General features: G+C 60.4%; 48 protein-coding genes (2 of these 48 running past the window's edge). 31 read left to right on the top strand and 17 right to left on the bottom strand.

What is annotated here, in order from left to right; genetic code table 11:
- The 6 genes from ilvB to HUU46_12325 form a co-directional block, all read right to left on the bottom strand.
- On the bottom strand, positions 1–1,553 hold the 5' portion of the coding sequence (gene ilvB, locus HUU46_12350; protein ID NUM54430.1) for a biosynthetic-type acetolactate synthase large subunit. 259 nt of this gene lie to the left of the window's left edge; the window shows 1,553 of its 1,812 coding nt (coding positions 1–1,553); its start codon is at positions 1,551–1,553; the stop codon falls past the left edge of the window.
- A gap of 317 nt (positions 1,554–1,870) precedes the next feature.
- Complete coding sequence (locus HUU46_12345; protein NUM54429.1) at positions 1,871–3,607, bottom strand: 30S ribosomal protein S1; 1,737 nt, start codon at positions 3,605–3,607, stop codon at positions 1,871–1,873.
- Positions 3,608–3,735: 128 nt separating this feature from the next.
- Entirely contained in the window at positions 3,736–4,440 is a 705-nt protein-coding gene (locus HUU46_12340) for a TerC family protein (protein NUM54428.1), read from the bottom strand.
- 140 nt (positions 4,441–4,580) lie between these two features.
- Positions 4,581–7,100 (bottom strand): SBBP repeat-containing protein, encoded by a 2,520-nt coding sequence (locus tag HUU46_12335; GenBank protein NUM54427.1) that lies wholly within the window; start codon positions 7,098–7,100, stop codon positions 4,581–4,583.
- A gap of 517 nt (positions 7,101–7,617) precedes the next feature.
- Positions 7,618–8,949 carry a Gfo/Idh/MocA family oxidoreductase gene (locus HUU46_12330; protein NUM54426.1) on the bottom strand — a complete coding sequence of 444 codons (1,332 nt, stop codon included), beginning with the start codon at positions 8,947–8,949 and terminating at the stop codon, positions 7,618–7,620.
- Between the two features lie 18 nt (positions 8,950–8,967).
- Positions 8,968–10,407 (bottom strand): deoxyribodipyrimidine photo-lyase, encoded by a 1,440-nt coding sequence (locus HUU46_12325; GenBank protein NUM54425.1) that lies wholly within the window; start codon positions 10,405–10,407, stop codon positions 8,968–8,970.
- Positions 10,408–10,513: 106 nt separating this feature from the next.
- Here HUU46_12325 and HUU46_12320 point away from each other — a divergent pair, with 106 nt between their 5' ends.
- The 3 genes from HUU46_12320 to HUU46_12310 all read left to right on the top strand — a co-directional run bounded on the left by HUU46_12320 (position 10,514) and on the right by HUU46_12310 (position 13,445).
- The gene (locus HUU46_12320; GenBank protein ID NUM54424.1) at positions 10,514–11,668 is read left to right on the top strand and encodes a Re/Si-specific NAD(P)(+) transhydrogenase subunit alpha; all 1,155 of its coding nucleotides are present in this window, start codon (positions 10,514–10,516) and stop codon (positions 11,666–11,668) included.
- Complete coding sequence (locus tag HUU46_12315; protein ID NUM54423.1) at positions 11,668–11,964, top strand: NAD(P) transhydrogenase subunit alpha; 297 nt, start codon at positions 11,668–11,670, stop codon at positions 11,962–11,964. Before HUU46_12320 ends, HUU46_12315 begins: the two co-directional genes overlap by 1 nt.
- A 71-nt stretch (positions 11,965–12,035) precedes the next feature.
- Positions 12,036–13,445, top strand: coding sequence for an NAD(P)(+) transhydrogenase (Re/Si-specific) subunit beta (locus HUU46_12310; GenBank protein NUM54422.1), 1,410 nt, complete (start codon positions 12,036–12,038; stop codon positions 13,443–13,445).
- Between the two features lie 132 nt (positions 13,446–13,577).
- Here the strand turns inward: HUU46_12310 and HUU46_12305 are convergent, their stop codons facing one another.
- A complete protein-coding gene (locus HUU46_12305) occupies positions 13,578–14,372 on the bottom strand; it encodes a YceI family protein (GenBank protein ID NUM54421.1) in 795 nt (264 codons plus the stop codon).
- Between the two features lie 52 nt (positions 14,373–14,424).
- Between HUU46_12305 and HUU46_12300 the strand changes: the two genes are divergently transcribed.
- From HUU46_12300 to HUU46_12270, 7 genes are all read left to right on the top strand, one after another.
- Positions 14,425–15,897 (top strand): PhoPQ-activated pathogenicity, encoded by a 1,473-nt coding sequence (locus HUU46_12300; GenBank protein NUM54420.1) that lies wholly within the window; start codon positions 14,425–14,427, stop codon positions 15,895–15,897.
- Between the two features lie 40 nt (positions 15,898–15,937).
- Complete coding sequence (locus HUU46_12295; protein ID NUM54419.1) at positions 15,938–16,369, top strand: hypothetical protein; 432 nt, start codon at positions 15,938–15,940, stop codon at positions 16,367–16,369.
- Between the two features lie 158 nt (positions 16,370–16,527).
- Positions 16,528–16,875, top strand: coding sequence for an arsenate reductase (glutaredoxin) (gene arsC, locus HUU46_12290; protein NUM54418.1), 348 nt, complete (start codon positions 16,528–16,530; stop codon positions 16,873–16,875).
- A 111-nt stretch (positions 16,876–16,986) separates the two neighbouring features.
- Positions 16,987–17,853, top strand: coding sequence for a carbon-nitrogen hydrolase family protein (locus tag HUU46_12285; GenBank protein NUM54417.1), 867 nt, complete (start codon positions 16,987–16,989; stop codon positions 17,851–17,853).
- A gap of 2 nt (positions 17,854–17,855) precedes the next feature.
- The gene (locus tag HUU46_12280) at positions 17,856–18,521 is read left to right on the top strand and encodes a GNAT family N-acetyltransferase (GenBank protein NUM54416.1); all 666 of its coding nucleotides are present in this window, start codon (positions 17,856–17,858) and stop codon (positions 18,519–18,521) included.
- Positions 18,522–18,562: 41 nt separating this feature from the next.
- Entirely contained in the window at positions 18,563–19,324 is a 762-nt protein-coding gene (locus HUU46_12275) for a methyltransferase domain-containing protein (protein NUM54415.1), read from the top strand.
- Positions 19,325–19,378: 54 nt separating this feature from the next.
- Complete coding sequence (locus HUU46_12270) at positions 19,379–20,977, top strand: carboxypeptidase regulatory-like domain-containing protein (protein NUM54414.1); 1,599 nt, start codon at positions 19,379–19,381, stop codon at positions 20,975–20,977.
- 118 nt (positions 20,978–21,095) lie between these two features.
- Here HUU46_12270 and HUU46_12265 read toward each other — a convergent pair whose 3' ends face one another.
- On the bottom strand, positions 21,096–23,369 hold the full coding sequence (locus HUU46_12265) for an aconitate hydratase (GenBank protein ID NUM54413.1): 2,274 nt from the start codon (positions 23,367–23,369) through the stop codon (positions 21,096–21,098).
- 139 nt (positions 23,370–23,508) lie between these two features.
- Here HUU46_12265 and HUU46_12260 point away from each other — a divergent pair, with 139 nt between their 5' ends.
- From HUU46_12260 to HUU46_12250, 3 genes are all read left to right on the top strand, one after another.
- Positions 23,509–24,603, top strand: a complete 1,095-nt coding sequence (locus HUU46_12260; protein NUM54412.1) for a DUF2961 domain-containing protein — start codon at positions 23,509–23,511, stop codon at positions 24,601–24,603.
- Between the two features lie 114 nt (positions 24,604–24,717).
- Positions 24,718–25,101: a BlaI/MecI/CopY family transcriptional regulator gene (locus HUU46_12255; GenBank protein ID NUM54411.1), complete on the top strand. Its 384-nt coding sequence runs from the start codon at positions 24,718–24,720 to the stop codon at positions 25,099–25,101.
- 350 nt (positions 25,102–25,451) lie between these two features.
- Entirely contained in the window at positions 25,452–25,817 is a 366-nt protein-coding gene (locus HUU46_12250; protein ID NUM54410.1) for a septal ring lytic transglycosylase RlpA family lipoprotein, read from the top strand.
- Positions 25,818–25,894: 77 nt separating this feature from the next.
- Here HUU46_12250 and HUU46_12245 read toward each other — a convergent pair whose 3' ends face one another.
- Positions 25,895–28,384, bottom strand: coding sequence for a VWA domain-containing protein (locus HUU46_12245; protein ID NUM54409.1), 2,490 nt, complete (start codon positions 28,382–28,384; stop codon positions 25,895–25,897).
- A 554-nt stretch (positions 28,385–28,938) separates the two neighbouring features.
- Between HUU46_12245 and HUU46_12240 the strand changes: the two genes are divergently transcribed.
- Positions 28,939–29,130: a hypothetical protein gene (locus HUU46_12240; protein NUM54408.1), complete on the top strand. Its 192-nt coding sequence runs from the start codon at positions 28,939–28,941 to the stop codon at positions 29,128–29,130.
- Between the two features lie 142 nt (positions 29,131–29,272).
- Positions 29,273–30,244 carry a hypothetical protein gene (locus HUU46_12235; GenBank protein ID NUM54407.1) on the top strand — a complete coding sequence of 324 codons (972 nt, stop codon included), beginning with the start codon at positions 29,273–29,275 and terminating at the stop codon, positions 30,242–30,244.
- 476 nt (positions 30,245–30,720) lie between these two features.
- Here HUU46_12235 and HUU46_12230 read toward each other — a convergent pair whose 3' ends face one another.
- Positions 30,721–30,987: a type II toxin-antitoxin system RelE/ParE family toxin gene (locus tag HUU46_12230; protein NUM54406.1), complete on the bottom strand. Its 267-nt coding sequence runs from the start codon at positions 30,985–30,987 to the stop codon at positions 30,721–30,723.
- Positions 30,988–31,013: 26 nt separating this feature from the next.
- On the bottom strand, positions 31,014–31,244 hold the full coding sequence (locus tag HUU46_12225; GenBank protein ID NUM54405.1) for an addiction module protein: 231 nt from the start codon (positions 31,242–31,244) through the stop codon (positions 31,014–31,016).
- A 458-nt stretch (positions 31,245–31,702) separates the two neighbouring features.
- Here HUU46_12225 and HUU46_12220 point away from each other — a divergent pair, with 458 nt between their 5' ends.
- From HUU46_12220 to HUU46_12205, 4 genes are all read left to right on the top strand, one after another.
- Complete coding sequence (locus tag HUU46_12220; protein NUM54404.1) at positions 31,703–33,124, top strand: Gfo/Idh/MocA family oxidoreductase; 1,422 nt, start codon at positions 31,703–31,705, stop codon at positions 33,122–33,124.
- The gene (locus HUU46_12215) at positions 33,121–33,471 is read left to right on the top strand and encodes a hypothetical protein (protein NUM54403.1); all 351 of its coding nucleotides are present in this window, start codon (positions 33,121–33,123) and stop codon (positions 33,469–33,471) included. The genes HUU46_12220 and HUU46_12215 overlap by 4 nt, the downstream gene beginning before the upstream one ends.
- A gap of 194 nt (positions 33,472–33,665) precedes the next feature.
- On the top strand, positions 33,666–34,583 hold the full coding sequence (locus HUU46_12210; GenBank protein NUM54402.1) for a hypothetical protein: 918 nt from the start codon (positions 33,666–33,668) through the stop codon (positions 34,581–34,583).
- A gap of 205 nt (positions 34,584–34,788) precedes the next feature.
- Positions 34,789–36,093, top strand: coding sequence for an alpha/beta fold hydrolase (locus tag HUU46_12205; GenBank protein ID NUM54401.1), 1,305 nt, complete (start codon positions 34,789–34,791; stop codon positions 36,091–36,093).
- Between the two features lie 4 nt (positions 36,094–36,097).
- Here HUU46_12205 and HUU46_12200 read toward each other — a convergent pair whose 3' ends face one another.
- From HUU46_12200 to HUU46_12190, 3 genes are all read right to left on the bottom strand, one after another.
- Entirely contained in the window at positions 36,098–37,024 is a 927-nt protein-coding gene (locus HUU46_12200; protein ID NUM54400.1) for an endonuclease/exonuclease/phosphatase family protein, read from the bottom strand.
- A 66-nt stretch (positions 37,025–37,090) separates the two neighbouring features.
- Positions 37,091–39,025, bottom strand: coding sequence for a hypothetical protein (locus tag HUU46_12195; GenBank protein ID NUM54399.1), 1,935 nt, complete (start codon positions 39,023–39,025; stop codon positions 37,091–37,093).
- Positions 39,022–39,636 carry an MBL fold metallo-hydrolase gene (locus HUU46_12190; GenBank protein ID NUM54398.1) on the bottom strand — a complete coding sequence of 205 codons (615 nt, stop codon included), beginning with the start codon at positions 39,634–39,636 and terminating at the stop codon, positions 39,022–39,024. The genes HUU46_12195 and HUU46_12190 overlap by 4 nt, the downstream gene beginning before the upstream one ends.
- Before the next feature lie 143 nt (positions 39,637–39,779).
- On the opposite strand from HUU46_12190, the gene HUU46_12185 reads away from it, so the two are divergent.
- From HUU46_12185 to HUU46_12170, 4 genes are all read left to right on the top strand, one after another.
- The gene (locus tag HUU46_12185) at positions 39,780–40,196 is read left to right on the top strand and encodes a hypothetical protein (protein ID NUM54397.1); all 417 of its coding nucleotides are present in this window, start codon (positions 39,780–39,782) and stop codon (positions 40,194–40,196) included.
- Positions 40,197–40,261: 65 nt separating this feature from the next.
- Positions 40,262–41,806, top strand: a complete 1,545-nt coding sequence (locus HUU46_12180) for a TolC family protein (GenBank protein ID NUM54396.1) — start codon at positions 40,262–40,264, stop codon at positions 41,804–41,806.
- Positions 41,803–43,359, top strand: a complete 1,557-nt coding sequence (locus HUU46_12175; GenBank protein ID NUM54395.1) for an efflux RND transporter periplasmic adaptor subunit — start codon at positions 41,803–41,805, stop codon at positions 43,357–43,359. Before HUU46_12180 ends, HUU46_12175 begins: the two co-directional genes overlap by 4 nt.
- Before the next feature lie 12 nt (positions 43,360–43,371).
- A complete protein-coding gene (locus HUU46_12170; protein NUM54394.1) occupies positions 43,372–46,494 on the top strand; it encodes an efflux RND transporter permease subunit in 3,123 nt (1,040 codons plus the stop codon).
- On the opposite strand, the gene HUU46_12165 is transcribed toward HUU46_12170, so the two are convergent.
- The gene (locus tag HUU46_12165; GenBank protein ID NUM54393.1) at positions 46,460–47,365 is read right to left on the bottom strand and encodes a tyrosine recombinase; all 906 of its coding nucleotides are present in this window, start codon (positions 47,363–47,365) and stop codon (positions 46,460–46,462) included. The genes HUU46_12170 and HUU46_12165 overlap by 35 nt on opposite strands.
- Positions 47,366–47,390: 25 nt before the next feature.
- Complete coding sequence (locus HUU46_12160) at positions 47,391–48,845, bottom strand: MATE family efflux transporter (GenBank protein ID NUM54392.1); 1,455 nt, start codon at positions 48,843–48,845, stop codon at positions 47,391–47,393.
- Between the two features lie 380 nt (positions 48,846–49,225).
- Here HUU46_12160 and HUU46_12155 point away from each other — a divergent pair, with 380 nt between their 5' ends.
- From HUU46_12155 to HUU46_12120, 8 genes are all read left to right on the top strand, one after another.
- Positions 49,226–49,654: a hypothetical protein gene (locus HUU46_12155; GenBank protein ID NUM54391.1), complete on the top strand. Its 429-nt coding sequence runs from the start codon at positions 49,226–49,228 to the stop codon at positions 49,652–49,654.
- A 6-nt stretch (positions 49,655–49,660) separates the two neighbouring features.
- The gene (locus HUU46_12150) at positions 49,661–50,284 is read left to right on the top strand and encodes a prepilin-type N-terminal cleavage/methylation domain-containing protein (GenBank protein NUM54390.1); all 624 of its coding nucleotides are present in this window, start codon (positions 49,661–49,663) and stop codon (positions 50,282–50,284) included.
- A 2-nt stretch (positions 50,285–50,286) separates the two neighbouring features.
- Positions 50,287–51,972, top strand: coding sequence for a hypothetical protein (locus tag HUU46_12145; GenBank protein ID NUM54389.1), 1,686 nt, complete (start codon positions 50,287–50,289; stop codon positions 51,970–51,972).
- Positions 51,969–52,631 (top strand): tetratricopeptide repeat protein, encoded by a 663-nt coding sequence (locus HUU46_12140; protein NUM54388.1) that lies wholly within the window; start codon positions 51,969–51,971, stop codon positions 52,629–52,631. The genes HUU46_12145 and HUU46_12140 overlap by 4 nt, the downstream gene beginning before the upstream one ends.
- Positions 52,632–52,693: 62 nt before the next feature.
- Positions 52,694–53,104 carry a type II secretion system protein gene (locus HUU46_12135; protein NUM54387.1) on the top strand — a complete coding sequence of 137 codons (411 nt, stop codon included), beginning with the start codon at positions 52,694–52,696 and terminating at the stop codon, positions 53,102–53,104.
- Between the two features lie 4 nt (positions 53,105–53,108).
- Positions 53,109–53,744 (top strand): prepilin-type N-terminal cleavage/methylation domain-containing protein, encoded by a 636-nt coding sequence (locus HUU46_12130; protein ID NUM54386.1) that lies wholly within the window; start codon positions 53,109–53,111, stop codon positions 53,742–53,744.
- A 50-nt stretch (positions 53,745–53,794) separates the two neighbouring features.
- The gene (locus tag HUU46_12125; protein NUM54385.1) at positions 53,795–56,140 is read left to right on the top strand and encodes a hypothetical protein; all 2,346 of its coding nucleotides are present in this window, start codon (positions 53,795–53,797) and stop codon (positions 56,138–56,140) included.
- 41 nt (positions 56,141–56,181) lie between these two features.
- Positions 56,182–57,102, top strand: a complete 921-nt coding sequence (locus tag HUU46_12120) for a HEAT repeat domain-containing protein (protein NUM54384.1) — start codon at positions 56,182–56,184, stop codon at positions 57,100–57,102.
- 60 nt (positions 57,103–57,162) lie between these two features.
- Here the strand turns inward: HUU46_12120 and HUU46_12115 are convergent, their stop codons facing one another.
- On the bottom strand, positions 57,163–57,671 hold the 3' end of the coding sequence (locus HUU46_12115; protein ID NUM54383.1) for a hypothetical protein. Its footprint extends 2,959 nt past the window's final position; 509 of the gene's 3,468 nt are visible here — the last part of the coding sequence; its start codon lies off the right edge, out of view — the gene reads right to left on this strand; the stop codon is at positions 57,163–57,165.

Raw genomic sequence — 57,671 nt, 5'->3', positions numbered from 1 at the left:
TCCGCCTGCGCGCACTTCACGAAATCCTTCTTGTGCAGCGATTTGTCGCTGCCAGAGAACCTGTTCTCGTAATACGTCTGCTGCCACTGCCGCACCATCCCGTCGCCAAGATTGTTCAACAGCAGCACCTTCACCGGACAATCGTAGGTTGTTGCCGTCTCGAGTTCGCCCAGGTTCATACGCAGGCTTCCGTCACCGTCGACATCGATGACGATGCGGTCCGGTTTGGCGAATTGCGCGCCGATGGCCGCGGGCAAACCAAACCCCATCGTGCCCATGCTTCCCGAAGTGAGCCACGACCGCGGCTCGTGGAAATCGAAGAACTGCGCCGCCCACATCTGGTGCTGGCCAACGCCCGTCGAGACAATCGCGTTGCCCTTCGTGATCGAATTCAACACCTCGATCACGTACTGTGGCTGAATAAGGTCGGTCTCTTTCTTGTAGCTCATCGCGTGCGCCGCCTTCAATGCGTGCACGTGCGCGATCCACTTCGAATAGTCCTTGCGGAACTTCAGTTTCTTCCCCGCTTCGGACAGGTCGCGCAGCGTCACGCCCGCGTCGCCCGCGTGGCTCCACGTGAACGCCTTCACCTTGCCGAGTTCGGCGGCGTCCACGTCGATGTGGGCGATATACCGCGCTTTCGGCGCGAATTCCTTCACCTTGCCCGCCACGCGATCGTCGAACCGCGACCCGACGGCGACGATCATGTCGCAATCTTCGACCGCATAGTTCGCGTACGCCGCGCCGTGCATGCCGAGCATGTGTAGCGACAGTTCGTTCGTCGTGTCCACCGAGCCGAGGCCCATCAGCGTCGTCACGACGGGAATCTGGAACTCGTTCGCAAAGGCGCGCAGTTCGTTCGCGGCATTGCTGTTGATGACGCCGCCACCCGCGTAGATCAGGGGACGGTCAGAGCTGCCGAGCTGTTTGAAAAATTCAGCCGCGTTCTCCGGCGAGATGCGCGATGCGTTCGCTTCGGTCATTCGCTTGTCGAACCCGCGGAATTTGAGCAGGCCCTTGCCTTTGAACGGCGCCTGGTGCAACTGGACGTCCTTCGGGAGGTCGACGACAACCGGTCCGGGGCGCCCGCTCCGCGCGATGTGAAACGCCGTGCGAATCGTTTCTTCGATTTCGTTCTCGTTCTTCAGCAGGAACACGTGTTTGGCGCATGCGCTCATGATGTTGAAGACCGGCGCTTCCTGGAACGCGTCCGACCCAATCGCCGCGCGCGGCACTTGCCCGCAAATCAGTACGACCGGAATCGAGTCCGCCATGCAATCGCGAATCGGCGTGACGCAATTCGTCGCCCCCGGCCCGGACGTGACGACGAACACACCCACCTTGCCGCTGGCGCGCGCGTACCCCGCCGCCATGAACCCCGCGCCCTGCTCGTTCGCCGGCACGATAAGCCGAATCTGCTCGTTCTTCGGGTGGCTCGCGTTGAACTTGAAGATGGCGTCATACGTCGGAAGGATTGCCCCGCCGCTGTAACCGAATACCGTGTCCACGCCCTCGTCCGCGAGAACCTGCACCGCCATATCCGCACCCGACATAATGGTGCCGGCCAGGGGATGCTGCGTGGGCGATTTAACGGTTGCCATGATGATGTCTCTCCTTATTGGCTCGGCTACGTCTGTTCCCAAGCCTATGCGTATGCTTTTTCGTGCTCGTGCTCGTGCTCGTGCTCGTAATCGTGCTCGTGCCCGTAATCGTAGTCGATCTTTCCACCCGGTTTCCGGTCACCCCACTACAAGGACGATTACGAACAAGAGGCGCTTTCAACGCTCCTGAAAAAATGTCGGCTGCCAGAAACGAAACGGAGCGCATCGGGTTTGCCGTGCGCTCCGTTGTTAGTCGTTATCCGTCTCTGTTACGACTGACTCGGCTCGCTCGGCGTGGTTTGTACCGCGCCCAGCGCGTCGCCTACTACGTCGCCGAGGCTGACATTTTCCTTCGATCCGCTCGAACCGAACTCCGCCTGCGCAGCCGAATCCTGGTCCTTCTGGTATTCGCGCAGGCTCAGGCCGATTTTGCGCTCGTTCGAGTCCACGCTGATCACCTTGGCCCAAACCTTGTCGCCCACCGAGAGGACTTCCTCCGGCTTCTGCACGCGGTCCTTCGAAAGCTCGCTCACGTGGATAAGGCCTTCGATGCCGTTCTCGAGCCGCGCGAACGCGCCGAAACTCACCAGCTTCGCGATCTCGACCTGCAAGTGGGAGCCGATTGGGTGCGCGTCGATCACTTCCTGCCACGGGTCTTTCTCGAGCTGCTTCAGGCCCACGCTGATCTTCTCGTTCTGCGGATCGATGCTCAGCACCTTCACGTCGATGACCTGGTCCTTCTGCAGCACCTCGTTCGGGTGCGAGACCTTCTTCGTCCAGGATATGTCGCTCACGTGCAACAGCGCGTCGATGCCCTCTTCAATCTCGATGAACGCGCCGTAATCCGTCAGGTTGCGCACGGTGCCCTTGATCGTCGAACTGACCGGGTACTTGCTCTCGATCTCGCGCCACGGGTTCGGACGCGTCTGCTTCAGGCCCAACGCGATCTTCTCCGCCTGCGTATCCACGCTCAGCACCATCACGTCGACCTGTTCCTCGAGCGTCAACACCTCGTTCGGGTGCCGCACGCGCCGCGTCCAGCTCATTTCGCTGACGTGCACCATGCCCTCGATGCCGTCCTCGAGCTGCACGAACGCGCCGTAATCCGTCATGCTCACGACCTTGCCGCGCACGACGCCGCCCACGATGTACCGCGAGGAAGCCGTCTTCCACGGGTTCTCGGATTTCTGCTTGAGACCAAGGCTGATGCGTTCCGACTGCGGATCGAAACTGAGCACCATCACCTCGATGCGCTGGCCGACCGACACCACCTGCGACGGGTGCTTCACGCGGCCCCACGACATGTCCGTCACGTGCAACAGCCCGTCGATGCCGCCCACGTCCACGAACGCGCCGAAATCGGTGATGTTCTTCACTTCGCCGGGGATGATCTTGCCGACTTCGATCGTCGAGAGCAGCTTGCTCTTCTCGCCCGCGCGCTGCTCTTCGAGCAACTTGCGGCGGCTGACGACCACGTTGCGGCGGCGTTTCGTGAGTTTGATGATCTTGAGGTCCATCGACTGGCCGATGTACCGGTCCAAGTCGCTGGTCGGGCGCCACGTGAGCTGGCTCGCCGGCATGAACGCATCGATGCCGATGTCCACCTTCAACCCGCCCTTCACGCGGCGGACGATGCGCCCTTCGATAACGCCATCGTCCTCGTAAATCTTCTGGATGTGCGTCCAGTTCTTGATCTTGTCCGCTTTAATCTTCGAAAGCACCGGCAGACCGTCATCGTCCTCCGGTTCCTCGATGAAAATATCGAATTCCTGGCCGATCTCAATGGCCGAGCGATCCGGAAATTCGTCGATTGGAATCGATCCCTCGCTCTTGTACCCAATATCAACCAGCACATAGTCGTCGGTCATCCCGACGACGCGGCCACGCACCACCTCGCCTTCCTTGAAGTTTTGCATGGTCTGGTCATACAGCGCCTCCATCTCCTCCATCGAGAGTTCGGCGTCTGTGCCGTCTATGACGGCCGTGTTTCGTGTGTCCTCAGACATAGTTCTTCTTAAGAACCTCCTTAAAGAGAAATCTCTGCCTGTTTCCAGACAGACAGGATACCTTAGCATTATTACGCCAACGCAGTCAAACGCCCGTTCTACAGGGATTTGGGAGGGGGACGGGGGCTTTACACCTCGTCCGGCAGGGGTTCTTCGGCGGCTTTTCGCCGCGCCAGGAACCTGCCCGCAACGACCACCGCGAGCGCCCCGGCGACAGCGACAATCCGGTGCAAACTAGGCAGGTGACTTTCTATCCACTGGCTGATGGCGGGGTCGCTCACGGCCATTTCCCCGGCTACGTACCCCAGCAGCGCGGCGCCCAGCGTGATCACGACGGGGAACCGCTCCATCAGCTTCAGCAATATCGTGCTGCCGAAAATGACAATCGGAATGCTGATGCCAAGACCGAGCGCAAGCAACAAGACGCTTCCCTTCGCCGCCGCGGCTACGGCGACGACGTTGTCCAGCGACATCACCGCATCGGCCAGCATGATGGTTTTGATGGCGGCAATCAGGTTCTCGCTCGATTGAACGTCCTTGCTGTCGTCTTCGGGTAGCATTAGCTTTACGCCAATCCAGAGCAACAACGCGGCCCCAACCAGCTTGAGATACGGCAGCGACAAAAGCGCCACCGCGAGCGTCGCCAAGATGACGCGCATGCCCACCGCCGCGCCCGCTCCCCAAACCACGGCCATGCGCTGCTGCCGCGGCGGCAACGAATTCGCCGCAAGCGCAATCACCACGGCGTTGTCGCCGGACAACACCATGTCAATACCGATGATTTGCGTTAACGAGACCCAGAAGTGATCGGGGATGCTGAAAAGGCCATTCATTACAGGAACTCACGAACAAAGAATTGACGCAAGTATAATCGGCCCGGACGAGAGATTCACATCGGACATGGAAACGTTGCTGCCGATCCGCGGTGCGCCGCGTACCCGGCGCTCGGCAGTCCGGGCGCATTCAGCGCAGCCTATGGTTTTCTCACAAGCTCTCTTGAAAGGAAGGTCCGTACCAGCAATGCCGTGAGCAGTACAATTCCTATGTGCCACGGCGTGACTGGAAGGGCCGGGGCATTACTGTCAACGACAACGGCCGTGCTGGGTCCGGCAGCATCCGAAAGATTTCCCAACGCATCGGCCGCGGTTTCCGGCGAAATCGAGATACCCAGCGTACCGTCGCCGCTGATGTCCCAAATCGCCACGGTGCGAGAATCCAGGCCTGATCCGCTAACTACAACCGTTCCAGTCGCGGTTCCCGTTGAGTTCAAAACGATGTCGCTATTGCCCAGGGTGATTGTGTCCGCGCCGGTATAGGTTACCGGGTAGAAAACCGGGCCGGTGCTCGTCGTGGATAGTGACGGAGTACCTATAACGATTGTCGGCGCCGTATTGTCAACAACGAAAGTCGCGCTGGGTCCTGCGGCGGGCGCAATATTCCCGAACGCGTCCGTTGCGGTGCCCGCGGCGATGGATATGCCGAGCGAGCCCGTGCCTGATATGTTAGTGATGGTAACCATCCGCAGATCCGGTCCGGCGACTGAAGTAGTGATAGTACCGGTCGCTGTGCCGGTCGTGTTCAAAGTCACGTGGCTATCGTTCAAGTTAATGGCGTTGGCGCCGGTGTACGTCACGAGGTAAACGACGGGCCCAGCTTTCGTAACATTCGGATTTGGCGGGCCAATCGAAATCATTCCGTCTGTCGTTGCGTACGTGTAGTTCAACTCATTCGACGCCATATTGCCGTTGCCCGCCACGTCAGTGAAGGAACCTGCGGGTATCTGTGCGGTAAATGGTCCGTTCGCGATGGGGGTGAGCGTGAAGCTGTATGTCGAGCCATTGCCGGTGAAACCACTCGCCGTCGCGTTCGTCACCGCAATATCGTCGAGTATAAAGTTTGTGCTGGTTTCGGATAGAAATACATCAACCGTGATGGGTGCGATAGTTGGATTGGTAGCAGAGGAACTCAAGGCACTTGTGGGTCCGGTCTTGTCGATTACGTACGACTCGCCCATCGTAAAGGTGCCATTGCCGGGGCCGGTCCCGCCCAATGGCATCGAGTCAGCGTTAACGATGCTATCGTTATCTACGAGGTCAAGGCGTATCGTACCGTCGCCACTGCCGGTATTGACGGTAACGTTTCTGGATGTCTGGCTGCCTGATACGCCAAGAATAGACGCTGCTGTAATTCCACCTGATGTAGTTAAAGCGAAGTCCGTAATATCGACTCCCATGACAGGCTGATTGAATACCACCGTGAAGCCTACATTCGCCGCTCTTGTAGGACTTGCGGTATTGCGCACCGAGGAAACGACACAAGGTGCTACCACAAGTTTCCAAACGAAGCTGCTTCCGTATGGACTGCCATTTAGGTTCGCTATAGCTGGACCGGGATCGAAATCTACCGTATTTGAAAATTGCCCGGTAATCAGTACGTTGCCATGCGGGTCTACCGCCACACATTTTCCCGCTTCATAGTTGCCTGTGTCAGCGCCCAATTGCGCCGCCCACTCAAAATTCCCCGAATTATCCAGCACGCATATGAAAATGTCACTATGGACAGATGATAGCCCAGCTATTTCCGGGCCGGGATCGAAATCCGCCCAACTTCTAAATCGTCCCAGAATACATATGTAGCCCGCCGAATCGACCGCCAGACTTCCGCCTTCGTCTTCGCCCACCCCCCCCATGGTCTTGACCCACAAGCATTCGCCAGAACTATCCAACTTCCAAACAAAAACGTCATATTCGCCGGCCGAAGTTACGGTTCCGGTCGTCGCTCCAAATTCAAAATCCGCAGTGTGTTTGAATCTGCCTGTAACGAACGCGTTGCCGTCAGAATCCGTTGCTACCGCAGTTCTGAGCAAGGGAAACTCAGCGAAGGGACCACCCAGTCGCTTGGCCCACAGGAAGTTTCCTTGTTCGTCTAGTTTGGAAATGAAAATATCGTCTTGTCCAGCAGACCTTAGATTGAATCCACCCGGACCCGGGTCAAAATCAACCGTGTAATCGAATCGTCCAGTGATCAGAACGTTGCCGTTAGGATCGGCAGCTAATGAACGCCCTTCATCATAGCCTCCAGAGCCAAAGCTCCTCGCCCAAACGAACTCTCCATTGCTGGTCAACTTGCTGACGAAGACATCAACTCCGCCCCGAGAAACCAGATTTTCAACACCGGGGCCGGGGTCAAAATCTCCGGTGTCGAAAAACGATCCCGTGGTATAGATATTGCCCTCCTGATCGACCGCAACATTCAGCACGTGTTCCCAAGAGAGGCCGCCGAACGATTTTGCCCACATTAGATTGCCCGAACTGTCCAACTTGCAGACAAAGACATCCCACTCTCCGGCAGATATCAAGGTGGCGGAACCAGCGCAGTCTATCGATTCTTCGAAAGTACCGGCGACTACTACATTTCCATAAGGATCCACGGCGACCGTGGGTCCAAAGTAGTAAAGTTCGTGCGCCGGACCGCCTATCAACTTGGCCCACACGTAGTTTCCTTGCGAATCCAGCTTGTATACTACGTAGTCCCAGCCAGTGGAAGTTAGATATGCCGTGCCTGGGCCTGGGTCGAAGTCAATTGTTCCACTAAACTGTCCAATAGCATAGACACTACCTTCCGCGTCCGTGGCAATGGAAGTTCCCTCGTCGCCGCCATATGTGTCGTCAAATCTCCGAGCCCAGCTATGCGCATAGCAGGAGGCGTGGGCGCGCAACGCCAAACACACCAGACAGATTGATGTAATACGCAAAACAATGCTCATTGGTGAACTGACTTGGGAATTCATGCACCTGGTCGCTTTCACTAGTATTGACCAGATTACACTATACTAATGCGTTTGTAAATGAGCTATCCTCCGACGAGACATTCGATACGCCTGAAGTGGCCCGGAGATTTCAAAGACCTTGGCAATGAGCCAACATTGGATACTCATAGCGTTAGATTCCGATATGTTTTGCATTCCGACGGCAGTTTTGTACGACTTCGATCTTGTGACGTGGGCGAATCTACAGTCGCACAGGCAAATTCCACGGTTCCCGGTAATTCCGCCGGTATAACCCATTGGCCTCGTTGTCGTTGAGGAAGCCTTCCGTGCGCGCGTCGATGTGGAGCCTGCGCCCCGTGCGGTACGCCGCGTTGCCGTAGTGGGCTAGCAGCGTCGAGAAATGGCCGTCTTCGATGTCGGCGTTGGGGCGTTCGCGGGATTTTACGCAGTCGATGAAATTCGCGGCGTGCGCGGTCCCCGTCGCGCGGTACGTGCCGCGTTCGTCGAACAGTTGTTTTCCCTCCTCATCGTACACCGCCCACCCGTCGCCCATGCGCCCGAGGTACATGAACCGTTTCTCGCCGTAAATCTCGACGCGCGTGCCGTTGAACGGCCAGTTTGGCGCGGCGCCGGTATCGCGCAATTCGAGCGGCGTCTTGCGCATGTACGGCGTCCACAACACCTGTTCGAGCGCGACGGTGACGCCGTCGAACTCCCAGGTCACCGTTTGCGTGTCCGGCGTTTCGCGGGTATCGTTCAGCGAATAGATCGCGCCGGTTGATGTCACTGCCTTCGGCAACGTGCGATTGATCGCCCACCGCGCCAAATCGATCTGGTGCACGCCGTCATTCGCGAGGTCCCCGCCGCCGTAGTTCCAGAACCAGTGCCACTGGTAATGAAAATGGTTTAGATTGAACTTGCGCAGCGGCGCGGGACCCAGCCACATGTCGTAATCCACGCCCGGCGGCGTCTCCGAATCCTGTTCGACCTTCATTGGCTCGCGCAATTTACTGTTCACCACGCGCACGAAATGCACCGGCCCGAACTGGTCCGACCGCACATACTCCAGCGCCTTCATGACATACTCCGCGCTGCGGTTCTGCGTGCCCACCTGCACCACGCGGTCGTATTTGCGCGCCGCCTCGACCATCTTGCGGCCTTCCCAGATGTTGTGCGACGCGGGCTTCTCGACGTACACGTCCTTGCCCGCCTGGCACGCGAGGATTGTCCCCAGCGCGTGCCAATGGTCCGGCGTGGCGATCGCAATGGCGTCGACTTCCTTGTCGTCGAGCATGCGGCGAAAATCCTGCACGCATTGCGGCCGCTTGCCCTTAAGTTGTTCGACCTTCCGCGCGCGCTCCTCGAACAGCCGCGAATCCGGGTCTGCGAGATACCGGATCTCGACGTCGTCGCGCCGGCCGAATTCGAGCGTGAGGTCCCAGCCGCGATCCTTGATGCCCATGATCCCCATGACGACGCGGCCGTTCGCAGTCGCCGCGCGCGGCGCCGCCGCTGCGCCGGCCAACACCGCCGCCGTCTTCAACCACAATCGCCGCGACATCGTTCGCATCATGTTTACCCTCACCACGCGCTACGCCCTTATTGCCGCAAACGCCTCCAAAGCCCGCGCCCGCGCCTCGCCATGATCGATTATTGGCTTCGGATACGTCGTGCCCAAGGATACGTCTGCTTTGCGCAACACGTCACTTGGCGCTCCGTTCGGATTGTGAATCCACTTCGCATCGAGTTTCGCCAGCTCCGGCGTCCATTGCCGTACATAATCGCCATTCGGATCGAATTTCATACCCTGGCTCGTCGGATTGAAGATGCGGAAATACGGCGCCGCATCCGCACCGCACCCCGCCGTCCATTGCCAGCCCAGCGTGTTGCTCGCAAGGTCCGCGTCCACCAGCGTATCCCAAAACCATTTCGCGCCTTCATGCCACGGAATCAGCAGGTCTTTCGTCAAGAACGACGCGACGATCATCCGCACACGGTTGTGCATCCAACCCGTGCGCCACAACTCGCGCATACCCGCGTCGACGATTGGGTAGCCGGTCTGCCCTTTCTGCCACGCCCGCAAGTGCGCGCGGTTATTCGCCCATGGAAACCGCGCAAATTTCTCGCGCAATGGATTGTCCGTCGTGTGCGGAAAATGAAACAGCAGATGGTGGGCGAACTCGCGCCAACCCACCTCCTCCAAGTACGTTTCTTCGCCGCGCGCAACGCCTCTCGCTGTCGCGGTCGCGCCGTGCTCCCGCACCGCATGCCAGACTTGCCGCGGGCCAATCTCGCCAAAATGAAGGTGCGGCGAAAGCCGTGACGTGCCTACACGATCGGGGCGGTCTCGATCCTCGCGGTATGCAGCAATGTCATTCAAGAATCGATCGAGTTGTTGATGTGCGCCCGCTTCGCCCGCCCGCCACTTCTCGCGAATGCCCGCTGCCCAATCGACGCGCGGTTCAAGTTCGAATCTCTCCAGTGCCTCGGACCTCGGCCAACGAGATGGCGCCGGCAATCTCGTTGGCGTCGCAATTGGTTCCGGATGCGCACTCGCTTTTAGGCATGCCTTCCAGAACGGCGTGAACACTTGGAATGGCCCGCCCTGTTTGTTCCGGATTTCCCATGGCTCGAACAACAACGCGCTGTTGAAACTTTCGACCGCGATTCCGCGTTTGGTCAACGCCGTCTTGATCGCCGAGTCACGCGCGATTCGTGCCGGCTCGTACCGCCGGTTCCAATACACCGCATCCGCTTTCGTTTCCGCGATGACCGCGTCCAGCGCGTCCTTTGCCGTTCCAGCCGTGCGCAGAATCAGCCGCGACCCCAACTCTTTTACGCTGGTCGAGAGCGAAGCAAGCGACTGGTTCAGCCAGTATCGGCTCGCGCTGCCCGGCGCCCAAGCGCCCTCATCCTCTGGCGCCCAAATGAACAACGGCACCACCGGCGCGCCGCGCCGAACAGCGGCGTGCAGCGCCGGATTGTCCTCCACGCGCAAGTCCAATCGAAACCAGACAACGGTTGCAGCCATGTTGTACCGCCTTTACCGATGCCGCGATGTTGCGAGTCAATCCGCGGCGCGCCTATACTATCGCAATTCGTATCGGAACACGGGCGGCAGTTTCTTGGGGGAGCGGATGCAGATATTCGTGCCGAAGGAATACGACGCGGCCGAACTGCGCGCGCCTATTACTCCCGACACCGCTGCGAAGCTCGTGAAGTTGGGCGCATACGTCACGGTCGAGTCCGGCATGGGCCGTTCCGCGCTGCACGAGGACGCCGCATACGAGGCCGCAGGCGCAACCGTAGCCGCCGATCGCGCAGCAGGCCTTGCCGCCGCCGACATGGTGTTGCGCATTCGTAAGCCGCCGCTGGACGAAGTTTCCCTGCTGAAACGCGGCTGCATCCACATCAGCTTTCTCGATCCGTTCAACGAGCGCCCCCTTGTCGAAGCGCTCGCCGCCGCCGGTGTCAGCGCAATCAGCATGGAAATGATCCCCCGCACGACAAAGGCACAGAAGATGGACGCGCTCAGTTCGCAGGCGAGCCTCGCGGGATACGTTGCCGTGCTCATCGCCGCGGATCGTCTCCCGCGAATTCTTCCCATGATGATGACCCCCGCCGGGACGATATCGCCGTCGCGCGTGTTTGTGATCGGGGCGGGAGTCGCCGGTCTGCAAGCCATCGCCACGGCGAAACGCCTCGGCGCGCGCGTCGACGCGTTCGATACTCGCCCCGTTGTCGAAGAGCAGGTAAAGTCGCTCGGCGCGAAGTTCGTCAAAGTCGATCTCGGCGAGACCGGGCAGACGAAGGACGGATACGCGAAGGAACTCACGCCGGAGCAGCAGGCGAAGCAGCGCGAAGCGATGGCTGCCGTCTGTGCGCAGTCCGATATCGTCATCACGACCGCGCAACTGTTCGGCCGCCGGGCCCCCGTCATCATTACGAAAGAGATGATCGCGCGCATGAAACCCGGCAGCGTCATTGTCGATCTCGCTGTCGAGACGGGCGGTAACGTCGAAGGTTCGGTCGCCGGCGAGGAGGCTACGCAGAACGGCGTGAGGATCGTCGGCCTTGCGAATCTCCCCGCGCGCGTATCCGTGCACGCCAGCCAGATGTATTCCTCGAACCTCGGCGGATTTATCGAAGATTTCTGGGACAAAGAATCGAAGTCGTTCGTATTGAAGCGCGACGACGAAATTGTCCGCGGGTGTTTGGTCACGCACGGCGGCGCAGTCGTCAACGAAACGATTCAATCGGCCTACGCGAAGCAGACGGGCGGTGCCGCATGATGGAAATGATGATGCTCTTGTTCACGTTCACCCTCGCGATCTTCCTCGGGCTCGAGCTGATCTCGAAGGTCCCGTCCATGCTGCACACGCCGTTGACATCCGGCGCGAACGCCATCTCCGGCATCACCATTGTCGGCGCGCTGCTCGCCGCGGGCACCAATCTCGACAATACGCTCAACACGGTTCTTGGGGTCGCCGCAGTGACCTTTGCGACGATCAACGTCGTCGGCGGATACCTCGTCACCGATCGTATGCTCGCAATGTTCAAGAGCAAATCGAAGAAAGGCGGCTCTTGAACGCGCACGCCATAGCAACGCTCGTTCTCGCGGCCGCGGAGGCGCCCGTGCACGTCGCGTCCGATGCCAAAATGACGATCATCGAATTTGCGTACATCGCCGCGTCCGTATTATTCGTCATCGGCCTCAAGTGGATGAGCCACGTCGAACGCGCGCGCCGCGGCAACATGATTTCTTCGATCGGTATGCTCCTCGCCATCGTCGCCACGCTGCTCTACAACGGAATGTCGTACCAGTGGATTATTGTCGGCATCGCGCTGGGCAGCGTCATCGGCGCATGGTCCGCGCTCAAAGTGCCAATGACGTCCATGCCCGAATTCGTCGGATTGTACAACGGGTTTGGCGGTCTCGCGAGTCTGCTTGTCGGCACGGCGGAGTTTGTACTGGTGCAACCCCGATGGGCCGCCGGCGCCTCTGTCGATGGCCCTGCGCCCATGTGGTTCACGTCGTTCGCCGTCTTTCTCACCGTGCTGATCGGTGGCGTTACGTTTTCGGGCAGCATGGTCGCGTACTGCAAGCTCGCCGAACGAATCATTCCGGGTAAGCCGGTACTCTACGCCGGACAACACATCATCAACGCGGCCATCCTGATCTTGCTCGCACTCATCGGCGTGCTCTTCGCGCTTCTGCCAACAGCCGGCTTTATGCTGCCCGTGTTGTTGCTGTGCGTCGCGCTGGCGCTCCTGCTCGGCGTACTTGTTACGATTCCGATCGGCGGCGCGGACATGCCCGTCGTCATCTGTCTGCTCAACAGCTATTCCGGACTCGCCGGCGCAGCAGCCGGATTTGTCATTCTGAATCCCGTGCTTATCGTCGCGGGATCGCTAGTCGGCGCAAGCGGCATCATCCTGTCGATCATCATGTGCAAGGCGATGAACCGTTCCTTCGCGAACGTCTTTTTTGGCGGGTTCGGCGCGACAGCCGGCGCCCAAGCCTCTGGCGCGCGCGGCGAAGCCAAATCTCTGACGCCGGAAGATGCCTACCTCGTCCTCGAAGCCGCAAATTCCGTCGTCTTTATCCCCGGCTACGGCATGGCCGTCGCCCAAGCGCAGCACGTCGTCCGCGAACTTGGTGACCTCATCGAAACGCAAGGTGCGGAAGTGAAGTACGCGATTCATCCCGTCGCCGGCCGCATGCCCGGCCACATGAACGTCCTGCTCGCCGAAGCCGACGTTCCGTACGAACAACTCGTCGAAATGGACGACATCAACCCATTGATGGAATCGGTCGATGTCGCGATCGTCATTGGCGCCAACGACGTCGTCAACCCCGCCGCGCGCAGCGACGAATCGAGCCCCATCTACGGCATGCCAATCATCGACGCCGACAAAGCGCGCACCGTGTTCGTTCTGAAGCGGTCGATGGCATCCGGCTTTGCGGGAATCGAAAACCCCCTCTTTTACAACGACAACACCCGCATGATCTTCGGCGACGCCAAGAAGACGCTCCAGGCCATCGTCAGCGAATTCAAAGAAAGCTGATCGAGGGGAAAGTCACGGGCTGCCCCACACGGCGTCGTCAAATCTTAGCGCCAATGATGCAGCGGTGGCTGTGACCGAATCGCGAACTGTCGCCGAAGTAATTTGCCGCTCACGCCCTGCGCGACCCTATGCTTACTCGTCTTGAGCTCCCGTGCCCTCCGCCAACGCGCGGACGCGCACAAACACGTGGAACTCATCCCTGTTCTTCACAGCGCCAGCCATCGCGCTGTACGGCTTGATTCCAAATCCGCTGAACGTAAACGCGCCAACCGCGTCCACCTTCACGCGCCCGTCCTCGATGACGATTCTCGCCGGGCACTCCCGCTGCACGCTCGTGCCGTGCACCGTGAAGTCCAATGTAACGACGTGCGTATACTCCCGCTCGAGATACGTCCCCCGTTCTTCGCGCACCTCCACGACCTTCGCGGAAATCCTCGGGAACTGTTTAACGTCGAGCTGACCTTTCGCCAGCATATGCTCCGCGATGGTCTTGCGGTCCGCGTCGTCCAGCGGTTTGAACGGTTCGTCCAATATCCCCGCCTCGGCGATCTCCGGATACCATTTTGTGTGCGCCTCCGGCGCATCCACCTGAAGTTGCGCCGCTTCGATATCCACGTCAAACCGGATCGTCGCGGGGTCCGTTCCCGCAATCGACAGCTTCGCCGCGTACGCCTGCGCGACAACAAGATGGTTGTGCGCAAAGCGTGCCGCGATTCCCCCCTTGTGCACCACCACGGCGAATAAGGATTCCGCTGTATCGATCGTGTACTCTGCGGCGCCCGCGACGCCCGCGAGAACTAGAACGATACACAGGCGGGACTTCCAACCCGGCGGATGCGTCATACTTCGGTCCTTGATTTCCCAGCCGCCATTATGCACCAATCGGGACGTACCGATTCGCTTGAAAATCCGGCGCAAACCTGCCACCGTTAGCCCTTCCTTGTCCGCGAATCAGGGCAATTCTGAAGGAGCTACTGTCATGTTTAACCAACTCCTGCGGCAACGCGCCGTCCGGTATGTTGTCCCCGTCCTCGTCGCGTTGGCGCTTGCGGGCTGCGCAACAACTCCCGCCTATCGTCCGCCAACCGTCGCCGCCGGCGAAAAGACCGCGCTCGATCGTTATGTCGCCGCGCCCGATCCCAATTACAGCTACAAGGTTGTCAATACGATCAAAGGCGAAGGCTACACCGGATACATTGTCGATATGGTGTCGCAGCAATACCTAACCGAGAAAGAAGTCGACAAACCGCTCTGGCAGCACTATCTGATGATTATCAAGCCGGACAACCTCAAGCACTCGACGGCCTTGCTTTACATCGGCGGCGGAAACAACAACAAGCCCGCGCCCGAGAAGATTGACGAAGGCTTCGCAAAAATGGCCGTGATGACGCAGTCCGTCTGCGCCATGCTGCCCACCGTCCCCAGCGAACCGCTCGTCTTCGCCGACGACAACGGGCGCAAACGCACCGAGGACGAAATCATCGCGTACACATGGGACAAGTACATGCGCACCGGCGACGAGAAATGGCCGCTCCGCCTGCCGATGACGAAGTCCGCCGTCCGCGCGATGGACACGATCACCGCGGTCTGCGCGTTGCCCGAGACCGGCGGCGCGAAGGTCGATACCTTTATGGTCGCCGGCGGTTCGAAACGCGGCTGGACCACGTGGACCACCGCCGCCGTCGACAAGCGCGTCATCGCCATCACGCCTTTCGTGATCAACATGCTCAACGTCGTCCCGTCGTTCGAGCACCACTACAAGGTCTACGGCTTCTGGGCGCCCGCCGTGGGCGACTACCAGGAGATGGGCATCATGAACTGGACCGGCACGCCCGAATACGCGGCGCTGATGAAAATCGAAGAACCATTCAGTTACCGCAACCGATACACTATCCCGAAGTTTATCGTGAACGCGTGCGGCGACGAGTTCTTTTTGCCGGATTCCACCCAGTATTACTTCACGCAACTTCCGGGTGAGAATTACCTGCGCAACGTGCCAAACGCGAAACATTCGCTCGGCGGCACCGATGCGCGCGAGAGCATGCTCGCGTTCTACAGTTCAATCCTCAACGGCACGCCGCGCCCGAAGTTCTCGTGGAAGCTGCAAAAGGACGGGTCGATCAAAGTCACGTGCAAAGACAAGCCGTCCAGCGTCAAGCTGTGGCAGGCGACCAATCCCAACGCGCGCGATTTCCGTGTCGACACGATCGGCGACTCGGCGTGGACCAGCACCGACCTTACCGAGAAATCCAACGGCGTGTATGTCGGCGATGTTCCCAAACCGGAAAAGGGTTTCACCGCGTACATGGTCGAAATGACCTTCCCCTCGAGCGGGTTCATTCCGTTCAAATTTACCACGGACGTGCGCGTGAAGCCGGACATCGAACCGTTCGAGTTGCCGACACCGGAAACGCCCAAGGGATTCATCGCGTCGAAGCAGGCGTCGAAATAGCGTGTACGTCCCGACGATAATTGCGGAGCGCGTCCAACCCGTGTTAGACGCGCTCCCGCCCGATCGGGCCATGGGGCAACTCGTCGTCACGCGCGGCGCATCGCCCGAGCTGAAAGAACTCGTCGAGGCTGCTGTCTCGTCGCCGGAACTCGCCGCGCGGCCGCCGCTGTGCGCGGGCCTGTGGCTCTATGTCGATGAACTCGACCGCAGCCACAAAATCAGTCAGGGCATCGATGACGCGACCGGCTCGTTCTGGCACGGTATCATGCACCGGCGTGAAGGCGATTTCGGGAACAGCCATTACTGGTTCCATCGCGTCGGCAAACACCCGGCCATGGCGCGTATCGAAGGCTACGATCCACACGAATTCATCGATGACGTGGAGTCGCAGCATGCCAAATCGCCCGCGCGCCTGATCGATTTGCAGCGGCGCGAGTGGGTTGCGCTGTTCTGTTGGTGCGCGGAACAGTAGCCGGCGGGCGAGCAAAAAGAACGACGCGCGGTCATTCGTGCTCATGCTCCTGCTTCGTCATCGTACTCGATCTTCATGACTCGAGGTGATCGCTCCACGATGACGAGGGCGGCCACGAGCTGCGAAGTTAAAAAGATGACGTAATCGCAGGTGAAATGATGAAGAACATTACCATCTACCACAATCCCCGCTGCACCAAGAGCCGCGAAACGCTCGCCCTCTTGAAGGACCACGGCATCGCGCCGGCGATTGTCGAGTACCTGAAAGACCCACCCACAAAGGGCGAAGTAAAATCGATCATGAAAATGCTCGACGAAGACGCCGCGGCTATCGTCCGCACGAAGGAACCCGCCTACAAAGAATCGGGCCTCACCGCGAAAAGCTCCGCGGACGACATCGCCCGCGCCATAGCGAAAGACCCGATTCTCCTCGAACGCCCCATTGTTATCAGCGGAAAGAAAGCCGCCATTGGTCGCCCGCCCGAGAAGGTGCTCGATATTCTCTAAACTGCCGGAATCTCTGCGAAGCTGTATAGGTCGTATAGGTCCGATACGACTCATCGATCGGTCGCATCGATCGCGTTCGCATCTTGCCGGCGCAGCCGCTAGAATCCACACATGAAAATTCGCGTATCCGCCGTCCAATATCATTTGCATTCCATCGACTCGTTCGGCGCGTTCGCGGCGCGCTGCGAACACTACGTGCGCCTCGCCCAGGAATTCGCGACGGAATTTCTGCTGTTCCCCGAGTTCTTCACCACCCAACTCCTGTCAATCCCGGATCGACAAACGCAATCGTCCGTGGCGCGTCCGATAACCCATCTTCCCCGTTACACTGCCCAATATCTCGAACTCTTCGCGCGCCTCGCACGTGATGCCGGCATGCACATCGTCGCCGGCACGCACGTGCTCGAACGCGACGGCAAACTGCAAAACACCGCGCACCTCTTCTTTCCCGATGGCCGCATCGGCGAGCAGCCGAAACTCCATATCACACCGACCGAAGTCGCCGAGTGGAATATTGCTCCCGGCGATAGTGTGCAGGTGTTCGACACCGCGAAGGGACGCATCGCCGTGCTCACCTGCTACGACATCGAATTTCCGGAAATCGTGCGCATGGTTCGCGCCCAAGGCGCGAATGTCATTTTCTGCCCCTCGTGTACCGACGATCTTCACGGCTTCTACCGCGTGCGCTACTGCTGTCACGCGCGCGCCGTCGAGAACCAGGTCTACGTCGTTACCACCGGAACGGTCGGCTCGCTGCCCACCGTCGATTTCATGCGCGCGAACACCGGCCAGGCCGCCATCATCGCCCCAAACGATGTCCCCTTCCCGCCGCGCGGCATTCTCGCGGAAGGTGAACTGAACCACGACATGATCGTTACGGCGGACATTGATCTCGCGCTCCTCGAGGAAGTGCGCGCAAAGGGATCGGTCACCACCTGGCGCGACCGCCGCACCGACCTCTATACGGATTGGAAGTAACCATGTACCGCCGCGAATCGTACGTCTTCGATGGCGCCCGCCCCGTTCACGCGATAATCCGCGAATACACCCGCGACGATTTCGAGGACATCATCGAAGTCCAACGCGAATGCTTTCCGCCGCCGTTTCCATCCGAACTCTGGTGGAACGAGGAACAACTCAACAACCACGTCGCGCTGTTTCCCGAAGGCGCGCACTGCATCGAGGTCGAAGGCGCGCTCGCGGGATCGATCACCGGCCTCATCGTCAACTGGTCCCCCAACGACACCGATCACTCCTGGTCCGAGATCACGGACCACGGCTACATCCGCAACCACGATCCAAGCGGCAACACGCTGTATGTCGTCGACATCAGCGTCCGACCGCGCTTCCAAAAGCTGGGACTCGGCAAACTGCTCATGTTCTCGATGTACGACGTCGTCATCGAGCTGAATCTTGATCGCCTTCTCGGCGGCGCGCGCATGCCCGGTTACTCCAAGGTCGCCTCGCAACTAACGCCCGAACACTATCTGAAGAAAATTCTCGCCGGCGAGATTCACGATCCCATCGTCACCTTCCTCCTCCGCTGCGGCCGCGTTCCCGTGCGCATAACCCGTGACTATTTGCACGACGAAGAATCCCGCAACCACGGCGTGCTCATGGAGTGGCGGAACCCTTTCCGCCAATAGAAACGACAGAATTGGGATCGTGATAAAGGGTACCCATCTGTATGTCCGCGTGGAACGCAACCCTCTACGACACCAAGCACGCCTACGTCTTCGGTTATGGGCGTGAAGTCGTCGATACGCTCGACCCGAAACCCGGCGAGCGCATCCTCGATCTCGGATGCGGTACCGGACACCTCACGCACGAAATCGCGTCGCGCGGCGCGAAGGTCGTCGGCATGGACAACTCGGCCGAGATGATTGCGCAGGCGCGTGCAAAATACCCCGCCCTCGACTTCCGCATTGCCGATGCGCGCGTGATGCAGTTCGATGAACCCTTCGACGCAGTCTTTTCAAACGCCGCGCTCCACTGGATTCACGAAGCCGGTGACGTGGTCCGCTCTATCGCGGCGGCGCTCGAGCCGGGCGGCCGCTTTGTCGCAGAGTTCGGAGGTGAGGGTAACGTCGCCATCATTCAGGCAGGAATCCGAAAGGCCTTGGACACCCTCGGCATTGATTCATTCGGAATATTCCCAATCTGGTACTTCCCGGGAATCGCCGAGTATTCGCAACTACTTGATGCAAATGGACTTGAGGTGCTATGGGCCGCCATGATCCCTCGCGATGTCCAGCTCGATGACCCGGAAACCGGTCTGCGGGACTGGATTCGAATGTTCGCGGGGAACGTGCTGCAAGTCATTCCAGAGCAAAATGTTAAAGAATTCCTGGCCCATGCCGAAACTTATTGTAGGGTACAATTGTACCGTGACGGCGCTTGGCATGCCGACTACCGGCGCATCCGGGTCATTGCCCGGAAGCGGGGGTGAATACGCGCATTCCGCCGCCGTCTGATCCCGTATAAGGGGAATTCGAAAAGCAGTATGTTTCGCGCAGGGGTAGTATTGCTTATCGCCGCGGCCGCATGGGCCCAGCCCCCCGCAGGCCGCTCTCCCGAGGGCCCGCGGACCGGCCCGCTGTACGATGTCGTGATTGTGTTGCCCGATGGCGCCTCCGATCTGGATCGCCTCAACGCGCACGGCTATAACATCACGTCCGTCGATGGGAACACCGCAACGCTTGTCGTCACCGCCGAAGAATTGCTGTGGCTGGCCGCGGACGGCTACGACGTGTCCGGTGCGGAAGAACAGCCCCGTGCGCCGATCGCGAGACCGGGCGCGAAAGGGCTCGGCGTCTACCATTCCTACGCCTCGCTAACGGCTGAACTGCAAGCGTACGAAGCCGCCTACGGTTCCACCCAAAACACGAATCCGAAAATCTTTCAACTCGTCAGCCTCGGCAATTCCGTCCTGGACCGCGACATCTGGGCGGTCAAGATAACCGACAAGCTCAACAAGGAAGAATTCGAGCCCGAGTTTCGGTTTATCTCGACCATGCACGGCGACGAACCCGTCGGCACGGAGATGTGCCTGTACTTCATCGACATGTTGCTGACCGAATACGGCAGCGATTCGCGCATAACGAGTCTCGTCGACAACACCGAAATATGGATCGTCCCGCTAATGAACCCCGACGGGTGGGAAGCCGTCACGCGCTACAACGACAATGGAATCGATCTCAACCGCGATTTCCCCACTTGGCCCGAGGAAATCAACGGAAAGATTTTCGACGGCGCGCCCTTGGACGACGCAGGACGCGAACCGGAAACGCGGCACATTATGCAATGGAGCGCGGAGCACAGTTTCGTGCTGTCCGCGAACTTCCATACCGGCGCGCTCATCGTGAACTATCCCTTCGACGATGACGACAAAGGTTCCGGCGTGGAAGCGCCATCCCCCGACGACCTGCTGTTCCAGGACGTGTCGCTGCGCTACTCGGCGCCGAACTCGCCGTTGTACAACGATTCCGTCCCATCGTCTCCGGGCGGCATTATCAACGGCTCGGTATGGTACGAGATTACCGGCGGCATGCAGGACTGGAACTACCGCTACCTGAGCTGCAACGACGTGACCATCGAACTGTCGGTCACCAAAATCCCGGACGAAAGCGAACTCGACGATCTGTGGGACGACAACCGCGAATCGATGCTCGCCTACGCCGAAGCATCGCACATCGGCGTGAAAGGAATCGTAAAGGACAAGGCCACCGGCGAGCCGCTCTACGCCCGCGTCGAAGTCGTCGGCAACGATCAGCCAGTCTTCACCGACCCCGACAAAGGCGACTATCACCGGCTCCTGTTGCCAGGAACCTACAAACTGCGCTATTCGGCGCCCGGCTACAAAACCAAGCGCAAGCGCGATATCGTCGTCGCCGATGGCGAAGCCGTCACCGTCAACGTAAAGCTCGATCCCATGCCCATCAAAACCGACATCAACGGCGACGGCAAAACCAATTCCCTCGACATCCAGCTCCTGGTTACCGCCCTCCTCACCAACCCCAATGAAAAATCCTGCGACGTGGATTCGGACGGCAAACTAACGGTGAGCGATCTGCAGTTGGTCGTCAAGAATATCGTCGGCTAAACGACTCCACGACGCAACGCATCGCTATTTTGGAGTGCGGTAGCAAAGTCCGCTTCGGACGGCGCTACCGCTTTGGCTTCCGCGGAGCCGCCGACCCTGGTTAATGACGGCGCACGCTTCACGCCTTCACCCCCGCCCGAATCAGGTTCAGCGCGCCGCCGGCTTTGAACCACGCGATTTGCCCTTCGTTGTACGTGTGGTTCACGGGGAACGAATCGGTGCTGCCGTCGCTGTGGTGGAGCACGACTGTCAGGGTCTTGCCGGGCGCGAACGAGGTCAGACCGGTAATGTCGATGGTGTCGTCCTCGCGGATTTTGTCGTAGTCCGCCTTGTCCGCGAAGGTGAGCGCGAGCATGCCTTGTTTCTTCAGGTTCGTCTCGTGGATGCGCGCAAACGAGCGCACAAGGATTGCGCGGACGCCCAAATGGCGCGGTTCCATGGCCGCATGTTCGCGCGACGACCCCTCGCCGTAGTTCTCGTCGCCGACGACAATCGATCCAACACCTGCCGCTTTGTACGCGCGCTGCGTCGCGGGCACTTCGCCGTACGCGCCGTTGATTTGGCTCTTCACCGAGTTCGCTTTGTCGTTGAACGCGTTGATCGCGCCAATGAACATGTTGTTCGAGATGTTATCGAGATGCCCGCGATACTTCAGCCACGGACCCGCCATTGAAATGTGGTCCGTGGTGCACTTGCCCTTTGCCTTGAGCAGCAATCGCAGCCCTTTCAAATCGCCGCCTTCCCATTTCGGGAACGGATCGAGCAACTGCAATCGGTCCGAATCCGGCCGCACTTGCACCTCGACGCCGCTGCCGTCCGCCGCCGGCGCGACGTAACCCGGGTCTTCGCACGCGAAGCCCTTCTTCGGCAGTTCCTCGCCCGTCGGCGGCTCGAGCATGAACGGTTTGCCGTCCGCGCCCGTCAGCGTATCGGTAAGTGGATTGAAATCGAGACGGCCCGCGATCGCCAGCGCCGTCGTCAGTTCCGGCGAAGTCACGAACGCGTGCGTCTTCGGATTGCCGTCGTTGCGCTTCGCGAAGTTTCGGTTGAACGACGTCACAATCGTGTTTGGCTGATCGTTGCCGCCGCCGCGATGCCGCGCCCACTGACCGATGCACGGCCCGCACGCATTCGCCAACACGACGCCGCCGATACCTTCGAACTCTTTCAAAATGCCATCGCGCTCGACGGTGTATCTCACCTGCTCCGATCCGGGTGTCACGGTGTATTCCGACTTTGCTTTCACCCCGTGCGCGCGTGCCTGTTTCGCGAGCGATGCCGCGCGCGTCAGGTCCTCGTACGACGAGTTCGTACACGATCCAATCAAGCCCACCTCGATTTCGATTGGCCAACCTTCTTTCTTAGCCGCTTCGCCGAGTTTCGATATCGGCCACGCCAGGTCCGGCGTGAAGGGCCCGTTTACGTGCGGTTCCAGTTCGCTGAGATTGATCTCGATCACCTGATCGAAGTACTTCGCGGGTTCGGCATACGCCTCTGCGTCGCCACGCAAATGCTCGCCCACGGTGCTGGCCGCCTTCGCCACGTCCGGCCGCGCCGTCGATTCAAGGTAACGAACCATCGAATCGTCGAATGAAAACACCGACGTCGTTGCGCCGATCTCCGCGCCCATGTTGCACACTGTGCCCTTGCCGGTACACGACATCGATTCCGCGCCGGGACCGAAATACTCGAGAATCGCGCCCGTGCCCCCCTTGACCGTCAGGATGCCCGCGACCTTCAGGATCACGTCTTTGGCCGACGTCCAGCCATTCATCTTTCCGGTCAGGTGCACGCCGATCAGTTTCGGGAACTTCAGTTCCCACGCCATGCCCGCCATGACGTCGACCGCGTCTGCGCCGCCGACCCCGATGGCGATCATCCCGAGACCGCCCGCGTTTACCGTGTGCGAATCCGTGCCGATCAGCATCCCGCCCGGAAATGCGTAGTTCTCCAGCACAACCTGGTGGATGATTCCTGCGCCCGGCTTCCAGAATCCGATGCCGTACTTGTTCGAGACCGACGCCAGGAAATCGTAGACCTCCTTGTTCTGAGTCAACGCCACCGCCAGATCGTCTCTCGCGCCTGTCTTCGCCTGAATCAGGTGGTCGCAATGCACGGTGGACGGCACGGCGGTTTTCGCCCGGCCCGCCTGCATGAACTGCAACAGCGCCATCTGCGCCGTCGCGTCCTGCATCGCCACGCGGTCCGGCGCGAAGTCCACATACGAATCGCCCCGCTTGAACGGCGCGCCGGGAAAGGCGTTGTCGAACAGGTGCGCGTACAAGATTTTCTCCGTAAGCGTCAATGGCCTGCCGAGTAGCTTCTTGGCCTTTGCCACGCGCTCCGGCAGGTCCGCGTACACCTTTTGAATCATGTCGAAATCGAACGCCATGGAGTGAATCCTTCCTCGAACGGTTGCTTCGGAAAAATGGCCCTTATATTATCGCCGCACCGGGGATGGAGTCCAACGTGCATCGCCATTCTTCCCGGCTGTTCGAGATTCGCATTACGTAAGACAGCAGAGAACAAATATGCCAAAGCGCACCGCAACCAAAATCTTCCTGCTCGTGACGCTGGCCGGTCTTGCCCAAGCCGATCAAGGGGCCAACGACCCGCTCGGTATCGCGCGCCTGCGCGACGACACCACCCGCCAGCTCACCACCTTCAACCTCGAAACCCGCAACAAGGTTATCGATGTGCCGCGCGGCAAAGCGGTCACCGTCGGCGAAGTGAAGGGCAATGGCTACATCGCCAACCTTTGGCTCACCTTCCCCGGCTGGTTCTGGCAACACTGGAACCCCTCCGCGCCGATCAACCCAACCATCCTCAAGACCCTTATCCTTCGAATCTATTGGGATGGCTCCGACAAACCCGCCGTCGAGGCGCCCATGGGCGATTTCTTCGGCATCGGACTCTGCGAAGTGAAGAGTTTCGCGTCGCAGTACTTCGGCATGTCCAGTGGCGGCTTCTACTGCAAGTTCCCCATGCCCTTCCGCAAAGGGTTCAAGATCGAGATCGAAAACCGCGACGACGCCATCGACACCATAGTGTTTATGAATGTCCTCTACCAGTTGACCGGCAATATCCCGAAGGACGCGGGTTATTTTCACGCCCAGTTTCACACCGGCAAGAACGAAGGCCCCAATCCCGTCCATATCGCAGAATGGACCGCCCGCGGCCAGTACGTCGGGTGCACCCTCTCGATGCAGGGGGAAGAGCGCAATTACCTCAGCTTCCTCGAAGCGCCCGAGTACATATACATTGACGATGACTGGGAGAAGCCCCGCATCACCGGCACCGGCCTCGAAGACTACTTCCTCGGCGGCTGGTACTTCCGCGAAGCCGAGTTCGCCGGCCCGCTCCACGGCGTGCCCGTGAAAGACGCGCTCACCGCATCCGTTGCCATGTACCGTGCGCACGACGCCGACGCCATCCACTTCCGCGAACGATTTAAGATGGACTTCGTGAATCCGTGGGCGCCGGAGCGGTTGAAGCCGTTTGTCTATTCATCGGTGGCTTTTGCCTACCTCAACACACCCGAGGGCCAGAACCCGCCGACTCCCAGCGCGAACGAACTTCTCTGTTGGTACCGGCTTCGTGACCGAGACCACCAGAGCATTCCTTAACTAACGCACTTTTCGCGCTTTCGTGATGCGACAACCCCCGCGCTGGTTTCGCTCGCTAGGTTCATCTATAATCGCTGAAACGAGAAAGATACTGCTTTGGGGGCTCAAATCAGTATGGCGCGGAGACCTACACAAGGTCCCACCGCGGCGGAACTCGAAATACTGCACGTACTTTGGCAGCGGGGACCGTCGACGGTTCGGGACGTATACGAAGCTTTGAACCAGGTGCGCCGCACCGGCTATACCACCGCGCTTAAACTACTCCAAATCATGACGGACAAGGGCCTCGTTCGCCGCGACGAGAGCCGCCGCAGTCATGTCTACGAGCCTGCGATCCCGCGCGACACCGTCCGCAAGTCCCAACTCAGCGCACTCATCGACCAACTCTTCGATGGGTCCTGTTCCCAACTTGTGCTCCACGCGCTCAGGGCCAAATCCATCTCCCGCGAGGAGGTCGACGCCATCGAACGACTGCTCGACCAGCACAAGGGCAAATAAACTCACGTTGCCGTGAGGCCAGCCCGCATTTCTCGTCCCGCATGTTGCCGCAGTTTCGCGATGAATCGCCGTGCTCCAAAATCCGACACGCGCAGGATACGTAAGTCATTGCTGCTGAGTGCTATATGTAGCAATAGCACTCAAAAACTCTACGCCGTCCGCCCGCTGCATACCGTTACCATCCGCTCCGATGACAATGCCTCCGAAATCTGTCGTATTTCCCCAAATTTTCCTTGACTTTGGTTTGCAATCCGGGGGGGCGGTTGCTATCCTTTTCGCGTAAGCCTCCTGAAAGTGCGGTTCCGGGAGGCGTGCGGGAATCACGAAGCAACAAGCGAAGGAGCCGAACCATGTTCGAGGTAATCGCGCTCATGTTGCTTTCGCATCAGCCCTTGCAACCCGTAGCGGTGGGGGAGGCCTCGTACTACACGATCGCCAGCAGCAGCGCTTGGACTGCTTCCGGCGAGCGCATGCGCAACGAAGGCTTTACCTGTGCCATGAACACGGGCGATTTCGGCGACTACGTTTTGGTCGTCGCCGAGTCCGGCAAATCGGTTGTATGCCGATTGAATGATCGCGGTCCTTTCGTGAAAGGACGGGTCATTGACTTGTCGCAGGCGGCAATGCGGGAGCTCAGCCCGGGATCGGGCACGGCAAAAGTTTCAGTCTATCGATTGGGACGCAACGCGCCAACCGTAACGCCGATTCGGCGTTAGGCGGCGCTACAAAAAACGATGCGGCCCGGAGGGAAACTTCCGGGCCGCTTCATTTTAAGCGGAGCCTAACGGCCCATTTACGATCCCGATGGCTCGATGCGCACCACCGCCTCGACTTCGGCGAGCTTCGCCAGGTCTTGCACCCGGATGCTCACCAAGAGCATCTTGCCGGAGCGGCGTTCCGCCACGACCTTCCCGCCCGCGTCTTTCACTGCCTTGATCGCGGCGTCGGACATGTCGGACAGATAAACGTTGACCTTGATCACGCCGTTCAAGACCTTCACGTTGCCTTGGGAGTAGTTGCCGTTAACGAGCTTGCCAGCCAAGCCAACGAGCTTGGAGTCCAACTTCGGCGACGCAGCCGCTTTTGCCTCCTCCGTCATTACCGGTGTCGGGGCCGCCGCTGCCTCTGCCGGGCGCGCTTCGCCCGAAATCGCGTCGGCTGCCTTCATTGCCCGGCTTGCGCTCTCTAACCGCTGGCGCAATATCGGAGCGGGCGCCGCGGGCGCGGTGGAAGCAACGCCGTTGAATGCCACGCCAGCATACCCCAGTGCGGCGAGTTGTTCGCGCTCCTTGCCGAAGATGCCTTCGTAGCTGACGCCGTCGGGCATTTCGACCGGTACCTCGACGGTTTTGGGTTTGCCGCCTTCCGTGACGACCTTCTCTTCGACCGCGACGAAACTCGTGAATTGCGTCACGAGTCCGAACTCGAGGCCCAGCTTGGTGATATCGCCTTTGACGTCCTTGTTCGCGTTGCCCCGCTGGATACCGAGCCAGTCCTGCTCCATGAGCCAGTCGATGCGCTTGCGCGCCCAGAGCGGCGCGAGCACGTCGTGATCCGGTTCGGTTGCGGGAAGGTTTACGTCGATCGTGCGCTCGAAGGGGCCGCCCGCCGTCTCGCCGCGCACGGTGATCGCGCCATTCCCGGAGCCGGAGTAGCGTCCGGTCAGCACGAGCGGCTTCGCGGAGAATAAGTCGGGGATAGCCGCGGGATCTGGAAACACTTCGCTAACATTCAGTCCGCCGAAGTCGACCGAAATGTCGGTCAAGACGGGGCTTTGGATGCGTTCGTGGAACCGCTTGGCTGCGGCGTCGCCGTCGGATTCGAGCGAGACGACCTCCGCCTCGCCGCGGCCTTCGCGCGCCATACCGTCTATCAGGAACCGGTTGACTCCGTTCCCGATGCCGAACGAGAAGACGCGCGTGTCTTTCGCGTTTTTCTGGATCGCATCGAGGATTTCCATGTCGTTACCAATGTAGCCGTCGGTCATCATGCAGACGACGCGCAACCGTTCGGGGTCGTGCGGACCGCCGAGCGCGGCGTTGATTGCCGGCATCATTTCGGTGCCGCCGCCGCCTTCGAGGTTCGCGAGGTACTCGAGCGCTTTCGTTTGGTTCGCTGGCGTGTTCGGCACGACTTTGTCGAAGCAGTAGCCGAGTCCGCCCGCAAACGTCACGAGGTTGAACGTGTCGTTCGGGTTCATGCCCTCGATGCACAGTTTCATCGTCTTCTTCGCTTTCTCGATCGGGAAGCCGCTCATCGAGCCGCTGCAATCGATGACGAAGATCATCTCCTTCGGCGTGGCCTGCTGCGGCGTCACGCGCGCGGGGGGTTGCAGCACGAGAGTGAAGAAGCCGCCCTTCGCGCCGGCATGCGACAGTACGGCGTCGCCGATGTCCTGCCCGGCCACCTTGTATTTGAGAACAAAATCACGATTCGGAATTTCGCTCCTGTTCTTCAGCGACACCTCCGCGATGTTGCCGTTGGACTGCACATCCACCTCGTGCAACACGCTTTGAATGTCCTGCAGCGGCAGGCCGGCATCCACTTTTACGCTCAACGAGATGTCATGCCCGGCGCGAGTGCCCTCCGGCGTGATCGGCGGGTTGATTCGTCCTGCGTCCGGCACCTGATCCGTGGCGTTCGGCCCCGCCTTGCGCGGGTCGGTGTTCGGCGCGGTCACGTTGCCGGGGACATACCGCGGGCCGACGACCATGGGGAACGAGAATTCGTATTCGCCGTCCTCGTACTTCAGGTACTCGACATACGAGATCGTGATCTCGATGGTGTTGCCCGGAAGAATGTTTGCGACCGACTGCGTAAAGATGTTCGGGCGCTCTTGATCCAGAAGGCTGGCGGTCTTGCCGGCGTCGCGCGCCTGCTGATAGATGCGCTGCGCTTCCTCGCGCTCCTTGATATTTCCACGGATCACGCGGTTGCCCACTTTCATCAGCATCGTGTCCACCGCGGCGCGGTCGGACATCGGGAACGTGTAGACCGCCTCGATCGGCTCGGTGAACGGGTTGCCGAACCGCTGCGTCAGGGTGACGCGGGCAATGAAGCCCGAGACTTCCGCCTTCACGTCCGTATGTTCGAGCGGACACTCGCCGCCTGGCCGCCCGTCTTTCGGCGGGACAATGATGCACCCCCCAGGCAGAATCTCCCGCTCACGACCCGGCAGCGGAGGGGCCGCCTCCAACCCCGACGCCATAGGGCCTGGCGCCAACATCGCAGCGGCAAACAGCGCCGCGCCAAACTTTCCTAACAACCGTTTTAGCGTAGACATGGGACTAGCTCTCCAATAAGCGTTGATTAACTGCTTTTCGTTCGCGCGCTTACCGGATGAGACACCGCGGACGCAGGGCGGTTCGGGGACCGCGCCGCGAGTATGCCTCCATTACATATGCCCAGCGTGTTGCACTGGGGAATTGACCACGGAGACACGGAGAGCACGGAGAAGGAAGTGTGGCGCCGTGCTAAACGACCTCTGTTTGGTTGACGGAAGTGTCGCGAAAATGCGGAAGGCTCGATTGGGAAACGAGGCTGTTACAAGAATGTACGGGAGGCGTGCAAAGGTTTGGAAGAGGATGGACCGCGGATCACGCGGATCGGGAATCGACCGACACGAGGCGCCTAATGCGGACAGCACCCTGCACCAAAACGCTCCGTCTCCATCCTTCGTGCTCGTAATCGTCCTCGTAATCGTAATCGACTCTTCGAATTGTAGCGTCCGGTCTCCGCGCCGGACGGTCGTGGCCGACAAATCTGCACCAATTGTCACTCCGCCGACTTTCATGCAACAATCATTCACGCAACGTCTTGATGGACCGGAGTAGGCCCATGCCCGCGTACGAATTCAATGGCCACATCGCTGAAGATCATACGATCGAGCTTCCGCTCAACATCCCCACGGGTTGGGCCGAAATTGTCGTCATTACCGATTCAAACTGCGGAAAACGCGCCACGCTGAAGGCCGTGCTCTTCCAACTTGACCAGAGAACGCCACGAAACCAATCCAAGGACGCCAACTGAGCTCTCTACTAGACTCGGATGGTGCGCAGCCCGAAATTTGCGAACCCGGAGAAAGGCCATCGAAGGTGGATAGGGCGCAGATGCATCCTGAGCGAGATCGAGTGCCAGTTATTGCAGCGTTGTTGGAAGTGGGGTAAGCCCAATGCTTAGTTTGTCGGCGCAATTGGGGATGGTCGTAAATAATTATCCGCCTTTATACCACTACACAAAGGACCAATTTCTAGCGGATTTATTGGATAGTAAATCCCTTTTGGCTCGGCCAACGTCGGACTTTAACGACACCGATGAATATATATTGGGATTGAAATTCATCGCGGAGCATTTAAAACTTATCTATGCAGGGATACATCAAGACCACAAGGTCATTGAATTTCTGATTTCGAGGCTTGACCAGCGGCTTATTAAGCGAGTACCGAAAATTTTAGAGTACGTCATCGCCAACATCGAATTTGAAATCGCAAACGTTAGCAATCCTCGTGTGAAAGTTTACGTAGCATGCCTCACCACCGATCCTTTGTCAGAAAAAATGAGAACTGAATATGGGAGATGCATAATACCATTTAACTTCTTGCTTCCTTTTTTTGCTTATTCAGTTCCGCAGCCGTTTACGAGCTCTATGCTTTCGCGTGTTACCTATTCAAAGGCAGAATTCATCGCTTTCATTTCAGAGATGGGTTTTGGCTTCGTTGACGAGTTCTTGCACGATGCGCATATCGTCCTGCATCAACTGAGTATAAATGATCGAATTAATGCTGTGGCATGCTGGATTACGGAGCGTTTGTGTTTGTTCGCGCCAAACATTAAACGCGAGTGTTATGCGTATGAAAATGAGTATCGTTTAAAATCATCGATTTCTACCTATTCTAATACCCCAAATGTTCCCGTGCGACATCCAGCACACAGCATGATGCATTTGCCCAAAATAGCGCGCTTTAAGGATGATGCTAAAAGTCGATATTTCCATCAATTGACAGATCACATGGGTAACTTAATATCACCAGGCGTGATGATTGCTACGGAGGGCGCGGGTGGCTTGCCCGCAATGGTCGACGAATGGGAGCGAAGGAACGCGGCCGACAAGGAAGTATTTTTCCGCGCGCTTGGTAATACGTGATGTCTAGCACAACTGGTGATCGAGCAATCGCGGGCAAATGTCACGGAAACTTTTTGTTCTCGTCGCCAAGTTCCCGCTTGGTCACTCTTGAAGGTCTCCGCTTTGGCATTTGCCATCGACCATGCGGTCACGCAGCCAAATCGTTGAACCACCCAGCCTCTACCACCTCACCTGCACAGACGTCGACTAAATTCCCGTATTCCAGCCGCGTCCGTGCTTCGACATCGTCACCAACGCACTTTCCTTCTGCCGCGCAATTACAGGTGAATAAGCCAGCCCTGCAGTTGACCCCGCCTCGCTAGCGGGGACTTGGCAGGAAGACCCGGCCTTCGATGCGGCAGTCCTTGCCTTTGGGCAGGTAGACGAAGAACGGTGGCGCTAAAAATCGCTTCAATTTTCTGGTTGCCGAATTTCTAGTTGGCAACCCACTCTTGAAAAGCTCTGCTTTGAACTTTCTGGCATGCGCGAGGACAGTTTTATCTTCGCCGATCCTTCCAATAACCAGGCTCCCTGCTGCAATGCATCACAGCCAGAATGAGGATGTAATCTGCTTCGATCGTATACAGCACGCCGTATGGAAATACGTGTGTCAGGCAGCGGCGGACATCGGCATCGAGAATGCGCCACCGATTCGGCGCTTCGGGAATGCGTTGAATGGCGCCTTCAACCGATTCAACGAACCGCTCCGCAAGGACTCCGCTTTGTTCATTGTAATACGCAGTTGCTTCGAGGTATTCGTTCAGCGCTTCGGGATGAAACTCGTAGCGCGTTAGCGCAGGCTGTCACGTACCTTACGGAGGGCCTCATCGCCCGGAATAGTGTCAACGTGCCCTGCACGGACGTCGTCGCGGCGGCGTTTGGCTTCATTTAGCCATAGCGTATCAATGTCACTCAGTTCCGCGACACCCAAACTTTCCACAAGAATGTCCGCCAATCGGGCCCGCGACGCCGCAGGAAGCGCCATAGCTTCTTCTGCGAGTTGTTCTACGCTCGTGTGCATACAATAAGCGTATGCGATGTGCTCGTTGAACGCAAGGCCGCGGATGACGAAAAATTGAGCAGTGCGCTTTCAGCGCGCGGCGATAGGGGCGTGGCCAATTTCCAGGGGCGATGCCCCTGGCTGGGGTTGAGTTGCGCCTTTGGCGCGCGGAACAGTGTGCGTATTTTCGGAGCGGCAGGAGCACGAGTACGAGAATCGCGCCGGATACCTGAGCCGGATGGTCTTTTGTTCCCGCTTGGGAGCGCACTCGGTAACGGAATGCGGCCATGAAATCTCGGGTTATGACGATATTGGCCCGGCGCCGCCCCCTTGTTCCGTCAGAAAAACACGGCCACACCCCCTCACCCCAGTGCAACGCGCTGGGCTAAGAAGTGGACACGAAGTGCATCCCGCGGCGTTGCGCCGTATACTCGCGTGGGGTCTACGTACGCGACGGAGTTCGCAAGGGGAGGTACGTCATGTCGCAGAAAGGTTCGGGCATGGACCGGCGCGACTTCTTCCGACGGGCCGGTGTTGGCGCGGCAGCAGTTGGAATGGGCTTGGCCGCTCAGGAAGCCGCTGCCGACCGCTGGGTGACCGCGCGCAAGCACAATCCCCACGAGCCGAAGACCGGCCGTTTGCTTCAGCCGGACGAGGTCATCGGCATCGGCATGATTGGCGTGGGCGGCATGGGGGGCGGGCACGTCGGCGAACTGCTCGAACGCGAGAAGGGCGGCGAAAAACAACAAATCCGCGCGGTCTGCGACTGCTACACGAAGCGCCAGAACGGAAACCGGAAGCGCGTGAAGGACACGGTCGGGCGCGACGTGGAAACGTACTATGACTACACGAAGGTGCTCGAACGCGATGATATCCACGCGGTCGTCGTCGCGACGCCGGACCACTGGCACGCGCAGATCAGCATTGACGCGATGAACGCGGGCAAGGACGTCTATTGTCAGAAGCCGGTGACGCTGACTATCCCGGAGTCACTCGCCGTTCGCAACACGGCGTACGCAACGGGCCGCGTGTTTCAGTGCGGCGCGCAGCGCACGTCGCAGGATTTCTTCTGGCAGGCGAAGAAGTTCATCGAGAAAGGCGGCATCGGAAAGGTCGTGTGGGCGCAGGGCGATTATGGCCGCAATTCCGCGGGTGGGCCGAACGATCGCGGCGGCGAGTGGAACTGGCCCATCGATCCCGACGCCAGCCAGGACGAATCGTCCGGCGAGAATTACATCGACTGGGAACAGTGGCTCGGGTCCGCGAAGAAACGTCCATTTTCGAAGGCGCGTTTCTTTCAGTTCCGAAAGTACTGGGATTATTCCGGCGGGATCGCGACCGATCTGCTCTATCATCTCCTCGCGCCGATGACGATCGCGCTGGGCCTTAGCGCGCCGGAAAAGGCCAGCGCCGGCGGCGGCATCTACGTGCAGCACGACGACCGCGAGGTGCCCGACACGTTCATGGTGACCCTCGACTATCCCGAGGACGTAACGCTGGTGCTCACCTCGAGCATGGCCAACCGGCAGTTTAATCCCATCACGATTCGCGGACACAAGGCGACGATTCGTCCGCACGACGACGGCATGCAGGTCACCGCGGAAAAGGAATTCGCGGAGTGGTTCACCAAGGAATTCGGCGCGCCGGAAATCATCGTCAAGAACGAGACGCGCGAAGACCACATGACGAATTTCCTGAACGCGTGCCGCACGCGCGGAGCCGTGCATTGCGACCCGGAAACCGCGTACCGTGCGATGGCCGCGGCACGCATGGGTTGCGATTCGTGGCGGCAGGACGAGGTAATCTTCTGGGACAACGCGAAAGAGAAGTACGTGAAGAAACACCCGCGCCCGAACCGCGCGTCGCGCTGGCCGCAGGAACCGGAGCCGACGGCGACATGAGCGAGCGAATGCCGGCGCCGCGGCGCGTCGCGGCCGTGTTGATGTTAGTCTCCGGGGTGACGCACGTCGCACAGTTGTACTTTTATCCCGCGAACCATTCGGCGTGGGGTGCGTCGATCTTCGGCGGAATCTATTTCGCGCTTGGGCTGTACCTGCGTTTCAGCAAAGGCCGGGCCGCGTTGTGGCTGACCGCAATATTGCCCAGTATCGGCGGCGCGCTCGGTGTGTGGCGCTTTCTGCACCTGCACCGCAATCCGTTCAGCGTGTTCCATGTCGCGGTGGACCTCGTCGTGGTGCCGTGCTGCATCTATCTGCTATCGCGCAGAAAGGCGGTAACGGACGAATGATCGATCGTTCTCGAATACTTACGATAACGTTCACTGCAATCTGCGTTTCGTGCTCGTGCTCATCCTCGTACTCGTGGATCGATTCCTCGATGAACGAGTGTCGCGTACGGTGACGAGCACGAGTACGAACACGATCTGACGAATCGTAAACTGGATAGACGCGAAACGCGTTCGCGTAGATGGAGTATTCACAAGTGAAGAAGATAGGCAAATTCGCGCTCATTGCGCTCGTTATTGTGGTACTTGCGGTAGGGATCTCCGTATACGTCGCGAATTCCCGTTACGAATTCCTTTTCGCCGGCCCCCGGGTTTCGCACGAAACGCGCCTGACGCAGGGCGTGCGCGTTCGCGCGGTGGCAAAACCGCCGCTGGCGCGGCCGCTTGTCTCGAAAATGCTGGGCGCCGGCGCGCCATCGCCGTGGATACTCGATCGCGTCATTCCGTACGAGGCCGCGCTGCTTGCGTCGCCGGACATCGTCGGCGGGCGAATGGATGTCGTGCTGTTTCTCAATCCGCAGCGTCTCGCGCCGGTGATTGCGCCCGCGATTGACGCATACGCGATCCCGAAAAAAATCGGCTACGTTACGTGGGCCAGCGACATGTTCGACGTTTCGACGCGCGGCGTGCTCTCGCTCGACGGCTTCATGTCGATCGACGCCGCGACGATCGATGCGGTGAAGGCCGAATGGGGTCTGGTGACGTTGCCCAGCCTGCCGCCGTTCGAGGGCACGCACCTCGGCGAAGTGTCCATAGACAACCGCGATGGCAGCCTGTACACGCTCCTCTCCACGTTTGCGAACCAGCAGTTGCTGACATTGCCGATGCCGCTCGATAGTTTGCGCAAGACCATCGCGCCCGTTGCGACGATGTCGCTAACGGCCGACCTCGCCGGCGACGACGAGTTGGCGATCAAACTGCTCATCGAATGCCAGCCCACCGCCGAACCCGGGCAAGTCACCGGCGTCAGTTTCGCCATCGCGGGAATCTTCGGCGAATTGCAGAAGTACGCGGCGCAGAAAGGCGCGAACCTGTCGGGCGAAAAGCGCACCGAAGGCCAGACTATCATCGGTAATTACACGCTGACGAACGTCAGCGCGTTGGTTGCGTTGTAGCGTTCGACGCTGGAGCGTTTCAAAAAACCACGTAACCGAAGCCCCGTACGCGACCCTTGGCCTCAAAGCCAAGGACCCGATTGCGAGGACGATCTCGATCAGGCACGCGAAGCGGCGGCCACATGATTTGCGCAATCGTTCAAATTCTGTAAACCCTCCCGCCCGGCGCGGCATCCAAGGAGGAAACGAAGAAGGAGCCACCGGTATGCGTGGTCTGGTGTGCCTGTGCGCGCTATCCATCGTTTCCGCAATGGCCGATCCGATTGAGGGCTATTGGGAGGGTGCGCTGACGAACAAAGGGCAGGATTGCCCGATACAGGTTGAGTTCGCGAAAGTGGACGGCAAACTCACTGGATCGTTCTCGATGCCCGTGTATCGATGGGTGGACTGTCCTTTCGACGAACTCGAACTGACGGGCGGAAAGCTGCGTGCCGTGTACGATTCGACGCCGCCGCTGGTATTCGAGGGGTCGCCGCAAGGCCGCGGCAAGAACGTAAGCATCGCCGGCGAGTGGAGCGTTGGCACGTATCGCGCTCCGTTTTCGCTTCGGCGCGCAGCAAAGCCCGATCTGCCATACGCGATCGAGGAGGTGACGTTCACGAACGGCGAGGTCACGCTTGCGGGCGCCGTCTACTCGCCCAAGGCGCCCGGCAAGCATGGGGCGGTGGTGGTCCTTCATGGCAGCGGCGACAACCCGCGCTGGCACTTCGTTCAACCTGCCGATTGGTTTGCGCGGCAAGGCATGGTGTGCCTGATCTTCGACAAGCGCGGCAACGGAAAATCGACGGGGAAATGGTTGGACGTCGGGTTCAACGAGTTGGCCGATGACGGCGTCGCGGGTTTGCGCATGTTGCAGGCGCGCGACGACGTCGATCCGAAGCGCATCGGGTTCTGGGGAATCAGCCAAGCCGGTTGGATTATGGAGGCGGCGGCGCAACGCTGCGCGGATGCCGCGTTCTTTGTGTCGATCTCGGGCGGCACCGCGATTGTCGAGCGCGAAGGGTATTGGGACTACGAACGCGTGTTGCGCAACAACGGGTACTCGGACCAGGACGTCGCAGACACGATCGATATGATGCGGCGTTACAATGCCGTCATTCGAACCGGCGAGGGTTACCAGGAGTTTCTCGAGTGGATGCAGCCGATGCGCGAGAAGCCGTATTGGATGCTGCTGGAGTGGGCGCCGCGCCCGCCGACGGCGATCAATCAGCAATGGTACAAGCGCGTCATGGACTTCAACCCCGAGCCCATCCTGCGCGAATTGAACATCCCGATGCTGTTCCTCTTCGGCGAGGCCGACGACAGCAATCCCACGGCGGAAGGTGTCGAAATGCTGAACCGCGTGAAGAACGAGACCAACAAGGACATTACCGTTCGCGTGTATCCCGGGGCGGACCATGGCATCCGCGTTGCCGCCGCGCCCGATGCGGCGTTCCCGTTCCGCGTTCGCCCGCAAGCCTTCTGGGACGATACGGCGCAGTGGCTGAACGAAAAGGGCATCAATCCGTAGCGCGCTATTTCGGCAACGGCCACTCGAATTCGGCTTCAACCGCGTTGTGATCGGACAGCGCCGTGACCTTCGGGTCTTGATAGGTGTTCACTTTGATCGCAAGCGGTTTCAGTTGCGCGATAGGCGGTTTTGGGTTGCCTAACAGGATGTAATCGATGCGCCGGCCAACGGTGTCCGATTCCTGATCCGTGGTGCCGCCGAGTTGGTCGCCCATCAGGGTAAGCCAGGTGTCGCTGATGCCCGCTTCGCCGCGCGCCTCGCCGAACGCTTTCATCATGACCGAGTACTGCGACCCGGGATCGTTTCGGTACTCGGCCATGCCGCGCGTGTTGAGATCGCCGACCAACAGCAAGGGCCGGTTCGGGTCGCTCTTCGCCTTGATGAATTCGGCCAGTTCCTTGTATTGCAGAGGGCGCTTGTCGTCGGCGCGCGCTTCGAGGTGCGTCACGAACACGTCGATATAATCGTCCTTGGCCGATTCGCCTCGTGCAATGCGCGCCCAGATCGCGCCCTTTGCGGCGAAGCCGTCCGCGCGGAACCCGTATTCTTTTGGCGAAGAGAAATTCTTGTAAACGACGGCGCCGGTCGCGAGGATGGGAAGGCGCGTAAGCAGCAGGCATCCGCCGTTGGTAAGGAAGCCCGCGGGCTTGGGGCTCTCGAACGCGTTCAGTTGGCCGTTCCACGCGGCCTTCACGCTTTCCTTGATCGCCGTGCGGTGCCGCTCCTCGAAGGTCTCCTGCAGTGCGACGATGTCGAACTTGCCGACTTCTTCCGCGATGCGTTTCGCGCGGTACTCGGGATCGGGGCGCTTGTTTTGACCCTCCGCGATCCCCGGGAGGAATTGCACGTTGTACGTAATGACCTTGATCGCGCCGGGAGTCTGCGCGTAGGCGCCGGCGGCGCAAAGGCAAATCGCGAGTATCGCACGCATGATTCGCTCCTTCTGTTGACGATAGCGCCCACCCAGCATACATAGTGGCGCAATGTTCGCCGGACGCTATTTCTTCTTGGTGCTTGCGCGCGCGGGTTTCTTCTGCGCGGGCTTCGGCGCCGGTTTTTCCTCGGGCTTCGGCTCGGGCTGCGCGCGCGCGGGTTCGGGGGTCCCGAGCGGCGCGGCGTTCTTCGCGAACTCGAGACACCGCGCGCGCCATTCCGCAAGCGACGCAACGCCGACCGCTTCGATGGAGCACCCGCTGTCGTTCAACGCTTTCGCTTCGGCGGTGAGCCGTGCGACTTCCGCGAGCAGCCAGTCGGCGCGCTCATGTTTTTCCGCCGAGCCGCTGGTGCTCGTGAGGTATTGCGACTGGTAATCTCCGCAGCGCGCGACGGTGTCGGCGAAGAGTTCGATAAAGGCCTCGCCGGAGTCCTGTTCGATCACGCACAGATTTCGGACGAGCCGCGAGAGCGACGCCATTGCCGGAACGGCAACCTCGCGCGCGATCGAGCCGTCGTGCCATTTCTGCTCGAGTACGGGGAACATGCGCAGGAGCGCGAAGAAGGTGACGCGATCGACACGGTTAAACCCCTGTGCGGCGATGGGCTTGATCAGTTCGACAAATTCCGCCGGAAGGTCTTTTTGAAAGGACTTGTTTTTCGCGAAGCTTTCAGCCTCTTTTCGCGCTGCCGCCCTCGCGACCGCGGCGAGCATAGACCCGCCGTTGCCGCTTAGATACACCGGCGCGGCCGTCAGCGCGAGCCGGATCGAACCGTCCGCCGCCTCGGGCGCGGGAAGCGGATTGTCGTTGGCGTCGGTCAGCGCGAGGTCCGCTACCGTCCCCACGGGAATAGGTTGGACGACCGGCTGGCCCATGGCCCAGGCGACCATCACCCACGCGTTGCACTGCCGGAATACGATGGCCCGCGCGCGCGGCGCCATTGGCAATTCCTCAAGGCACGCGTATCCGTTCAGCCGGTGTGCCATGGCGCTGATGAGCGTGTACGGTTCGCCGAAGGCGTTCTTCGCAAACACGATGCTTGCGTCGATCTCCGGGCTCATACCCTGCTCCGCCTGTGCGTCAAGGAGGTTGCGCGCGATCAACCAGTGGTTCGAGCCGTCGTTCTTCACGTCGGGCGCGGCGAAGAGTTCCTGCATGCGGAAGCCTTCGTACCCCGCGCTCTCGAACGCCGCGCGCAATTGGCCGATTTCGGACGGGGCATCGTTCCCGTGCGGCAGAAACACCTTGTACGCCGATCGGCCGAGACCGGTGGACAGGTATGCGCTAACGTTGGTGAGGCCGGAAGTCAGGACGGCCTCGATCTGTCCGCGCGCGCCGGCGTCGCGCAACGCGGCGGCAAGCGATTCGAGCGTTTCCACGCCGAGATCGGGCACGGACACGCGCCACGCACTGACACTTTCGCCAAGCTTTGCGGCCAGTTGCACGAGCGACGCCATATCGCTGACGGCCGCGGCATCGAGCGCCACAGTCACCTGGAAACCGTCGGCCACCGCGGACGAAACAAACCCCGCAACATCCGGCATGGTGATGGGGACGGTGATCTCGCGAAGTGGAACGCCGCGCAGCGCATGGAGCGTCGCCGGGCTCGGATCGTTCAGCGTGACGCGGACGGGCGCGCGCGCTGCGTTGTTGGGGCGTTTGATACGGCAATAGACCAAATCCTTGGCGACGGTGCTGCCGCCGACCGTCAGTGCGACCCGGACGGTGAACCGCCCGATCGCGGCGGGAGCGCCGTCGATGGGTTGCCAGTGCGCGCCGTTCGCGCGGAGCGGAATCGCCTGCAACGAAATGGAAACCGTGTCGCCGTTGCCGTCCGTGATTGCGATAGCGCCGGTTGCCTGTCCGTCTTCGTTCGATTTGATCTGCAAAATTACCGGCTCATCGGCGTATATGTACGGGACGGGCTGGTCCGGCGCGATGGAAATTTCGAGCGCGGGCGCGGCCAGCACGGCGCAGAGTAGTGCCGCGGCGATCATGTGTCGACTAGAAACGGATTCGTGCGCCGCTCGACGCCGATGGTCGTTTCGGGGCCGTGTCCGCTGTATACGATGGTAACATCGGGGAGCGTCAGCATTTTGGTTCTAATGGATTGAATCAATTGCGGATAACTGCCGCCGGGCAGGTCCGTCCGGCCGATGGAGCCCGCGAAGAGCACGTCGCCGCTAATGACGAAGCCGTCGCCCACGAGAATAACGTGACCGGGCGAATGCCCCGGCGCTTCGCGAATCGCGAACGTAATGGCGCCGACGGAAACGGTGTCGCCTTCCTTAATGAATCGGTTGGGGTCGGGCGACGGATCGAACGGCACGCCAAACATCATGCCCTGCTGGGGCAGCGCGCGCAGTAAGCCCAACTCGTTCTCATGACAGATCAGTTCCGCTCCGGTCTTCAACAGTATTTCGGCGTTCCCGCCGCAGTGATCGCAGTGGCAGTGGGTGTTGACCACCGTCTTGACGGTATATCCCTCGATCGCGTCCAGAAGTTCCGGGGTGGCTTCACCGGGATCGATGACGAGCGCCTCGCCGCTGTCGCGCACGACATAACAATTCTCAATGAACGGCGTCGTTTCGAACGAAAGGATTTCCATGGCACCCCGCGAACCGTGATCGATTACGATGCTACTGACGTTTGGCAGTTGGGATCAAACCGGGAACGCGCACTTGGCAGCAGAATTCGCACATCGCCGGGCCGTCTTGACAACCCATTCCGGCGTACGCGATGATTTCGTCCGTGAAAGCTATTACAGCATATTGTTTGGCGCCCGTCCTTTTTCTTGCGATCACGCTGAACGGCGTGGACGGCATGGTGCTCTGTTTTTGCGGCGAGGGCAACGTCGCTATCGAAGCGGCGTGCGGTGAGACCGGCGAATGCTGCGACGAGCAGCCCGGCGATCTCGCGTACGCCTTGGGCACGCCAGGCGCGCACCAATGCAATGATTGCACCGATGTTCCGCTTTCGGGCGTCGATGCGCCGTCATTGGTCGCATCGCGCTCGACGTCAAAGGCATCCATCGGCGATGGCGTCACGGCGCTACCGGTGGCGCGGGCGGCCGGCGGCTCGAACGAACTTCGCGTCGCGTGCGCGCATGCAGTGGCCGGCACGCGTTTCAAATCCCTCGTCTCTCCCACGGTCGTCATCCGTATCTAGCCTCTCTCCTGTTCCCTGCTTGTCCTTTCTCGCGCCAGTAGTGTGTCCTGAACAGGAGAATTTCCATGTGGCGGATTATTCCGCTTCTACTTTCGCCGATTGTTGCGTTCGCGGGGCCCGGGCGACCGTTCGTGGAGCCCGAAGGTCCGTTGACGTTGCAGCGCGCGGTCGACGCCGCGCTCGAAAATAATCCCCGGCTCGCGCCGTTTGCGTGGGACATCCGCATTAGTGACGCGCGCATCACGCAGGCGCGTTTGCGTCCGAATCCCGAGTTGTCGGTCGAGATCGAGAACATCGTGCTTGGCGGCGGCGCGGACCGCACGACGGCAACGCGCGCGATTGGCGTGGCGCCGCCGGGACTTTCGCTCGAACCTGAAATAGACGGCACGCAAACGCCGCCGATTGCGTTGCGCCCGCAGATATCCCGGGGCGACGGGTCCGCGGAGCTTGGGCGAGACGAGCAATCCGGCGTTAGTGGCCTCGGCAATGCCGAGTTCACGCTATCGCTTTCGCACATCATCGAGTTGGGCGGCAAGCGCGCCGCGCGCATCGAAGCGGCGGAACGCGGGCGCGCGGTTGCGGAGTGGGACTATGAAGTCGCGCGATATGAAGTGGTCGGCGACGTCATTGCGCACTATGCGGAAACGCTCGCGGCGCAGAGCCGCGTCAACGAGGAACGCGCCGTGGTCGAACTGGCGGACACGTTTTCGTCAACCGTGGCGCAACTTGTCGCGGCGGGCAGCGTGTCGCCGTTGGAAGCGCGGCGCGCGCGCGCGGCGGCGGAACAGGAAAGTCTGGAACTGACCGCGCGCGAGCGCGAGTTGGAGCAAGCGCGTCTGCGGTTGGCGGCGACGTGGGGATCGACCAACCCCATCTTTACCGAGACTGTCGGCGACGTTTCGAGTTCACCGGCGCTGCCTCCGCTCGAGACTATTATCGGCCAGCGCGAGCAGCATCCCGCGTTACAGCGCTGGGGCGCGGAGTTGGCGCGGCGCGGCGCGGTGTTTCGGCAGGAGCGCAGCAGCCGTGTGCCCGACCTGACGGTGCGGCTGGGTTACCGGGCGACGGGCGTCGAAGAAGGCGGCGTGCGCGGTTGGAGTTTCGGATCGGATGGTCTTGCTGCCTCGCGCGCGGACTCCGGCGGGGACGATTGGGAGCACTCGCTCGTGCTCGAAGCGTCGCTGCCGTTACCCGTCTTTCATCGCAACCAGGGAGCGATACGCGAAGCGGAACTCAACCACGAGAAACTGGGCGATGAACGGCGCGCGTGGGAAGCGGAACTCGCCGCCGCACTGACGGAGCTGTACTCCGTCGCCAACGCGGCGCGGGAGCGCATTGAAGGCCTCGATCAGCGCATCCTGCCCGAGTTGGAGAAAACTTATGCGCTCACGCGCGAGGGCTATCAGCGCGGCAAGTTCGCGTTTCTTGATGTGCTCGATGCGCAGCGCAGCGCCGTGGGTGCGCGGCTCGAACTTCTCGAAGCGCGCATTTCGTATCAACAAGCGGTGGCCGACATGGAACGGTTGGTTGGCGCGGGTATCGTTTCGGCGATCGAAATCCCCGCCGCGGCCAGCGCCACACACGACGAATCAACGGAGCAATCACAATGAATACATATCGAGTCACATCGCTTGCACTCGCCGCGACGGCGATTGCCGTGGCACTCTGCGGATGCGGAAAGACGGCGCCCGAGGCGGCGGCGCCGAATGCCGTCGCGCCCGCGGCCTCTGTTCCACCAGAGAAACGCGATCCGAACCGGCTTTGGTGCAACGAGCATGGCGTGTACGAAGACGAGTGCGTCATTTGTCACCCGGAAATTGCCCAGCAGAAAGAGCCGTCCAAAGAGGCCCGCGATCCGAACCGGCTTTGGTGCAACGAACATGGCGTGTACGAAGACGAGTGCTACATCTGTCATCCGGAACTCAAGCCCAAATCGGATGAACACGCAAAGGTTGACGATGGTCACGTGCACGATGACCGCGGGCAAGGCAACGCGCCGAGCGGGGCGCTAATCTGCAAAGAGCACAACCTTCCGGAAGCGGAGTGCGGCAACTGCAGGCCGGACGCTCTCGCGGAAATACCGGTGGGCGCCGGCCTGAAAGTACGGTTCGCGTCGGGTGCCGCAACGACGAAGGCGGGTGTTGCGACCGGTTCGCCGGCCCCTGCGTACGGGGGCGGCGCGCGGGAATTCCTCGGGCACGTCACGTTCAATCGCAATCGGCTTGCCGAAGTCGCTCCGCAGACTGCCGGTGTTGTGGTCGAGGTGTTGAAAGACGTTGGCGACGCCGTACGTGCGGACGAAATACTTGGATCCGTCCGTTCGCCGGAAATCGCAGCGGTACGAAAGGAGATGAGCGAGGCGCAAGCGCAGGCGCGCCTCGCACAGCAGACGCTCGCGCGGGAGCAGGACCTGTTCAAGCGGGAGATATCGGCGCGGCAGGACCTTGACGCGGCGCAAGCGGCCGTGGCCGTGCATCAAAGCGCAATTGACGAAGCGCGCCAGCACTTCCTGAGCCTCGGCTTGTCGGAAGAAGACATCAAACGCGTGATGACCGGCGGGAGCATCGAACCGACGCTGCCGGTTCGCGCGCCGTTCGCGGGCACGGTCATCGCACGGAACGCGGTCAAGGGCAAGACGGCAGACGCGGGTACCGTGCTGTTTCAGATCGCCGACCTGTCGACGATGTGGGTCGAGTTTGCGGTGCCGGAGAACCAATTGTCCGCGGTCTCCGTAGGCACGCGAATTCATGCGCGGGTCGAGGCATATCCGGGGGTGTCATTCGACGGCGAGGTGAAATGGATCGCGCCATCCGTTGACGCGGCTACACGCATGATCCAGGCGCGGGCGGAGATTGCAAACCCGCAGGGCTTATTGAAGGACGGCCTTTTCGGGCGCGTCTCGCTGGACAGCACGCCCGGTAATGCCGGTCTCACCGTGCCGGAGACGGCCGTGCAAGACGTGGATGGGCGGCCTGTCATCTTCAAGAAACTTGGAGATGATTTGTTTGAAACGCGGCCCGTTGAACTCGGCGCGGCCAGCGATGGACACATTGTGGTATTGGCGGGGTTGAGCGCGGACGACCGCATTGTAACGGAAGGCAGCTACGTGGTGAAGTCCGAGTTGCTGAAAGCGCGGCTTGGCGCCGGCTGCACGGACCACTAGGCAGCGGCCGCTATGCTCGAACGACTGATAACGATCGCGCTGGAAAACCGTCTTGCCGTGATGATCTCGTTTGCCGCCGTGTGTTTGTTTGGCTTGTGGCGGATGAACGAATTGGAGATCGACGCGTTTCCCGACACGTCTCCGGTGCAGGTGCAAGTGAACACGACTGCGCCTGCGCTGAACGCCGCGGAGATCGAACAACAAATCGCGCTGCCAATTGAACTCGCGATTTCGGGCTTGCCCGGACTTACCGAAGTGCGGTCCGTCTCGAAGTTTGGGTTTGGCCAAGTGGTTGCGGTGTTCGACGATCGCACGCGCATTTACGATGCACGTCAGTTCATTTCGGAGCGACTTAATACCGTCGAACTTGCGGAGGGGATCGATCGGCCGCAACTCGGGCCCATCTCGACCGGGCTAGGCGAGGTGCTCCATTACGTCGTGCGTTCGACCGACCCCGATCGCTCGCTCATGGAAGTCCGCGAACTGCACGACTGGGTCGTTAAGCCCGAACTGCTCAAAGTGCCGGGCGTCGCGGAAGTGAACAGTTGGGGCGGATACGAGAAGCAATTCCACGTCATTGCCGATCCCGCGGCGCTGGTCAAGTACGGATTCACGATGAGCGACGTCGAAGAAGCGCTGCTTCGGAACAACGAGAACGTGGGCGGCGGGCAACTCGAGCGATCGGGCGAATCGCTGTTGGTGCACGGGCTGGGCCGCGTCGCGAACATCGACGAGATCGGTTCGGTCGTGATGACCGCGGCCAACGGGCAGCCAGTGTACGTGCGTGACGTGGCGGAAGTGCGGCTCGATCACGAAATCCGGCGCGGGGCCGTCACCTTTCAGGGGCAGGGCGAGGCGCTGCTTGGGCTGGGCTTTATGCTGCTCGGCGAAAACAGCAACGACGTGACCCACGCGCTGCGCGAACGCCTGGCCGCGGCATCCGCGGCATTACCTGAAGATATCGTCATTACGGTCGTCTATGACCGGACGGAACTGGTCGCGAGCGTCATCGACACCGTCTCGCACAATCTGGTCATGGGCGGCATTCTGGTCATCGTTGTTCTGTTCCTGCTGCTGGGCAACCTTCGCGCGGGACTGCTCGTGGCCGTAACCATCCCGATGGCGATGTGTTTTGCAGTTGTGGGAATGTACGAAATGTCCATCGCGGCGAGCCTGCTCAGCCTTGGCGCGATCGATTTTGGGATTCTCGTGGACGGCAGCGTCGTGATGACCGAAGTCAACCTGCGGCGGTTGCGCGAAGATCAGGCGCGTCTGGGACGCCGGCTCACCGCGGCGGAACGTCTTGCTTCGATTCTCGCGTCGAGCCGCGAAATTGTCCGCCCGATCGCGTTCGGCATGCTCATCATTTTGATCGTTTTCGTGCCGGTGCTGACGCTCGAAGGCGTCGAAGGAAAGATGTTTCGGCCGATGGCGTGGACATTTATCTTTGCGCTGATCGGCGCGCTGGCCATCGCGGTATTCCTGTCTCCCGTGCTTTCGTACTATGGCCTGCCATGGAACGCGCGCGCCGAGCGCCACGGCGTGACGCACCTTCTCACATCCCTCTATGCGCTCCTGTTATCGGCAGCGCTGCGTCTTCGGTGGGCGATTGTTGCAGCAACGTTGGTTGTGCTCGTAATTGCCGCGGTCCTTACGACACGGCTTGGCGCCGAATTCACGCCGCGCCTGAGCGAAGGCGCAATCGTTGGCAACGTGATTCGGCTCGCGGGCGTGGCGATTCCCACGTCCGTGGATTACAACACGCGCATCGAGAAATTGCTGCTTGACGAGTTTCCAGATGAGATCAAGTACGTTTGGAGCCGGATTGGCGTGGCGGAAATCGCCACGGACCCGATGGGCACGGAACTGACGGACATCTTTCTAACCTTGCATCCGCGCGCGCAGTGGACGAGAGCGTCAAACCAGGCCCAACTTCTGACGAAGGTGCAGGAGACACTGCATGACCTGCCAGGACTAAACATTGCGTATTCGCAACCGATCGAGATGCGCATGAACGAGCTGTCGTCCGGCATTCGGTCCGACGTCGGCATCAAAATTCTCGGCGATAACTTCGATGAACTGGTCCGCATTTCCGACGATATCCAGCGCGTGTTGCTGGAGATTGAGGGTGTGGCCGATATTTCGTCCGACCAGATAACGGGACAGCCAACGCTCCAGGTCCGCGTCGATGGGGGACGGTTGCAGCGGTTCGGCGTGCCGCGCGCGGAAGTGTTGGCGTTTGTGAAGGCGCTCGGTGGCATCGAGGTGGGCGCGGTTTACGAGGGGCAGCGTGTATTTCCACTTGTGCTGCGGCTGCCCGATTCGTTGCGGGCGAACATCGATGCGTTGAAGAGCGCGCCGATTCCGACGGAGCAGGGCGCGCGGTTGACGTTGGAGCAGATTGCGGACGTCGTTGTGACGGACAGTCCCGCGACGATAAACCGCGAATGGGGCCGCCGGCTCATCCGGGTGCAGACGAACGTGCGCGGGCGTGACGTGGCGAGTTTTGTCGCCGAGGCAAAACGCCGCATCGCGGAGGGCGTGTCGTTGCCCGAGGGGTACATCGTCGAGTGGGGCGGGCAGTTTGAGAGCCTCGAGCGCGCGCAGGTGCGGTTCGCGATCATCGTGCCGCTTACGCTGCTAGCCGTGTTCTTTCTTCTGTACTTCAGTCTCGGCAGTCTGCGCGACGTGCTAATCATTTATACCGGCGTGCCGTTCGCGGCCATCGGCGGCGTGATCGCGCTGTATCTTCGCGGCATACCGTTCAGTGTCAGCGCGGCGGTCGGGTTTATCGCGCTCTCTGGCATCGCCGTCTTGAACGGCCAGATCATGGTGTCCGCGATCCGTGCGTTTCGCAGGAACGGCGCCGGTTTGGCGCAGGCGTTGGTCGAGGGCGGCAAGCAGCGGTTGCGTCCGGTGCTCGCGACTGCAATCACCGATGTCGTCGGGTTTATTCCGATGGCGGTTTCCACCGGCGTTGGCGCGGAGGTGCAGCGTCCGCTCGCGACGGTTGTAATCGGCGGGCTGATCACCGGCACGCTTCTGACGCTGTTCCTATTGCCGATCCTGTACGCGATCGCGCCCGGGAAGACCGGGTCCGTCACGCCCTCGGGTGAAACGCGCGGTGGGCCTTGACGAGGCGGTCGGTGCTGACGTGCGTGTAGATTTGGGTGGTGGCGATGTCGGTGTGGCCGAGCATTTCCTGCACGGCGCGGAGGTCGGCGCCGTTGTCGAGCAGGTGCGTGGCGAACGTGTGGCGCAACATGTGCGGCGTGACATTGTGCGCGATGTTCGCCGCGCGGGCGCAGCGTTTCACGACGGACCACACGCTGGCGCGCGGCATGCGGCGTCCGCGCGGGCCGACGAACAGGGTATCGTCCTTCACGGGAGCATCGGCGCGGACGGACAACCACGCGCGGACGCGCGTCATTGCGCGCGCGCCGAGCGGGACGAGCCGTACCTTTGACCCTTTGCCGCGTACGCGAATTGCTCCTTCGTCGAGCGAGACGTCGCGCAGAGGCAGGTTCGCCAATTCCGAGATGCGGAGTCCGCACGAGTAGAACAACTCGAGAATCGCCGAATCGCGGATTCCGTCCCGTTTGCCGGTATCAGGCGCGGCCAGCATGCGCTCGATGTCGGTGGGCGAGATGACTTTCGGAAGGCCGCGCTTCAGTTTTGGGGAATCGAATCCTTCCGTGGGGTCGGCGCCGGTTTCGCGTTCGTCGCGCAGGAAGGCGTGGAAGCGGCGAATTGCGCTCAGGTGCCGCGCGGACGATCTCGCGGCCAACGGCGTTTTGCGGAGCGCGATGAGATGGTCGAGTACTATGTCCCGTGTGATGCGCTTGGGATCGTTTATGCCGGACGCATCGAGGAACTCGATGTAAGCCCTCAGGTCGGCCGCGTACGCGGCGACGGTGGCTTCGGCGAGGCCCGCTTCGAATACGGCGGTCTGGAGGAACCGATCGACGAGGGGCCCGAGGGGGCTGACTGATTGCGTGCTATTCACATATCCAGTGTACCGGAGATGTGAATTATTGACAAGTATCCGGTGTCGCGCCGCTCTTCCGGCCGGTTCCATCGGCGCCGGCCTCCGGTTCGACCGCCGACACCGGCTCGCTGAAGATGTTGATCTCGCGCCATTTCTCGCCATAGAAACGATAGAAGAACAGGCCGCTCAACCCAATGATATAGGTCGTTGCGCCGATCCACGCGCCGATAGCCCCGCCCTTGGCGAGGATGGCGAGGGCGAAGGCCAATGGCAGGAAGACGAAGTACGCGGCGATGCCCATGACGATGGCCTGCCACTTGGTGTCGCCCGCGCCGCGCAGAGCACCGGACAATACGATAGTGACCGCGTCGAAACCTTGGAACACGGCGGCCATCAATAGCAGGGTGTGGCCCAGCGAAGCCACCTCCGTGCTCGCGCCAAAGGCCGCCACGAGAATGGGCTTTCCCAAGACGGCAAAGATGGCGCCCATGACGAACATGTAGACAATCGCGATGCGCGTGGTGAGGTAGGCGCGCGACTTCGCGCGTTCGACGTTGCCGCGGCCGATCCATTGGCCGACGATCGGCGCAATGGCGTGGTTCAGTCCGATCGCGGGCATGAACGAAATGTGCATGACTTGAATCGCCGCGTTGTGCGCGGCCAGCGCCACTTCGCCGAAACGTCCGACGAGAAAGCTCGTGAACACGCCCCACGTGATAACGTCGAGCATCCACATGAATCCCGCCGGCATTCCGATGCGCACGAGTTCTTTGACCTTGCGCCACTCGACGCCGATGCGGTGCATGCTGCCGAATTCCGTCCGGGTTGCGCCGCCCATGAAGATCGCCTGCAACACCACGCTCTGGACCGCAAGCGCCGCGACGGTCGCCCACGCGGCGCCGGCCACTTCCATCCGCGGCAAACCGAACTTGCCGAAGATGAGGCCGTAATCGAGCACGATGTTGGTTAGGTTGGAGATTACCGTCACGAGCATGGGCACCATGGGCCGGTTGATCCCCATGAAGAACGCACTGAGCGCCGCCTGCCACGGAATGAGGAAGTAGAGCAGCACGCGGACTTCGAAGTACTCGATCTCGTAGCGGGTAACGTCCGCGGGATGTCCCATCGCGCCAAAGAGGATTCCGGTCAGCGGGTATATCGCGAATCCGATGAGTGACGTCGCAAGCGAGATGTAGATGCTCTGCCAGGCGTAGCGCGTGCAGTTTTCCTTCTCCCCCCGGCCCAGACTTTGGGAGACGAAAGTGCTCACGGAACTGACGAGGCCGACGAACAGGGACGCCACAACCCACGACCACAGCGCCGCCGACCCAACCGCAGCCAACTGGGCCGTACCCAGGCGCGATACAAACGCCATGTCCACGAACTGCATCACGGTAAAGGACATGTTCGAAAGAATGACCGGCCCGGCCATGCGCAGGACTTCCTTCAGTCCGGCCCAGCGCGGCTCGATGTCGTCGACGTGGTCTGCGGTTGTCATTGCGATTGGTCACCCGGCGGAACGGCGCAGCGTACCACACCAAAACCCCACTGCCATAGCGGACCATGCGCACTTCCGCCGGGGCTGGGCGGCCCGTCGGCCGTGGCCGAGGGCTCGGTTGTGCGCGGGCGTGGCCGTGGATTTAGAGGATCGTGCTTTTGGCCGAATGTTATCTATTGACTTAAGATGAAAAAGCGCCATCAAACTGATAGAGCTTGTTTTACATAAACTATGTAAAGTATTTAGTTGTGCCAGTTTAGCGGATATTGCGGATTTTACGGATATACGCTATACTGTTATTCGGACTTGTGCTTAGGGATGGCGCAGGCCCAGGGATGATGCTCCCGGCCGCAAGGACGGGAGACTGTTGGAGGGAAACGATGGCAAGGTTGTGCCGCAATAGGGACGAGGGCTTCTCGCTCATCGAACTGTGCATTGCCGCTGGAATCATGGCGGTGGCCTTCCTTTACATCATCGGGGGGGTTGTCGACGCCAACAGTTCGAATTCCGTGATAACGACGCGAATGCTGGCGCAGTCGCAACTTGTCAGCACCCTCGAGCAGCTCCGCGGGATGGCATTCTCGGACATGATCGAGAGTTCGCCCGTTCAGGTGGACGGCTTGGGGGCCTCCGCCACGCTGTCTTTGGCGGGGGTTGACGGGAGCGGCGGACTGGTCCAGTTCCCGATAACCAACGCAACCGTGGTATCCGCGCTGCCGAATCCGCTTGAAGTGCGGGCCACGATCACCTGGCGCGATGTGAACGGCCGTCTGCTGTCGCAGACGCTGGCGTCGCGGTATAGGCAGTAACCCGCCATGCGAGAGAAACACGGCTTCACCCTGATCGAACTCATGATTGTCATCGCGGTACTGGTGATCGTGATGGGACTGCTCTTCACGCTGGCGCTCAATGTGCAGACCGCGGTGGCGTCGCAGGAGGCGCGCATTGCGGGCCAGGACCAGGTGCGCAATGCAACGCAGTGGCTCACGCGTGAACTGCGCATGGCGACCGGGGTGTCCGTCAACTCGAATGCCTTCCCGGCGACGTCGCTAACGTACCGCCGGGCAGACGATATCGACGGCAACGGCACGGCCGTGGATTCCGGCCTCACACTTGAAACGACCGGTATTCGGACCATACAACGCGACGCGGGCGACGCGAACGGCGACGGCAGCGGGCGCGACCAGCTAGTAATGATTGACGAGAATGGCAACGTAACCGTATTGGCCAACGACTTGCTGCCGGATGAAGACGCCAACGGAAACGGCACGTTCGACGCGACCGAGGACACCAACTTCAACGGCGTGTTGGACCGCGGGCTTCTCTTCCAACAGGCGGGCGGCGGCGTGCTGATTACGATTCAGTCCATGTACCAGCCGAGCCCGCGCGAGCAGGAACAACTTTCGACGATGCAATCCATCGTGGTCCCGAGGAACTAGCCATGAACCGAAAAACCCATCGCAATGACGAAGGTGTGGCGCTCCTGGTCGCGATCATTTTTGTGACCGTGGCGGGGATGATCCTGGGCGCGCTGGCGATGCGCGTTGTGCAGCAGGGCCAGCAAACGACCCAGTACAAAATCTTCGGCGACAGTTTTCCGGTGATGGAGGCCGGCGTGGCGGCGGCGTGGGCCGATCTCGAGAACGGCGGATCGGGCAATATCGGCCTGGGTACGTGGGCGCAGGTGACGACCGACGAGATTCTCGATTTGCCGACCTTCGACGACACCGGAGTGTCGCCGCTCACGATGACGACGATGCCAAGCATCCAATATATCGCGTTTACGAACGCGTGGGAGACGGACGGCATCGATAATGACAACAACGGTACGGTGGACGATGTCGGCGAGACTGACATGTTCACGATCTATGGGTTCGCGGACAATCAGGGCGTTCGCCGCGGCCTGGAAGTCGTCATGGGCGGCTCTGATGTAAACGTCTGGCGTAATGCCATCTTTGCGGGATCGGGCCAGGCCGGCGGACTTATCAATGGAAACGTGGCCATCCACGGTTCCGTGCATTTGTTGGGCGACAACACCGTCTCGAACACGACGGTGCTTGCGGCGGTCGATTTGAGCGGCACCGCGCTCATCCACAACAACTACGTCGGTATGCCCGCGTCGCTGTCCGGGCGCATTCCGGCGTTGACGCCGAAGAACGTGAACGGCGAGATGGTTGAGACATTGAGCGCGAAACTGCGCGTGAAGCGCGGGCTCGTCGGCATGTCCGGCAACTCGGAAATCGGCGAGCCGGACGTGACGGGGAACACGATCAAAGAGACGATGGATGGCACGTTCGTGACGGATGGCTGGACGGGCACGTCGGTAACGGATGACGGCGGGCGCGGTGACCCGACAAACGTGTTCAGCGACAACGGCTGGGACAAGACCTATGACCTTGGCAACAGGGTGCACCTGCCGGTATTCAGCGATCCTTATGTAGAAGTGGGTACGGGGAACACGTACACGGATCCCGATACGGGTTCGCTCTACACGTACGAGAGCTATTGGACGAAAGTGCTGGCGTCGACGGCGTACAACGGCGACATGACGATCAAGGCGAACCAGAACTTCTACTGGAATGCGCAGCGCCCGACCGATACGTACGCGATGGCGGGCAACCGCCTGTCCGGCGAGGACTACATACTGTTTGATGCGGCCACGAACAAGATGGAGATCAGCGGTCAGGTCAAGATCAATGGAAACTTCGCCATTGAGCGTGGCAGCGGTAACGACAAGACCATCAACTACACGGGCAGGGCGGCGATCCTCGTCAACGGCGACGCCACGCTCGACACCAATTTGTACTCGGTCAATTCCGACGGCACCACGGCGAACAGCTTTCCGGTGAACAACATCTTCGGAATCATGACGACCGGCTCGTTGACGATGGGCGTGAACTCGCAGCTTGAACTCATGGGCGCGTTCTACGCATCGCAACAGATTAAATCGACCAAGCAGACAATCGTTACGGGGACCTACGTGTCGAATTACTTCGACATGGGCACGAACGTACCGGAAATCTACCAGGTTCCGACGTTGGCGGACAATCTGCCGCTCGGCATGATTGGCGCCGGCCAGGTGCTGGTTTACGAACAGATTTCGTGGAGGGAGATCGCCGCAGCATGAACAGGGAAATACTCGAATCCGTTGCCCGGAACAATTGGCATTTGCTGCTCGTCATCGCCGTCATACTCGGCGCGGTAGGCTACAAGCTTATCAGCGGAGATGGTTCGGCCACAGCGCCAGTTGCTTCGGTAGTGCGTCCTGCGGCAGCGCAGGGCGTGCGCACCGCGGCACAGACGCCGCGGCGCGACCTTGCCGCCGAGGAACGCGCGAAGGCGCGCGAAGCAACGATGGCGCTCATTCGCGAGAACGAGGCGGCGCTGGCCACGAACCCGGAGCCTGACAAGGCCGCGGCGTACGTCAATGGCATTGGAAACATGTATTTTCAGCGGTTGCAGGATTACCCCGCCGCGGCGAGCCACTTCGAGCGCGCGATTTCCGATTATCCGGACGCGCCGACCCACTATCACACGTTCATTCAACTCGCGATGTGCTATGAACGTATGGGAGACCAGGAAAAAAGGAAGGCGACGCTTCGCCGCATGATGGAATCGTATCCCGCGGATTCGCAGCAGTACGCGTACGCGTATTCCGAGCTATACGGGGAAATGCCCGCCCAGCCCGCACAAGCGGAGTTGGACGATACGACCGCCGGCCCCGCGCAGGAAGCCGCGGAGGCCGCGACATCCGCCGAGGAAATCGCCGTAGCAGCGGCGCAATAACGGCTATGAATTACACGGATGACGGAACAATTGTGCAAGCAGCCGTACGGAGGGTAGCTACAGTGACGCACGTTCGGATCAAAGACTCCGGGTTCACCTTGGTGGAACTCGTCGTCGCGCTCGCGATATTCACGGTCGTGCTGGGCGCTACGGCCCAGGCACTGATTTCGTACTACAGCGCGCTGGATTTTCAGAACCAGCGCAACTCCGCTTTACGCAATTGCGCGGCCGTCATCAGTCAAATGCGCGAAGTGCGCGACGACAACCCCGACGACTTTCCCGGGGCGATCATCGCGGAATGGCAAGACAACACCACGATCGATGGGGCGGGCACACTACCGCAGGAAACAATCACGGTGAATTACACGGATACGAATGCCGATCCTATCGAAGTTACGGTCCGCAGCCAGTGGGTCGATCTCCGCGGGCGCCCGGTAGCGATGAGCATCACGACGATGCTCACGGGAGTGTAGCGCGATGTTAACGGATCGGCATGGCTTCACCCTTATGGAATTGATGATGGTCGTCGCCATCCTGGCGGTCATCAGCGTGCTGGGCATTGCGGCGCTCCAAACGTCGGGAACGGCGCTGGCCACGGCATCGACGAAGTCGCTAGTTCAGGACAACCTGCGGGACGTAGTCGCGTCCATGAAGCGCGAGCTACAACTGGCGTCGAAGACGCCGGACGATTCGCTGCTTCCGCCGCTGCAGGCGGTGGCGGTGAACGCGAACCCGGCGCCGAACTGCGCGACGGAAATCGTATTCCAGACGCCGACGGACAACACCGCGCTGCGGTGGACGGACCCGATCCGCTTTCGTTACTACAACGAGGACGCCAACGGAAACGGCATTCTCGATGCCGGTGAGGATTCGGATGGCGACGGCACGCTGTCGCGGCGCATCCTCCGGCTCGAAGACCTGGACGGCGACGGCGACACAAACGACCCCGGCGAGCAGACCGTAGTTGCGGGGGCGAACAATATTTCGGACGTTCAATTCGTGTTGAACAACAATATAGTGACCATAACGGTCACTTCCCAAAAGCTACAGGGATTCGACACGAGCCATCCGATCACCGCGACCGTGACTTCCGACATTTATCTTCAGAACTGACTTCGGCCACCCCATTGGCGAGACATCGCCGGGACATGGAGGGTACAGCTATGAGCGAGCGACAACGACATGACGAAGGCATGGCCTTAATTCTGGTCGTGTTTGCCATCATCGTGATTCTTGGCGCGGTCACGGTCGTGTTCAACCGTGTCCAGACCGCCAAGCTGCGAACGGACGAAGTCGTATCCTCGACGAGGCTCGACGAGGCCGTCAAGGCGGGCGTAGATTTCGCCATTGAAGAGGTATGGAACCAGTACCTCGAGAACAACGGAAACACGACGGGCAATCTGGCGTCGTATCTTGTATTCGCCGACAACCTTGTGCCGAACAACGAGGACCTGGACGGTGACGGCGAGCAGGACCCGGACGAACTGGACGCCAACGGCGACGGGACGTTTACGTCGAACCCGGGCGGTCTCGATCTCGTGACGGCGGACGACAACATGGCGTTGAGCACCGGCGAACAGATTATGGGCGTAAACCTGTCGCGCACAGACGACGTGACGGGCACGGTGTACACGATTACGGTGACGGCGCGGATCGCGGGCCGGACGCAGTCCGGCGTGCAGACGGTGCGCGTGTCTGGCGCGCCGTTCCGCGGGTTCGAGTTCGGCATCCTTGCCAACAACATCAACTGCATCATGTGCCACGCGGAAATCAATTCGCTCGACCTGTTCCGCAACACCGACCCGACCCAGTATGGGACATTCGACCGCGTCAAGATGGCCGCGCTCGAGTCGCTGATGATCCGGTTGAACGAGAACATCAGCACGGAAGTGGCGGGCACGACGTATTCGCGCGGGCTGATATACAACGAATCGTGGTCGGCGCTTAATGCGGGGTCGATCGCGTCGTCGAACTTCAAGGGCTACCAGTTCAGTTCGACGAACGGCAAGCTGACGCAGAACGGCTCCGGCGCGATGACGGTCACGAACCTGGTGAACGCCGCCCTGGACTCGAACGGCAAACCCGTCCAGTTCGCGAACCTGTATATGAACTATCCGACGAACGAAGCGGACATGACGGACGGCACGCTGCCCGTGAATTTCCCGGCGCCATTCCCGGACGACGACGGCGACAAGATGGTGGACCAGGACGAATTCGACAAGGTGATCAACAGCGCGAACGGCAGTATCACGTTCGAGCTCGATCCGAGCCTCATCGGCGGTTCGGTGACGGCGGGCGTCGCGTATGGCGTACCTTCGGGATCGACCTATTCGGGGACGTCGTTGCCGACCGCGTCGAACAACGCACTTGATTCGCTCTCGAGCGACGGCACCTACGACGGTAACCTGATTCTCATCGGCACCGACAGCGATCCCATCGTGATCGATCGCAAGGTGGCCGTAAACGGCGACATCATGATCAAGGGCAAAGTGAAAGGCTGGGGCCAAATTTACGCCAAGGGCAACGTGTACGTGATGGGAGACGTTGAATACGCGGACGCGCCGGGCGAGTTTGGCGTCGCCGATGACGGCACGACGAACGGCTTCGCGCTCACGGCCGGCGGCAGCATCATGATGGGCGACTACCTGACGATTCGGGCCAAGCAGCACACGGCGGACACGGGCAAGTATCCGGCGGGCGGCTTTATCGACATGCGGCAGCAGAACAAGAGCGTTACGCTCACCAAGAGCGGCCAGCCGAACCAGACCCACACGACGGGGTACTTCGACTCCGGCGTGGTCGACACGGGCGCCGCGCAGGGATCGCAACCGCAGATGAGCTTTACGTCGTCGGAAATCATGTTGTTCAACCGGCGCGAATACGAGAAAGCCCAGGCGGACGCGAGCTACATACCGCGCTACTACCGATTGAAGCCGTCGGCGCCGGTCTACCGGTATACATCCAGCGACGAGCACACCGTGAAATACAGCGAGAGTGGCGTTGTCGCGATAACCAATCTGACGAACGCGGCGGTCCACGATCTCAATCCCAACAACTACTGGGTTTCCGAGAGCCAGCTTCGCGAATTCTGGTACGCGGACGAGATGACGCGGCCGTCGAGCGGGCGTGAATGGAAGTTCGACGGTCTGCTGTATTCGAATAACAGCATCTTCGCAATCACGCGCAGCAGCGGCCGCCACAACTCGAATACGCGCGGCCGCATGGTGATTCGCGGCGGCGTGGTCTCGGCGGACCTCGGCGTACTCGTGCCTGGCCCGGACTTCAGTGCGCCGCGCACGGCGTTGCAGTTGTACTACGACAAACGCGTCGCGAACTTCCTGCGCGTCGAAGACACGACGCGTGTGGCGTTCCGCCGCCTGACGTACCGGCCCGTGACGGGCGAGTACACCGCTACCGCAGGCACCGGCAACAGCGGCGTTGGTGTCGGCAATGGTGGCGGAAATGGCACCGGCAACGAAGGGAATGGCACCGGCCCGGGCGGCGCATAGCCGTAGTTGGGCTTATCAAACGCGATAGGAGAACGCTGGACATGCGACTGTACAAGACGATTGGCCCAATGGCGGCGATTTGGCTGGGCGTATTGGCCGCACAATCCGATACGTTGTACCTGAGGGACGGTTCCACGCTGGACGGGACTGTCTCGCGGATCAACGACAACTGCATCGCGATCCAATCCGGCAACGGTCGAATCGTCTATCAGAACGACGAGATCGATCGCATTGAGAAGAACGAGAAGAAGGGAACGTTGGATCTTGCCCGCGTGAACCCGACGGCGCTGCGGCACGAGCAGGAGCTCGAGAAGGCGACGGGGCTCAAGGCCGAACAGCGCGAGAAGTTGGTCGCGTTGATCGATCGGTTGGGGCGCGAAGATGTAAACGAGCGCAACCAGGCGATCAAGGAATTGGTTGCGCTGAACCAGCAGTTGGACGTGTTTCGATTCTTGAAGGAATCGCGCCAGGGATTTGGCGCGCGCGTATTGCCCGGCGTGTACGAAGTCATGCTCGCGCTGAACAAGAGCGAGACGAAGGCGATACTTTACGACAGCATCGACGACAAGGCGGCGCCGGTGCGCGCGGCGGTGTTGGAACTGCTGGGCAAGCACCGGGAGTTGGCGAGCGTGGAGACGGTCGCGCGCGGTCTTGTTGACGGCGAGGCCGAGGTGCAGATCGCGGCGATCCACGCGCTGGCGGAAATGGGCGAAGAACGGGCAACGCCCGCGCTGATCCCGGCGCTCTCGAGCGCGAACCCGCGCGTCAAGAACGCCGGCAAGGCCGCGCTCAGCCGCATTTGGAGCAAACCGGACAAACCGATCCAGTTCGAGACGGTGGACGACTGGACGAAATTCTGGAACGAATCGAGCGCGACGGTCGGAAAACCGATCGAGCTTGCGTCACTTCAGCCGTTGTATGTCATGCCGGAGGGAACGCACTACGTAATCGTGCACGAATAGTTTTGAGGGAGGGAGTTGTGGTGTTGCATGGCGCCCGGCTTGCCGGGCGCATTTTCTTGGCTACGCCGCGACGGTTCCACCAAACTCGCGAATCAACCATTCGCCGCCAATACGAATCATCTTGAAATTTGTCCCGCTGTAGCCGAACGTCACCCAGACTTCGGCCGTCTTGTAGTCTTCGGAGACGGCAATCGAGTAGTTGATTCCGCTGCCGGCGGCGCGCGCGGACGCACCGGCATCCGGGCCGTAAACGATGAGTCGCATCATTTCGATCGTTTCTCTGATGCGTTCGGCGTGCGTATACGATTCCTTTGCCGGCGGGGCGCCCGGCAACTTGCGCGCGGATTCGCGCAGTTCGGCGAACGCTTGCGCGCCGGCTTCGCTGCCGATAAGACCCAACGCCTCGAACGCGGCCGTGCGGGTGCCCGGACTGCTATTGCTGCCGGATAGAATTTCCTTGAAGTACGGAACGGCGTCGTCGTGTTGCAGCGCGACAATCGCGCGCGCAACGGCGCCGGTGTGGAAATACTGTGGTGTCAGCGATTCGTTCCATGGTCTCGTGTAGACAT

This window comes from Candidatus Hydrogenedentota bacterium (genome assembly GCA_013359265.1).
Lineage (GTDB): Bacteria > Hydrogenedentota > Hydrogenedentia > Hydrogenedentales > SLHB01 > JABWCD01.
Note: the sequence above shows the minus strand (reverse complement) of the source record. Positions and strands in the feature narration are given on the sequence as shown.

Coding starts and splice junctions, on each gene's coding strand:
- HUU46_12345 (NUM54429.1), bottom strand. CDS start 3,607: ATGTCTGAGGACACACGAAACACGGCCGTCATAGACGGCACAGACGCC.
- HUU46_12340 (NUM54428.1), bottom strand. CDS start 4,440: ATGAATGGCCTTTTCAGCATCCCCGATCACTTCTGGGTCTCGTTAACG.
- HUU46_12330 (NUM54426.1), bottom strand. CDS start 8,949: ATGATGCGAACGATGTCGCGGCGATTGTGGTTGAAGACGGCGGCGGTG.
- HUU46_12325 (NUM54425.1), bottom strand. CDS start 10,407: ATGGCTGCAACCGTTGTCTGGTTTCGATTGGACTTGCGCGTGGAGGAC.
- HUU46_12320 (NUM54424.1), top strand. CDS start 10,514: ATGCAGATATTCGTGCCGAAGGAATACGACGCGGCCGAACTGCGCGCG.
- HUU46_12315 (NUM54423.1), top strand. CDS start 11,668: ATGGAAATGATGATGCTCTTGTTCACGTTCACCCTCGCGATCTTCCTC.
- HUU46_12310 (NUM54422.1), top strand. CDS start 12,036: ATGACGATCATCGAATTTGCGTACATCGCCGCGTCCGTATTATTCGTC.
- HUU46_12300 (NUM54420.1), top strand. CDS start 14,425: ATGTTTAACCAACTCCTGCGGCAACGCGCCGTCCGGTATGTTGTCCCC.
- arsC (NUM54418.1), top strand. CDS start 16,528: ATGAAGAACATTACCATCTACCACAATCCCCGCTGCACCAAGAGCCGC.
- HUU46_12285 (NUM54417.1), top strand. CDS start 16,987: ATGAAAATTCGCGTATCCGCCGTCCAATATCATTTGCATTCCATCGAC.
- HUU46_12280 (NUM54416.1), top strand. CDS start 17,856: ATGTACCGCCGCGAATCGTACGTCTTCGATGGCGCCCGCCCCGTTCAC.
- HUU46_12275 (NUM54415.1), top strand. CDS start 18,563: ATGTCCGCGTGGAACGCAACCCTCTACGACACCAAGCACGCCTACGTC.
- HUU46_12270 (NUM54414.1), top strand. CDS start 19,379: ATGTTTCGCGCAGGGGTAGTATTGCTTATCGCCGCGGCCGCATGGGCC.
- HUU46_12265 (NUM54413.1), bottom strand. CDS start 23,369: ATGGCGTTCGATTTCGACATGATTCAAAAGGTGTACGCGGACCTGCCG.
- HUU46_12260 (NUM54412.1), top strand. CDS start 23,509: ATGCCAAAGCGCACCGCAACCAAAATCTTCCTGCTCGTGACGCTGGCC.
- HUU46_12255 (NUM54411.1), top strand. CDS start 24,718: ATGGCGCGGAGACCTACACAAGGTCCCACCGCGGCGGAACTCGAAATA.
- HUU46_12250 (NUM54410.1), top strand. CDS start 25,452: ATGTTCGAGGTAATCGCGCTCATGTTGCTTTCGCATCAGCCCTTGCAA.
- HUU46_12245 (NUM54409.1), bottom strand. CDS start 28,384: ATGTCTACGCTAAAACGGTTGTTAGGAAAGTTTGGCGCGGCGCTGTTT.
- HUU46_12240 (NUM54408.1), top strand. CDS start 28,939: ATGCCCGCGTACGAATTCAATGGCCACATCGCTGAAGATCATACGATC.
- HUU46_12235 (NUM54407.1), top strand. CDS start 29,273: ATGCTTAGTTTGTCGGCGCAATTGGGGATGGTCGTAAATAATTATCCG.
- HUU46_12225 (NUM54405.1), bottom strand. CDS start 31,244: ATGCACACGAGCGTAGAACAACTCGCAGAAGAAGCTATGGCGCTTCCT.
- HUU46_12220 (NUM54404.1), top strand. CDS start 31,703: ATGTCGCAGAAAGGTTCGGGCATGGACCGGCGCGACTTCTTCCGACGG.
- HUU46_12215 (NUM54403.1), top strand. CDS start 33,121: ATGAGCGAGCGAATGCCGGCGCCGCGGCGCGTCGCGGCCGTGTTGATG.
- HUU46_12205 (NUM54401.1), top strand. CDS start 34,789: ATGCGTGGTCTGGTGTGCCTGTGCGCGCTATCCATCGTTTCCGCAATG.
- HUU46_12200 (NUM54400.1), bottom strand. CDS start 37,024: ATGCGTGCGATACTCGCGATTTGCCTTTGCGCCGCCGGCGCCTACGCG.
- HUU46_12195 (NUM54399.1), bottom strand. CDS start 39,025: ATGATCGCCGCGGCACTACTCTGCGCCGTGCTGGCCGCGCCCGCGCTC.
- HUU46_12190 (NUM54398.1), bottom strand. CDS start 39,636: ATGGAAATCCTTTCGTTCGAAACGACGCCGTTCATTGAGAATTGTTAT.
- HUU46_12180 (NUM54396.1), top strand. CDS start 40,262: ATGTGGCGGATTATTCCGCTTCTACTTTCGCCGATTGTTGCGTTCGCG.
- HUU46_12175 (NUM54395.1), top strand. CDS start 41,803: ATGAATACATATCGAGTCACATCGCTTGCACTCGCCGCGACGGCGATT.
- HUU46_12170 (NUM54394.1), top strand. CDS start 43,372: ATGCTCGAACGACTGATAACGATCGCGCTGGAAAACCGTCTTGCCGTG.
- HUU46_12160 (NUM54392.1), bottom strand. CDS start 48,845: ATGACAACCGCAGACCACGTCGACGACATCGAGCCGCGCTGGGCCGGA.
- HUU46_12155 (NUM54391.1), top strand. CDS start 49,226: ATGGCAAGGTTGTGCCGCAATAGGGACGAGGGCTTCTCGCTCATCGAA.
- HUU46_12150 (NUM54390.1), top strand. CDS start 49,661: ATGCGAGAGAAACACGGCTTCACCCTGATCGAACTCATGATTGTCATC.
- HUU46_12145 (NUM54389.1), top strand. CDS start 50,287: ATGAACCGAAAAACCCATCGCAATGACGAAGGTGTGGCGCTCCTGGTC.
- HUU46_12140 (NUM54388.1), top strand. CDS start 51,969: ATGAACAGGGAAATACTCGAATCCGTTGCCCGGAACAATTGGCATTTG.
- HUU46_12130 (NUM54386.1), top strand. CDS start 53,109: ATGTTAACGGATCGGCATGGCTTCACCCTTATGGAATTGATGATGGTC.
- HUU46_12125 (NUM54385.1), top strand. CDS start 53,795: ATGAGCGAGCGACAACGACATGACGAAGGCATGGCCTTAATTCTGGTC.
- HUU46_12120 (NUM54384.1), top strand. CDS start 56,182: ATGCGACTGTACAAGACGATTGGCCCAATGGCGGCGATTTGGCTGGGC.